Annotated in this window: 34 protein-coding genes and 2 pseudogenes (2 of these 36 running past the window's edge); 25 read left to right on the top strand and 11 right to left on the bottom strand. The window is 62.2% G+C overall.

What is annotated here, in order from left to right; genetic code table 11:
* From C7T36_RS00710 to C7T36_RS00700, 3 genes are all read left to right on the top strand, one after another.
* Window positions 1-25,041 carry the 3' portion of a non-ribosomal peptide synthetase gene (locus C7T36_RS00710; RefSeq protein ID WP_084703012.1) on the top strand. 1,854 nt of this gene lie to the left of the window's left edge, so only the last 25,041 of its 26,895 coding nucleotides appear in the window; the start codon falls outside the window, past its left edge; it ends in the stop codon at window positions 25,039-25,041.
* A 113-nt stretch (window positions 25,042-25,154) separates the two neighbouring features.
* Window positions 25,155-26,198: an alpha/beta hydrolase family protein gene (locus tag C7T36_RS00705; RefSeq protein ID WP_045070131.1), complete on the top strand. Its 1,044-nt coding sequence runs from the start codon at window positions 25,155-25,157 to the stop codon at window positions 26,196-26,198.
* A 93-nt stretch (window positions 26,199-26,291) separates the two neighbouring features.
* A complete protein-coding gene (locus C7T36_RS00700; protein WP_045070130.1) occupies window positions 26,292-27,122 on the top strand; it encodes a GNAT family N-acetyltransferase in 831 nt (276 codons plus the stop codon).
* On the opposite strand, the gene C7T36_RS00695 is transcribed toward C7T36_RS00700, so the two are convergent.
* Window positions 27,116-27,595 (bottom strand): carboxymuconolactone decarboxylase family protein, encoded by a 480-nt coding sequence (locus C7T36_RS00695; RefSeq protein WP_033231413.1) that lies wholly within the window; start codon window positions 27,593-27,595, stop codon window positions 27,116-27,118. The two genes, C7T36_RS00700 and C7T36_RS00695, sit on opposite strands and share 7 nt — an antisense overlap.
* A gap of 486 nt (window positions 27,596-28,081) precedes the next feature.
* Here C7T36_RS00695 and C7T36_RS00690 point away from each other — a divergent pair.
* Both C7T36_RS00690 and C7T36_RS30730 read left to right on the top strand, forming a co-directional pair.
* Window positions 28,082-28,324 (top strand): annotated as a pseudogene (locus C7T36_RS00690) (hypothetical protein); the annotation flags it as partial.
* Between the two features lie 624 nt (window positions 28,325-28,948).
* The gene (locus C7T36_RS30730) at window positions 28,949-29,476 is read left to right on the top strand and encodes a thiamine pyrophosphate-dependent enzyme (RefSeq protein WP_084703009.1); all 528 of its coding nucleotides are present in this window, start codon (window positions 28,949-28,951) and stop codon (window positions 29,474-29,476) included.
* 121 nt (window positions 29,477-29,597) lie between these two features.
* On the opposite strand, the gene C7T36_RS00680 is transcribed toward C7T36_RS30730, so the two are convergent.
* The 4 genes and pseudogenes from C7T36_RS00680 to C7T36_RS00665 all read right to left on the bottom strand — a co-directional run bounded on the left by C7T36_RS00680 (window position 29,598) and on the right by C7T36_RS00665 (window position 32,437).
* A complete protein-coding gene (locus C7T36_RS00680) occupies window positions 29,598-29,984 on the bottom strand; it encodes a hypothetical protein (protein ID WP_045070128.1) in 387 nt (128 codons plus the stop codon).
* Window positions 29,984-30,625, bottom strand: coding sequence for a nucleotidyltransferase domain-containing protein (locus tag C7T36_RS00675; RefSeq protein ID WP_045070126.1), 642 nt, complete (start codon window positions 30,623-30,625; stop codon window positions 29,984-29,986). The genes C7T36_RS00680 and C7T36_RS00675 overlap by 1 nt, the downstream gene beginning before the upstream one ends.
* Window positions 30,626-30,907: 282 nt before the next feature.
* Window positions 30,908-31,021 (bottom strand): annotated as a pseudogene (locus C7T36_RS00670) (transposase); the annotation flags it as partial.
* A gap of 471 nt (window positions 31,022-31,492) precedes the next feature.
* Window positions 31,493-32,437 (bottom strand): alpha/beta fold hydrolase, encoded by a 945-nt coding sequence (locus C7T36_RS00665; RefSeq protein WP_045070124.1) that lies wholly within the window; start codon window positions 32,435-32,437, stop codon window positions 31,493-31,495.
* 120 nt (window positions 32,438-32,557) lie between these two features.
* Here C7T36_RS00665 and C7T36_RS00660 point away from each other — a divergent pair, with 120 nt between their 5' ends.
* Both C7T36_RS00660 and C7T36_RS29960 read left to right on the top strand, forming a co-directional pair.
* On the top strand, window positions 32,558-33,157 hold the full coding sequence (locus C7T36_RS00660; RefSeq protein WP_045070122.1) for a TetR/AcrR family transcriptional regulator: 600 nt from the start codon (window positions 32,558-32,560) through the stop codon (window positions 33,155-33,157).
* A 294-nt stretch (window positions 33,158-33,451) separates the two neighbouring features.
* Window positions 33,452-33,742 carry a hypothetical protein gene (locus C7T36_RS29960; protein WP_155276668.1) on the top strand — a complete coding sequence of 97 codons (291 nt, stop codon included), beginning with the start codon at window positions 33,452-33,454 and terminating at the stop codon, window positions 33,740-33,742.
* Between the two features lie 12 nt (window positions 33,743-33,754).
* Here the strand turns inward: C7T36_RS29960 and C7T36_RS00650 are convergent, their stop codons facing one another.
* The 6 genes from C7T36_RS00650 to C7T36_RS00625 all read right to left on the bottom strand — a co-directional run bounded on the left by C7T36_RS00650 (window position 33,755) and on the right by C7T36_RS00625 (window position 40,241).
* Complete coding sequence (locus C7T36_RS00650; protein ID WP_033231410.1) at window positions 33,755-34,885, bottom strand: lipase family protein; 1,131 nt, start codon at window positions 34,883-34,885, stop codon at window positions 33,755-33,757.
* A gap of 239 nt (window positions 34,886-35,124) precedes the next feature.
* Window positions 35,125-36,609, bottom strand: a complete 1,485-nt coding sequence (locus C7T36_RS00645) for an FAD-dependent oxidoreductase (protein ID WP_045070117.1) — start codon at window positions 36,607-36,609, stop codon at window positions 35,125-35,127.
* 6 nt (window positions 36,610-36,615) lie between these two features.
* Entirely contained in the window at window positions 36,616-37,047 is a 432-nt protein-coding gene (locus C7T36_RS00640) for a carboxymuconolactone decarboxylase family protein (protein WP_033230881.1), read from the bottom strand.
* Window positions 37,044-37,961 carry an NAD(P)-dependent oxidoreductase gene (locus C7T36_RS00635; RefSeq protein ID WP_084703007.1) on the bottom strand — a complete coding sequence of 306 codons (918 nt, stop codon included), beginning with the start codon at window positions 37,959-37,961 and terminating at the stop codon, window positions 37,044-37,046. The genes C7T36_RS00640 and C7T36_RS00635 overlap by 4 nt, the downstream gene beginning before the upstream one ends.
* Window positions 37,958-38,734, bottom strand: coding sequence for an SDR family oxidoreductase (locus C7T36_RS00630; protein ID WP_045070112.1), 777 nt, complete (start codon window positions 38,732-38,734; stop codon window positions 37,958-37,960). Before C7T36_RS00630 ends, C7T36_RS00635 begins: the two co-directional genes overlap by 4 nt.
* Before the next feature lie 40 nt (window positions 38,735-38,774).
* The gene (locus C7T36_RS00625) at window positions 38,775-40,241 is read right to left on the bottom strand and encodes an aldehyde dehydrogenase (RefSeq protein ID WP_045070110.1); all 1,467 of its coding nucleotides are present in this window, start codon (window positions 40,239-40,241) and stop codon (window positions 38,775-38,777) included.
* Between the two features lie 224 nt (window positions 40,242-40,465).
* Here C7T36_RS00625 and C7T36_RS00620 point away from each other — a divergent pair, with 224 nt between their 5' ends.
* The 18 genes from C7T36_RS00620 to C7T36_RS00535 form a co-directional block, all read left to right on the top strand.
* Window positions 40,466-41,323: a mycofactocin-coupled SDR family oxidoreductase gene (locus tag C7T36_RS00620; protein ID WP_045070108.1), complete on the top strand. Its 858-nt coding sequence runs from the start codon at window positions 40,466-40,468 to the stop codon at window positions 41,321-41,323.
* A 101-nt stretch (window positions 41,324-41,424) separates the two neighbouring features.
* Window positions 41,425-42,000: a TetR/AcrR family transcriptional regulator gene (locus C7T36_RS00615; RefSeq protein WP_033230876.1), complete on the top strand. Its 576-nt coding sequence runs from the start codon at window positions 41,425-41,427 to the stop codon at window positions 41,998-42,000.
* Complete coding sequence (locus C7T36_RS00610; protein WP_045070104.1) at window positions 41,997-43,202, top strand: cytochrome P450; 1,206 nt, start codon at window positions 41,997-41,999, stop codon at window positions 43,200-43,202. The genes C7T36_RS00615 and C7T36_RS00610 overlap by 4 nt, the downstream gene beginning before the upstream one ends.
* The gene (locus C7T36_RS00605) at window positions 43,202-44,008 is read left to right on the top strand and encodes an SDR family oxidoreductase (RefSeq protein WP_033230874.1); all 807 of its coding nucleotides are present in this window, start codon (window positions 43,202-43,204) and stop codon (window positions 44,006-44,008) included. Before C7T36_RS00610 ends, C7T36_RS00605 begins: the two co-directional genes overlap by 1 nt.
* Window positions 44,005-45,435, top strand: a complete 1,431-nt coding sequence (locus C7T36_RS00600; RefSeq protein WP_045070101.1) for a cytochrome P450 — start codon at window positions 44,005-44,007, stop codon at window positions 45,433-45,435. The genes C7T36_RS00605 and C7T36_RS00600 overlap by 4 nt, the downstream gene beginning before the upstream one ends.
* A 3-nt stretch (window positions 45,436-45,438) precedes the next feature.
* On the top strand, window positions 45,439-45,633 hold the full coding sequence (locus C7T36_RS00595; RefSeq protein WP_045070099.1) for a ferredoxin: 195 nt from the start codon (window positions 45,439-45,441) through the stop codon (window positions 45,631-45,633).
* Window positions 45,634-45,649: 16 nt separating this feature from the next.
* Complete coding sequence (locus tag C7T36_RS00590; protein WP_045070097.1) at window positions 45,650-46,201, top strand: hypothetical protein; 552 nt, start codon at window positions 45,650-45,652, stop codon at window positions 46,199-46,201.
* A gap of 5 nt (window positions 46,202-46,206) precedes the next feature.
* Entirely contained in the window at window positions 46,207-47,454 is a 1,248-nt protein-coding gene (locus C7T36_RS00585; protein ID WP_375128018.1) for a hypothetical protein, read from the top strand.
* 26 nt (window positions 47,455-47,480) lie between these two features.
* Entirely contained in the window at window positions 47,481-49,118 is a 1,638-nt protein-coding gene (locus C7T36_RS00580) for an acyl-CoA synthetase (protein ID WP_033230869.1), read from the top strand.
* Between the two features lie 47 nt (window positions 49,119-49,165).
* Window positions 49,166-50,419 carry a cytochrome P450 gene (locus tag C7T36_RS00575; RefSeq protein ID WP_045070091.1) on the top strand — a complete coding sequence of 418 codons (1,254 nt, stop codon included), beginning with the start codon at window positions 49,166-49,168 and terminating at the stop codon, window positions 50,417-50,419.
* 36 nt (window positions 50,420-50,455) lie between these two features.
* Window positions 50,456-51,196 (top strand): ABC transporter permease, encoded by a 741-nt coding sequence (locus tag C7T36_RS00570; protein ID WP_045071049.1) that lies wholly within the window; start codon window positions 50,456-50,458, stop codon window positions 51,194-51,196.
* A 5-nt stretch (window positions 51,197-51,201) separates the two neighbouring features.
* Window positions 51,202-52,053 carry an ABC transporter permease gene (locus tag C7T36_RS00565; RefSeq protein ID WP_045071047.1) on the top strand — a complete coding sequence of 284 codons (852 nt, stop codon included), beginning with the start codon at window positions 51,202-51,204 and terminating at the stop codon, window positions 52,051-52,053.
* 9 nt (window positions 52,054-52,062) lie between these two features.
* On the top strand, window positions 52,063-53,232 hold the full coding sequence (locus tag C7T36_RS00560; protein ID WP_045070088.1) for an MCE family protein: 1,170 nt from the start codon (window positions 52,063-52,065) through the stop codon (window positions 53,230-53,232).
* Entirely contained in the window at window positions 53,229-54,251 is a 1,023-nt protein-coding gene (locus C7T36_RS00555) for an MCE family protein (protein ID WP_045070086.1), read from the top strand. The genes C7T36_RS00560 and C7T36_RS00555 overlap by 4 nt, the downstream gene beginning before the upstream one ends.
* Before the next feature lie 5 nt (window positions 54,252-54,256).
* On the top strand, window positions 54,257-55,270 hold the full coding sequence (locus C7T36_RS00550) for an MCE family protein (RefSeq protein ID WP_080711549.1): 1,014 nt from the start codon (window positions 54,257-54,259) through the stop codon (window positions 55,268-55,270).
* A complete protein-coding gene (locus C7T36_RS00545) occupies window positions 55,270-56,490 on the top strand; it encodes an MCE family protein (protein ID WP_045070083.1) in 1,221 nt (406 codons plus the stop codon). The genes C7T36_RS00550 and C7T36_RS00545 overlap by 1 nt, the downstream gene beginning before the upstream one ends.
* Window positions 56,487-57,572, top strand: a complete 1,086-nt coding sequence (locus tag C7T36_RS00540) for an MCE family protein (RefSeq protein ID WP_045070081.1) — start codon at window positions 56,487-56,489, stop codon at window positions 57,570-57,572. Before C7T36_RS00545 ends, C7T36_RS00540 begins: the two co-directional genes overlap by 4 nt.
* On the top strand, window positions 57,569-57,671 hold the 5' portion of the coding sequence (locus C7T36_RS00535; RefSeq protein ID WP_045070078.1) for an MCE family protein. The gene runs 1,196 nt beyond the window's last position; only the first 103 of its 1,299 coding nucleotides appear in the window; its start codon is at window positions 57,569-57,571; its stop codon lies off the right edge, out of view. Before C7T36_RS00540 ends, C7T36_RS00535 begins: the two co-directional genes overlap by 4 nt.

The raw sequence follows: 57,671 nt of genomic DNA, 5'->3' as shown, positions 1-57,671 counted from the left end.
ACCGGCCTCGAGACCGGCACTGCCGCGGAGGAGACTGGCAACGGTATCGGCCGATTCGACCTTCGGGTATCTGCGGAAGAAACGTTCAGCGACGACGCCGCACCGTCCGGCATCAATGTGACGCTGGGGTTTGCCACCGATCTGTTCGATGCCGACACTGTGACTCGTCTCGGAATTCGATACCGAACAATTCTGGAGGCGGTCACCGCCGACCCTGAGACGGTAGTCGGTGACATAGGCATTCTCTCCGAGGACGAACGGGGAGCGCTCCTTCCGGTCCAGGCCGCGCCGGGACGTTCGCAGCGCACCCTGCCGGAGTTGTTCGATGCGGCGGCGCGGGCGCATCCCGACGGTATCGCGCTGTCGTATCAGGGCGCCTCGGTAACCTATCGAGAACTCGACGAACGTTCGAACCAGTTGGCGCGCGTGTTGGCTGCCCGCGGCATCGGATCGGAAGATCGTGTGGCGCTGGGTATGACACGCTCGGTGGAGTCGATCCTGGCCATGCTCGCCGTGGCAAAGTCCGGTGCGGCATTTGTTCCCGTGGATCCGACGTATCCGACTGAACGAATTCAACACATGCTGATGGACTCCGGCGCTGTCGTGGGGTTGACAGTTTCCGCTGAGCAATCGTCATTGCCGAATTCGATTCCGTGGATGACTCTCGATGACAACACCTTTCGCGATCATTGCGCGGCGATGCCGATTTCGGCAGTCACCGACGCCGAGCGAGCGCGACCACTTCGCCGCGAGAATCCGGCGTACGTGGTCTACACCTCGGGTTCCACGGGGCGACCGAAAGGCGTGTCGGTCACCCACACTGGACTGGACGGCTTTGCTGCTGAGCAACTTTCACGGTTCGGTGCTACACCGAACTCTCGAACGCTGCATTTCTCGACCCCGAGCTTCGACGCGTCGATCTTCGAGTATCTTCAGGCGTTCGGGGCCGCAGCCACCATGGTGATCGCTCCGCGCACGATCTACGGCGGCGAGGAGTTGGCCCGCTTCCTGAAAACCGAACGGGTCACCCACGGATTCATCACCACCGCCGCACTCGGATCAACACCCGCCGACGGCCTTCCCGACTTTCAGGATGTTGTGTTCGGCGGTGAGGCATGCCCGCCGGAGCTGGTGCAGCGGTGGGCCCCTGGTCGCAGGTTGTGCAATGCCTACGGGCCGACCGAGGCCACCGTCATGGCAAATATCAGTACGCCGATGTCGCCGGCAGGACCGATCACTCTGGGTGGCCCGCTTCGCGGGTGTGTCGAAGTTGTCCTCGATTCGAGGTTGAATCCCGTCCCGGACGGTGTTGCCGGTGAGCTCTACATTTCCGGTGAGGCCCTCGCTCGCGGGTATCACGGAAAACCGGCTTTGACCACAGAACGGTTTGTGGCCAGCCCCTTTGGCCATGCTGGTGACAGGATGTACCGGACTGGAGATGTGGTGCGCCGCCGCGGCGGCACGCTCGAATACGTCGGGCGCAGCGACTTTCAGGTGAAGGTCCGCGGGTTCCGCATCGAACTGGGTGAAATCGACACTCTCCTGCTTGCTCATCCGCGGGTGCGGACTGCTGTAACCGTGGCACGAACCGCGCCGTCAGGCGATACGGTGCTCGTCTCGTATGTTGTGCCCGCCGACGGGCAGGTGCTGTCGCCCGCCGACCTGACGGAATACGTGGGGGAACATCTGCCCACGTATATGGTGCCGGCGGCGATGGTGTTGCGCGACGAGTTGCCGATGACGCCGGTGGGGAAGCTTGATCGTGCGGCGTTGCCTGCGCCACAATTTCTGCGCGGCGCCGACGAATTCCGTGCTCCGCTCGACCCGCTGGAGCAGGTTGTTGCACAGATCTTCTCCGATGTCCTCGGGGTTGAACGGATTGGCCTGGGCGACAGCTTCTTTGATCTCGGCGGAAACTCCCTTGTGGCAACCAGGCTGATTGCTCGGGTCAACGCGGCAGAGGGGGTCGACCTTGGTGTACGGAGTCTGTTCGAGGCTCCCACCGTTGACGCGCTGGCGGTGGAAATTCGCGGTGCGCGGACCGCCGCTCGCTCCGGCCGTCCGAATCTGAACGCGCAACCTCGTCCCGGCAGAGTCCCTGTTTCGCTTGCGCAACAACGTATGTGGTTCGTCAATCAGTTCGACGTATCGTCGGCCGCGTACAACATTCCGATGGTGGTGCGGCTGGCAGGAACGTTGGATGTAGATGCGCTCCGGGCCGCAATGACAGACGTGATCAACCGCCACGAGTCGCTCCGCACCGTGTATCCGGCGTCGGTGGACGGTCCTCTTCAAGTTATTGTTCCGCCGGCGCAGGTGATCCCGGATTTGATTCCGCTTGTCGACGTCACGCGCTCCTCGTTGGATGCGCGGATTTCCGAACTTGCCGGTCGGGGTTTCGACGTGAGTGCCGATGTGCCCGTTCGCAGTGCGTTGTTTCGGATCAGTCCCGATGAGCATGTCCTGGTTCTTGTGGTACACCACATTTCGGCGGACGGAGCGTCCCTGGCACCGCTCGCCCGCGACCTCACGGCGGCATACGCGGCGCGAGCGGCGAGGCAGGATCCGAATTGGCTCCCACTACCGGTGCAGTACGCGGACTACAGCCTGTGGCAACAGGGTGTTCTCGGCCTCGACGACGATCCGGGCAGCGTCATGTCCGCACAATTGGGGTACTGGAAGTCGACGCTGTCCGGCGTCCCCGCCGCTATCGACTTACCGCTGGATCGGCCGCGGCCGGCGCAGCGATCGCTGCGCGGTGAGACCGTCGAGTTCTCGGTTCCCGCGGAATTGCACAGTGAAGTCCTCGAACTTGCGCGCCGGCACAACGCCACAGTGTTCATGGTGATGCATGCTGTGCTTGCGGTGATGTCGGCGCGGCTGAGCGCATCGGCAGACATAGCAATCGGGACACCGACAGGAGGTCGTGGTGAGGAGGCACTCGACGACCTGGTCGGGATGTTCGTCAACACACTGGTGCTGCGGACGGCCGTACATTCTGCCGCGACCTTCGAACAAGTACTGGCCGGCGTCCGTGAGGTGGATTTGGCGGCGTTCGGCCACACGGAGGTGCCCTTCGAGAGTGTCGTCGAAGCATTGGCTCCGGAACGCTCGACGTCGCAATCACCGCTCTTCCAGATCTTGCTGGAGTTCCAGAACACGGTCGCGCCCCACCTGGAACTCCCGGGCCTCACAGTGGACGTCGTACCGGTCGATTCCGGCGTCGCAAAATTCGATCTGCAGTTGACGCTTGCGGAACGCCGTGACGACATGGGGTCGGCAGCAGGCTTTGCGGCGTCGTTCACGTACGCGTCGGACATCTTCGATCGGCACACGGTCGCAGGCTTCGGGGAGCAGTTCGTTCGAATTCTGAGCGCTGTAGTAGCGGATTCGAACACCCCTGTCGGTGATGTAGACGTGGTCGATTCGCATGAGCGCGACGTGGTTGTGGGGGTGTGGAACGAGACGGATCGACCGATTCCGTCGGTGACGTTGGCTGATCTGTTCGATGGGCAGGTGTTACGGACACCGAATGCGCCAGCTGTTGTGTTCGACGGAACGGTGCTGTCGTATCGGGAGTTCGGTGAGCGGGTGAATCGGCTGGCCCGATTCCTGATTTCGGTGGGTGTTGGTCCGGAATCGCGAGTGGGTGTCGCTATTTCTCGTTCGGTGGAGTTGTTGGTATCGGTGTATGCCGTGCTCGAAGCAGGTGGGGCGTATGTCGCGATCGATCCGGGCCAGCCACCGGACCGGGTGGGGTTTGTGGTGGGCGCCGCGGATCCCGTGGTGGTGCTGACAACTTCGGGTGAAGGTTCGGTATTGCCCGCCGGTGTGTTCGTCGTCGAGTTGGATCATGTTGATGTGAGTGAGTTTTCGAGTTCACCGATGACAGATTGTGACCGGCTCACTCCACTGCGGCCGGAACATGCGGCGTATGTCATGTTCACGTCGGGATCGACGGGTCGGCCGAAAGGTGTGGTGGTTCCGCACGCGGGAGTAGTCAACCGCCTGCTGTGGATGCAGGATCGCTACCCTTTGGACGCCAGTGACGTGGTGCTACAGAAAACGCCGGCGACGTTCGACGTCTCGGTGTGGGAGTTGCTGTGGCCGTTGCAGGTTGGTGCGCGGTTGGTCATCGCAGAACCGGGTGGGCATCGTGATCCGGCATATCTCGCGGGCGTGATTGTCGACCAGTCGGTGACAGTGGTGCATTTTGTGCCATCGATGTTGGAGGTGTTTGTTGCCGAGGCGTCGGCGGCGCGGTGTTCAGGTATCCGGCGAGTGTTTGTATCGGGTGAGGCGCTGCCGCCGGGGACTGCGCGGCGGATGCGTGAGTTGATTCCCGGTGCCGGGCTACACAACTTGTACGGTCCGACGGAGGCGTCGGTGGATGTGACGTCCCACGAGGTCAGCGATGTCGACACGACAGTAGTGCCCATCGGTGCGCCGGTGTGGAACACCACGGTGTACGTGCTGGACGGGCGCTTGCATCCGGTGCCGGTGGGTGTTGTGGGGGAGTTGTATCTCGGTGGTGTGCAGTTGGCTCGGGGGTATTTGGGGCGGGCTGATTTGACGGCGGGTCGGTTTGTGGCGGATCCGTTCGGGGTACCGGGTGAGCGGTTGTATCGGACTGGGGATCTGGTGCGTTGGGTGCGGAGTGGTATTGCGGGGTCGAGCGGAGTGAGGGGGAATGTTGCTGCTTTGGGTGAGTTGGAGTACGTCGGGCGTAGTGATTTCCAGGTGAAGTTGCGTGGTCAGCGGGTAGAACTCGGAGAGGTCGAGGCAACGCTGGCCCGGTGCGACGGGGTAGCGCAGGCGGTAGTGGTACTGCGGTCGGGGGTCGCGGGCGATTATCTCGCCGGGTTTGTGGTTCCCCAGCCAGGGGCGACAGTTGACGAGCGAGTGATCTTGGAGCGGGCCGCCGCCGAGCTTCCGGGGTTCATGGTGCCGTCAGTGCTGGTGGTGATGGACGAGTTGCCGGTGACGGCAAATGGAAAGCTGGATCGGAAAGCGCTGCCGGAAACAGATTTCGAAGCCGGTGCTGCCGGATATCTTGCACCGCGCAATCCGATCGAGGACATTGTCGCCACTGTATTTGCGGATCTACTCGGAGTCGCGAAAGTAGGTACGCACGACAATTTCTTCGACCTCGGAGGGAACTCGCTGATCGCCACGAGGTTGGTCGCAAGGATCAATGCCGTGGTCGGGGACAGGATAGGAGTGCGGGACGTATTCGACGCTCCGACCGTCGCGGATTTGGCGGCATTGGCGCAGTCGAATGACGGTGTGGAATCCAGACCGCCGCTGAAGCCGCGGGGTGGTACTGCGGAAGTCCCACTGTCGCTGGCGCAACAGCGGATGTGGTTTGTCAATCAGTTCGACACGTCGTCGTCGGCGTACAACGTCGCGTTTGCGTTGAGGTTGGACGGCGCGCTCGATATCAGTGCGCTGCAGGCAGCTTTTGGGGACGTCGTCGAACGACATGAGGCAGTGCGCACAATCTTTCCGCTCACCGATGACGGCCCACACCAAGTGGTCGTGCCTACCGCGAGTGCAGTGCCTGACCTTGATCCCATCGCAGTGTCCGGTGACGCAGAGCTTCGCGAGAAGTGCGTGCAGGTGCTGGCCGAGGGCTTCGACGTGACAGAGCAGGTCCCGCTGCGTGCCGCTCTGTTCCGGCTCGAAGGAAAGGCGGCTTCTCATGTCCTGGCAGTCGTGGTGCACCACATTGCTGCCGACGGTTTCTCGATGGCGCCGCTGGCCCGAGATGTCATGGGCGCGTATTCGTCACGTGTGCTGGGTTCGGCACCGGACTGGGCACCACTCGAGGTTCAGTACGCCGACTACACGTTGTGGCAACGCGAGTGGCTGGGTTCGGAATCCGATGAGCAGTCGCTGATGTCGACGCAGCTGGCGTATTGGAGCAACACGCTCGCTGACCTGCCCGAGGTGTTGGAGATTCCCACCGCCCGTCCGCGTCCCGCTGTTCGTTCGCTTCGCGGCGGACACGTCCCGTTTTCGATAGATCCCGAGGTTCATGCGGGCGTGGTGGCTCTGTCGCGGGAATACAACGTCACGGTGTTCATGGTTGTGCACGCGGTGTTGGCGGCAATGTTGGCGCGGTTGACTGATTCCGACGATATCGCCGTCGGCACACCGATCGCGGGTCGTGGTGAGAGGGAGCTCGATGACGTCGTGGGCATGTTCGTCAACACGCTTGTCCTGCGCACCACGATCGACACGGGCGCGACATTCGCCGAATTGCTCCACACCGTCCGGGAAGCTGATCTGGGTGCATTCACGCACGCGGAAGTTCCCTTCGAACGTGTTGTGGAAGTGGTGAATCCGTCACGGTCGACCGCGCATTCTCCGCTCTTCCAGGTCATGCTGGAGTTCCAGGACATCGAGCGTCCGACCTTGGAACTTCCCGATCTGCAGGTGAGCAGTGTCGATGTCGAGATCGACACCACCAATTTCGATCTGCAATTGACAGTGTCGGAACGCGTGGACGCCGACGGTAACCCAGGCGGCATGGATGCAAAGTTCGGTTATGCCACAGACCTTTTCGACAGTGATTCTGCCTTGACGTTTGCGCGGCGGCTGCAGCGAATCCTCGTCAGTGTCACCGCTGATCCATCTGCAAGGGTCGGAGATATCGATATCCTCGACGCTGGTGAACGTGACGACCTGACCCCGGTTCGAGGTAAGGAGGGAGTGGACCCGCACACGGTGCCGGATCTGTTGGCAGCCGCAACCGCTCACGATCCGAATGCTGTTGCGCTGATCTATGACACGCGTGAGGTCAAGTACCACGAACTCGACAAACGCTCGAATCAATTGGCCCGCATGCTGATCGAGTACGGTATCGGGCCCGAGAACGTAGTTGCACTATGCGTGTCGCGATCCGTCGAGTCCATTCTGGCGCTGTGGGCTGTGGCCAAGACGGGTGCCGCGTTCCTTCCCGTCGATCCACATCATCCCTCTGCGCGGATCGAATACATGCTCACCGACTCCAGCGCAGTGTGGGGCGTGACCGGGGCGGCGCACCACGCCACCCTTCCCGCTGTCGTGCCCTGGTTGGTACTGGATGAACCGGGCTTCGACGAACGACTGTCGTCCTACCCGTCGTCGGGGATCAGCGATGAGGAGCGGACATCGACGATTCGGATCGATAATCCGGCGTACCTGATCTATACCTCCGGGTCGACCGGCACACCCAAGGGCGTCGTTACGACACACCGCGGTCTGCACAGCTTTGCCGTTCAGGAGCGCGAAACATTCGGAACCACAACGCAGTCGCGGACACTGCACTTTGCGTCGCCCAGCTTTGACGCATCGATCCTCGAATTGTTGTTGGCGACCGGTGCCGGCGCCACGATGGTGATTGCGCCGCCGTCCGTGTACGGCGGAACCGCTTTGGCGGAACTGCTCGAATCCGAGCAGGTCACGCATTGTTTTGTCACTCCGGTGGCACTGGCGTCGGTTGAACCGGCAGGTCTGTCTTCGCTCGAATGCGTGGTGACGGGTGGGGAGGCTTGCCCGCCCGAACTGGTGGCACGATGGGCGCCGGGTCGGCGGATGTTCAACGCCTACGGACCGACCGAGACGACAGTAGTATCGAGTATCAGTCCGCCCCTTGCGCCCTCGGACCCGGTCACCATCGGTGCCCCCACGCGCGGTTTCACTGAAGTTGTGCTCGATTCGCGGCTTCAGCCGGTACCGGTGGGTGTTGCCGGCGAGTTGTATCTTGCCGGTCCGGCTCTTGCACGTGGTTATCACGGGCGGTTCCGCCTGAGCGCCGAACGTTTTGTGGCCGACCCCTTCGGCCCGGGCGGAACGCGCATGTACCGCACCGGTGATCGGGTGCGGTGGTCGTCAGATGGGCAATTGGAGTACCTCGGGCGCACTGATTCACAAGTGAAGATTCGTGGTTTCCGCATCGAACTCGGCGAAGTCGAATCGGCGCTTACTGCGCATGAGCACGTGGCTCATGCCGTTACCGACGTATGGAACGGTGACGGCAGCGGCGACCGGTTGATCGGTTACGTGGTGCCCGAACCTGGCGCGATAATCGACTCGAAAGAAGTTCTCGACGTCGCCGCTGGGCGACTGGCGTCGTACATGGTCCCCGCGACGCTGGTGATACTCGGATCTCTTCCCCTCACGGTTCACGGGAAACTTGACCGCGCGGCGTTGCCGGAGCCTGACTTCTCGGCCGCGGCGACACCGAATCGGCCACCGCGAACCGAGACCGAGGCATTGCTTGCCGGACTGTTCAGCGAGGTACTCGGACTGGAATCGGTGGGCGTTCACGATTCTTTCTTCGCGCTCGGCGGGGACAGCATCATGTCCATCCAATTGGTAGCCCGCGCAAAGGCTGCCGGTGTGATCCTGAGTCCCCGAGACGTTTTTGATCACAGAACCGTTGCAGCGCTTGCTGAATCGGCGCGATTTGAGGGTGACGGCGTGGATACCCTCGATGAGTTGCCCGGTGGCGGTGTCGGTTTCCTGCCCTTGACCCCGGTCGCGTCGTGGATGCTCGAACGCAGCGGCGGCCAACTCGACCGATTCTCTCAAGCCTTGCTGCTGGCAGCGCCCGCCGGCCTCACGCAGAACGTTCTTGCTCTCGCAGTCCAGGAAGTGCTTGACCACCACGACATACTTCGGGCGCGTCTGATCGTGGACAACAGTGCACACCGGGACATGGCAAGACCTGGCATGGAGGTGCTGCCGCCAGGTTCGATCACGGCGGACGCAGTGATCAGTCGGGTGCTCGTCGACACGGTTGACGGGGATAATTTTGCTGCCTTGGCCGCCGCGGAACTCGAGGCCGCTGCCGACCTTCTGGATCCGGCCACCGGCGGCCTGCTGCGCATTGTCTGGTTCGACGCCCCGAATGCCAACGGCCGACTCCTTGTGGTGATTCATCACCTCGCGGTAGACGGCGTCTCGTGGCGCATCCTCGTCGCGGATCTTGCGTCGGCAGTGGGACAAGTCCAGGCCGGTGAAACGCCTTCTCTCGCGCCCGTGGGTACGTCGATGCGACGCTGGTCTCATGGCCTGCGCGAACGCGACCGCAGCAGTGAAATCGACCTGTGGACGAGCATCCTGGACGGCCCCGATCCGTTGATCGGGTCGCGTCCACTCGATCCCACTATCGACGTCGAAGCGAGTGTTGGCACCGTCACCGTCGACGTGCCGCCAGCCGTTACACGTAGTCTGCTCACCACATTGCCGACGGCTGTTCACGGAAGCGTTGGCGACGGGTTGCTTGCCGCCGCGGCGCTGGCTCTCGTCAGTTGGCGGCGTCAACAGGGCTCTGCGCGTCAAGAGGGCACTGCGCGTCAACAGGGAACTGCGCGTCAAGAGGGCACTGTTGCGGCAGACGCGCTGATCACACTCGAGGGACACGGCCGCGAGGAAAATGCAGTCCCCGGCGCGGAGCTTTCCCGCACCGTCGGATGGTTCACCACCGTGTATCCGGTGCGGCTGGATCTCGGCGGGATCGATGTCGACGATGCGCTGGCCGGTGGTCGTGCCGCCGGGCAGTCGGTCAAAGCCGTCAAGGAGCAGTTGCGTGCGATCCCGGATCACGGCATCGGCTACGGAATGCTGCGATACCTCGGCGTCGAGGGAGCGTCGCTCAGCCAATATGGTTCTCCTCAAGTCAGTTTCAACTATCTGGGACGAGTGAGCACCTCCGACGGAACGCAAGACTGGCTACCGGTCGCGGGCAGCAGAGAGCTCGGTGGGACGCAGAACCACACCATGCCGGTCGCGTCCGTGATCGACATCAACGCTGCCGTCGAGGACGGTCCGGACGGTCCGCATCTGACCGCGACGTTCACCTACCCGACCGGTGTGATCAACGAGGACGAAGTCGCGGTGTTTGCCGAACTGTGGCGTCGTGGCCTCGAAGGACTCGCTGCTTACACATCGGTGCCGGGTGCGGGTGGACTTACCCCGTCCGATGTTCCACTTGTGTCGGTGAGCCTGCAGCAGATCGAATCTTGGGAGGAGCGATTCCCCACAGTGAGCGACGTGTGGTCGCTCTCGCCGCTGCAGGAGGGGTTGCTCTTTCACGCCGCGGTGGCCGCAGAAACCGTGGACGTGTATACCGCACAGCTGTGCATCGAGTTGGAAGGTTCCGTCGATGCGGGGCGCCTGCGTTCCGCTGCAGCAGGTTTGGTGGCCCGTCACCCGAATCTGCGTACCGCGTTCGTCTACGGAAGCGACGGTGCTGCCGCTCAAGTGGTTGTCGACGACGTGGAGATTCCGTGGCAGGAGGTGGATCTGACCGGATACGGATCGGCCGCCGACGAGGAATTGCGACGCTACCTCGACGCGGATCGCAGTGCCCGGTTCAATCTCGACTCACCTCCGTTGCTGCGTCTGACTCTGCTGCGAACTGCACCCGATCGATCAGTGCTTGCGGTGACAAACCATCACATCATCCTCGACGGTTGGTCGATGCCCTTGCTGGTGCGCGAGCTTCTGACGCGGTACGCTGCCGACGGAACCCCGGTGGATCTGCCGGAGTCTGCTTCGTACCGCAATTATCTGACCTGGTTGGCACATCGGGATTCCGAAGCGTCAGCACAGGCGTGGGAACATGCGCTGCGCGGTGTCACCGAGCCGACGTTGCTGGCGCCTTCCGCGCCTGGCGGGCACCGGGCTGTGCCGGCCGAGGTCGACATCGACCTGCCCGCTTCGGTGCTCGATGCCCTGACTGCCACGGCCCAGCGCAGCGGGGTCACGATGAACACAGTGATTCAGGCTGCGTGGGGTGTTCTACTGTCCCGCTTACTCTCTCGTGACGACATCGTATTCGGCGCCACTGTCTCGGGGCGATCACCGGAACTGCCCGGTGTGGAAAACATGCTGGGGTTGTTCATCAACACGTTGCCCGTGCGAGTGCAGGTAGATCCTGACGAGACCTGCGCACAGTTGCTGGTTCGGATGCAGGAGGAGCAGGCCGCTCTTCTCGATCATCACGAGGTGGGGCTCGGTGAGATTCAGGCCCGCGTCGGTGTGGGCAACCTGTTCGACACGCTGTCGGTATTCGAGTCGTACCCGGTCGACACGTCAGGGCTGGATGATGACGTGGACATCGCCGGTATGCGGGTGACGGGGTTGGATGCTCGCGACGCGACGCACTACCCGCTGACCCTGCTCTCGATCCTCGAACCCCGGTTGCGTCTGAGCCTGCGCTATCAACCATCGATCTTCGACGCCGCGACAGTCCACCTGTACGCCGATCGGTTGACGAGGATTCTCGAAACGATTGCTCTCGACGACTCAACACCGGTCGCTGAAGTCGACATCTTTGCCGACGGTGAACGGGAGTTGGTGCTGGATGAGTGGAATGCGACGGAGCATCGCGTGCCCGCTGCGACCTTGGTGGATCTATTCGACGCACAGGTGGCACGCACTCCGGACGCTGGTGCGGTGGTGATAGATGGCTCAGTGTTGACGTACGCGGAGTTCGATGCGCGCGTGAACCGACTAGCGCGACTGCTGATCGGTGCAGGCGTGGGTCCGGAGTCGCGGGTGGGTGTTGCGGTGTCTCGGTCGCTGGAGATGCTGGTGGCAATCTACGCCGTGGGGAAGGCCGGCGGGGCGTACGTTCCGATCGACCCCGATCAACCTGCGGAGCGCGTCGCATATGTGGTGGGAGCGGTTGATCCGGTGCTGGTGCTCTCCACCGCTGCCGAGCGGGCTGTGCTGCCCGGGGGCATGACGGTCGTGGAGCTGGATCATGTTGACGTATCGGAGTATTCGCCGGATACGGTACGCGAGTGCGAGCGGATTTCGCCGCTGCGACCGGAGCATCCGGCGTATGTGATGTTCACATCGGGATCGACGGGCCGGCCGAAGGGTGTGGTGGTTCCACACGAGGGTGTGGTGAATCGGTTGCTGTGGATGCAGGATCGGTATCCATTGGACGTCGGTGACGTCGTGCTACAGAAGACGCCGGCGACGTTCGACGTCTCGGTGTGGGAGTTGTTCTGGCCGTTGCAGGTTGGCGCTCGACTGGTGATCGCCGAACCTGGTGGGCATCGTGATCCGGTGTATCTCGGCCGGGTGATCCGCGACGAGTCGGTGACGACGGTGCATTTTGTGCCGTCGATGTTGGAGGCGTTTCTCGCCGGCGCAGATGTCGGCGGTTGTGACACGCTGAGGCGGGTGTTTACCAGTGGTGAGGCGCTGGCAGCATCGACGGCGGCGCGTCTGCTGAGGTGCAGTGATGCAGAATTGCACAACTTGTACGGTCCGACAGAGGCGTCGGTGGACGTGACATCCCACGAGGTCAGCGAACTCGACACGACAGTAGTGCCCATCGGTGCGCCCGTGTGGAACACCACGGTGTACGTGCTGGACGGGCGCTTGCATCCGGTGCCGGTGGGGGTTGTGGGGGAGTTGTATCTCGGTGGTGTGCAGTTGGCTCGGAGCTATTGGGGGCGGGCTGATTTGACGGCGGATCGGTTTGTGGCGGATCCGTTCGGGGCGAACGGTGAGCGGTTGTATCGGACTGGGGATCTGGTGCGGTGGGTGCGGAGTGGTATTGCGGGGTCGAGCGGAGTGAGGGGGAATGTTGCTGCTTTGGGTGAGTTGGAGTACGTCGGGCGCAGTGATTTCCAGGTGAAGTTGCGGGGCCAGCGGATCGAATTGGGGGAAATCGAGGCAGTAATGGCGCGCCAGGAGGGGGTTGCGCAGGCGGTAGTGGTTCTCCGAAACGGCGACCCCGGGGATTTCCTCGCTGCCTATGTTGTTGCCGCGCAAGGCCTAACGCTGGTCGAACGAGAAGTGCTCGACGCGGCAGCGCAGGATCTACCTGCGTACATGGTGCCGTCGGTGGTGACAGTGCTAGCGGCACTACCGGTGACCGGGAACGGCAAGCTGGACCGAAAAGCCCTGCCGGAACCTGAATTTGCCGCAGTGGTGTATCGAGCTCCGAGCACACCGGCACAGGAAGTAGTCGCGCAGGCTTTTGCCGACGTGATCGGCGTTGATCGCGTCGGCGCCGACGACAGTTTCTTTGCACTCGGCGGCGATTCGCTCAGTGCTACCCGAGCAGTGGGACGGATCAACAGTGCGTTGAACACCGAATTGGGCGTGGCCGGGTTGTTCGACACACCAGTGGTTTCCGCGCTTGCTGCCAGGCTCGAGTCGACTGCACGAACCGAACTCACCCAACCCGCACTGGCGGCGCGGGCGAGGCCCGATCGAATCCCGTTGTCTGTCGCTCAGGCCCGGATGTGGTTCGTCAACCAGTTCGACACGTCCTCGTCGGCTTACAACATCCCGGTTGTCCTGCAGTTGGACGGCGCACTGGATGTGGAGGCTCTGCGTGCGGCGCTGGGCGATGTGCTGGACCGGCATGAGTCCTTGCGTACAGTGTTCCCGGGTTCTGCGGACGGACCGCGTCAGCTGATACTCGAATCCTCGGATGTCGCGCCGGACCTTCGTCCGATTCCCGCACTCGATCAGGAACTTCACGATGTGATCGAGGGCTTCATCGGCACGGGATTCGACGTCACCACGGATCTTCCGATCCGAGTGCAGTTGCTGCGACTGGCTCCCGAGCGGCACGTTCTTGCCATTGTCGCTCACCACATCTCGGCTGACGGATTCTCGATGACACCGCTTGCCCGGGATGTCATGCTCGCGTACACCGCTCGCGCGCAAGACCAGAGGCCCCAGTGGGCGCCGTTGTCCGTGCAGTACGCCGACTACAGCCTATGGCAGCGGGAGGTTCTGGGCACGGAGCAACAATCGGAGTCGGTGGTCGCCGATCAGCTCGAATACTGGACCGCAGCGTTGGCAGGCATCCCCGAGGTCATGCCGTTGCCCTTGGATCGCCCGAGGCCGATTCAGCGGTCCACCGAAGGTTCCGTGATCCCGTTCGACATTCCTCTCAGCGTGCATCGTGAACTGGTCGAGATTGCGCATCAGAGTAATTCGACGTTGTTCATGGTGATGCACGCAGCGCTGGCAGCGCTGTTGGCACGGTTGTCTGGCTCGGGTGACGTTGCGGTGGGGACGCCGGTCGCAGGCCGGGGTGAAGCATTGCTCGACGACGTGGTGGGGATGTTCGTCAATACGCTGGTGCTTCGAACCCCGGTATCGCCGGGATCTTCCTTTGCAGACGTGCTGAGTGTGGTGCGATCAGTGGATCTCGGGGCGTTCGGGCATGCGGATATCCCCTTCGAGAGGCTGGTGGACGAGCTTGCACCAGAACGGTCTACGTCGCATACGCCTCTGTTTCAGGTGGTCATCGAATTCCAGAACGCCAGCCACCTGCGACTCGAACTACCTGAGTTGACTGTCCGCGAACTCGACGTCGATCTGGACGTGGCAAAATTCGACTTGCAACTCAGTCTCATCGAGCGGGTCGACGGGCACGGGTCGCCGGCCGGGATCAGCGCCGGGTTCCGCTATGCAAGTGACGTTTTCGATCAGGCATCGATTCAACGTATGGCAGAGCGATTTGAGCGTGTGATCGCAACCGTGGCCGAGGACCCCTCGGTTGCGGTAGGTGATATCGACATACTGCTGCCGACAGAACGCGAGCGTGTGCTCCTGGACCCGAACCGCCGGGGCGTTGGTGTCGGACCGATGTCACTGGTGGATCTGTTCGATCGGTCGGTGGCGTCGGCGGGTGATGCGGTTGCGGTGAGCTGCGACGGCAATGCGGTGACGTACCGCGAACTCGACGGGCGGGCGAACCGACTCGCGAGGCTGTTGGTGGCGCGGGGAGTGGGCGCGGAAACTCTGGTAGCCGTGGCTATGACGCGATCTGTCGATCTTGTTGTGGCACTGCTGGCTGTAGTGAAGGCGGGTGCGGGCTACCTCCCGGTGGATGTGGCTTCTCCGGCGCAGCGACTGGAATTCCTGTTGAGTGATGCCGCGCCGGCCTGCGCTCTCACCACAATCGAAGACTGCGGCGCATTGGAGTCTTCGATTGTCCCCATGATCGTGGTGGACAGCGACGATACTGTGACTGCGCTGCAACAGTTTTCGCCCCTTCCGGTCACGGATGCCGACCGCCTGCGTCCGTTGCATCCCGATTCGGTGGCGTATGTGATCTATACGTCGGGCTCTACCGGACGGCCGAAGGGCGTGCAGGTAGCGCACTGCAACGTGGTCACATTGCTGGCAAACACCCAGGCGCTGTACAAATTCGGCGAAAATGATGTATGGACGATGTTCCATTCCGCCGCGTTCGATTTCTCGGTCTGGGAAATGTGGGGTGCCCTTGCCCACGGTGGCCGCCTGGTGTTGGTCGACTACTTCACTGCCCGCTCACCGGAGGCGTTCCTCGAACTCCTGCAGCGCGAACGCGTCACCGTGCTCAATCAGACCCCGACGGCCTTCTATCAACTGGCGCAGGCAGACCGCCTGGCCGGCGAACCCGACTTGTCGTTGCGGTACGTGATCTTCGGCGGGGAAGCCCTCGATTTCGCGCAGTTGGAACGCTGGTACTCGCGACGCGGCGACACCGCCCCGACTTTGGTCAACATGTACGGCATCACGGAAACAACGGTGCATGTCAGCTACCTACCTCTGGATCACGACCTTGTGCGCGACGTATCCGCATCGGTGATCGGCCCGGCATTGCCCGGACTCCGCGTTTACGTGCTCGATGATCGGCTGCATCCGGTGCCACCGGGCGTGGCCGGCGAGATGTACGTCTCGGGCACGCAGATCTCACGTGGTTATCTCGGTCGGTTCGGACTCACGTCGGCACGATTTGTGCCGGACCCCTTCACACCTGGGGCGCGTATGTACCGGTCCGGCGACCTGGCGCGATGGAATGCGCAGGGCCAGTTGGAGTATCTCGGCCGCAACGATCAACAGGTGCAGGTGAAGGGTTACCGGATCGAGCTCGGCGAGGTCGAGTCGGCATTGTTCGCCGGCGCTGGGGTGGCGCAGGCTGCGGCGGTGGCACGCGGTGACCGGTTGGTGGGCTACGTTGTGCCCGAAGCCGGCGCGGTGATCGACCCGGTTGCGCTGCTCGATCAGGCCGCGGAGGGTTTGGCATCTCACATGGTGCCGTCGGTTGTCGTGGTCCTGGATCAACTGCCCCTGACCGGGAATGGGAAGCTCGACCGAAAAGCTCTACCGGAACCAGACTTCGGGCAACAGGTGCGGGTGAGTCGAGCTCCGGGTTCCGAGAACGAACGCATTCTCGTCGATCTGTTTGCCGAAGTTCTGGGACTAGGCACAGTAGGCGTCGACGATTCGTTCTTCACCTTGGGCGGCGACAGCATCATGTCGATCCAGTTGGTGACCCGGGCCAAGGCAGCCGGAGTTCTGATCACACCGCGAGACGTGTTCGAGCGTAAAACCGTTGCGGCGCTGGCCCAGACAGCGCGAACGAGTGGCGACGAAGTTGTTCTTGACGAACTGCCAGGCGGCGGTGTCGGCGAGATCGCGTTGACCCCGATCGCGGCGTGGATGTTCGAGCGTGGCGGCGATTTCCGCCGATACTCGCAGTCTGCACTCTTCACGGTTCCGGGGAACATGGATGAAGACACTCTGACGACGGCCGTGCAGGTAGTCCTGGACCGGCACGACGTTTTGCGGTCGCGGCTACACCACACCGCGCACGGCTATTCACTAGAGGTGATGGGCCAAGGTTCGGTGAAGGCATCCGCCGTGGCGCGGCGGGTTCCGACCGCCCCCGAACCAACCACCACCGCAACCACGGCCACGGATACAGCGAGGGAACTTGATGCGGCAGTGGGGCGGTTGGACCCGGAGTCGGGTGTCATGGTGCAGATTGTGTGGCTCGACGCCGGTCCGGATCGAGAGGGCCGCTTGTTGTTTGCCGTCCATCATCTGGTGATGGACGGCGTGTCCTGGCGGATATTGATCCCCGACCTTGCCCTGGCGTGTGCTCGTCTTCAGGCCGGTGTCGAGCCGGCCCCAGCGCCGGTGGGAACGTCGATGCGCCGGTGGTCGCATGCACTGGTCGACGCCGCCCACGATCCGCACCGCGCTGGTGAACTCGACTTCTGGCGACAGACACTCACCGGTCCCGATCCAGCGCTGGGTACACGGGCACTGACACCGCGGGACACCGGAGCCGGCGTCGCGGATATCGAGGTGCGAGTTCCCATCGCGTTGACCGAGAACCTGCTCGTGGCGGTGCCGCAGGCATTTCACGGCAGTGTTGCCGACGGATTGTTGACTGCGCTGAGCCTGGCATTGATCCGGTGGCGTCGTGACCGCGGTATCGCACATGCGGACGCATTGCTCAATCTCGAAGGTCACGGCCGCGAAGAGCACGTCGTACCCGGTGCAGATCTTGCCCGCACTATCGGATGGTTCACGACGATCTTCCCGGTTCGTCTCGATCTGAACGGCGTGGATCTAGACGACGCGTATGCCGGCGGTCCGTCCATGGGCAATGCGATCAAGACGGTGAAGGAACAGCTTCGCGCAATTCCCGAGCGCGGCATCGGTTTTGGGTTGCTCCGATATCTGAACAGCGAAACGGCAAGTCAGCTTTCTCCGCTACCCGATCCGCAGATCAGCTTCAACTACCACGGACGGCTAGGCAGTGCCGGCATGGACAGTTCAGCGGGCTGGGCGCCGATTGACGATGGTGCACTACGCGACGCTACAACGGCAGATCTGCCGCTGGCTGTTGTTGTCGATATCAATGCGATGGCTATCGAGACCGACGACGGTACGGTGCTGAGCTCCACCTGGACGTATCCTCCCGGCGTGCTCACCAGCGAAGACGCACAACAACTTACCCAGCTGTGGTTGGAAGCGCTTGCTGCGCTCGGTGCGTACGCGGCATCGAGTGGGGGGTTCACCCCGTCCGACTTCGATCTTGTCGACCTTCGACAGGATGCGATCGAAGACCTCGAAAGGCGTTGCGCGGACCTGGCTGACGTCTGGCCACTCTCGCCGTTGCAATCGGGGCTCCTCTTCCATGCCGAACTGGCAGACGAGTCCGCCCAGGATCTCGAGTCAGCCCACAACCACGAATCTGTCGACGCCTACCTGGTGCAAGTGGCGCTCGACCTTGTAGGCGACGTGGATTCCGATCGGTTGCACCGTGCCGCCGCCACGCTGCTCGACAGGCATGCCAACCTTCGCACCGCTTTTCTGCACGACGTGGACGGACAGTCCGTGCAGGTTGTCGGGCGCCAGGTACCACCGTTGTGGCGAGAGGTTGAACTCACGGCCGGTGGCGAGCAGAATCTCGAACAGGTTCTGGCGCAGGACAGGTCGACGCCGTTCGACATGACACAACCGCCACTGATCCGGTTCACACTGATCAAGATCACAGCGAGTACGTACACGCTGGTGATCACCAACCATCACATCCTGCTCGACGGCTGGTCGATGCCCTTGCTGGTCAAAGAACTGTTGACGTTGTATGCCGTCGACAGTGACGCGTCGGCACTGCCACGCACCCGCGGGTACCGCGACTACCTCGACTGGATGAGTCGCCGCGATCACGGTGACTCGCGAGACGCCTGGGCCCGGGCTCTCTCCGGGGTGGACGGCCCAACCCTCCTCGCTCCCGTGGATCGGGCGCGTCGGCTGTCCACCGTGGCGGCGGAGTGGGAGTTCGATGTCGGTGAAAAGGGGACTACGCGTCTGCGCGATGTTGCGCGTTCGCGCGGACTGACAATCAACACGTTGGTGCAGGTGTCGTGGGGGATCGTGCTTGCCACGCTGACCGGTCGTGACGACGTGCTGTTCGGTGCCACAGTGTCGGGCCGGCCGCCCGACTTGGGTGGCATCGAAACGATGATCGGACTGTTCATCAACACACTTCCCGTTCGGATCAGTCTGCGCACCGACGAGACGCTGGGTGAATTGCTCGATCGGGTTCAGGTTGAGCAGGCAGCGTTGTTGGATCATCACTACCTCGGACTCGCGGAGATCCAGGACGTCGGTGGTCCGGAGATCGGATTCGATACGTTGACCGTGTTCGAGTCGTATCCGGTTGACCGCGAAGGATTGTCGACCGACACCGATATCGCCGGAATGAGAGTCACCGGTGTAGAGGCCAAGGACGCCGCTCACTATCCGCTGAGTCTGGTCGCGTCGGTCGACACCAAGTTGCACCTCAAATTCGAGTACCTTCCCGACGTTTTCGGTCCGAATGCAGTCGAATCCATGGCGCGGCGCCTGCATCAAGTGCTCGACGCGTGTGTTCGCCCAGACCTACCTCTGGCCGCCGTATCGTTGTTGACCGACAGCGAGCGCAGCGAACTGGTGCCGGTCCGTGGCTCCAGTGGCGGTTCGATTCGCACTTTGCCAGAGATCTTCGACGACGCCGCCACGCGTGATCCGGACGCGCTCGCCGTCGTGTCGGAGGACGGCGACATGAGCTTCGAGGAGTTGGACCGACGCTCGAATCGAGTTGCCCGATTGCTGATCTCGCGTGGCGTTGGCCCGGAGAACTTTGTGGCGGTGGGGATTTCGCGCTCTCTCGATTCGGTGCTGTCGATAGTGGCGGTGGCAAAAACCGGCGCCGCGTTTGTGCCGATCGATCCGAACTATCCGGACGAGCGCATCTCCCACATGCTCGCAGATTCGGGAGTGAGCCTGGGTGTCACCACTGCCGATCATCACGATCGTCTCCCGGGAACCGCGCGCTGGCTGGTTCTCGACCACCCCGATTTCGTGGGCGAATGCGAGGAACACTCCGGGGCGCCGGTGACAGATGCCGACCGAATCCGTCCGATCAGGATGGATAGCGCCGCGTACGTCGTGTACACCTCAGGGTCCACCGGCTTGCCCAAAGGTGTCGTGGTCACGCACCGCGGTCTCGACAACTTCGCCCGTGATCAGATCGACAGGTTCTCGGCGGGCCCCCGATCTCGAACCTTGCACTTCTCGACGCCGAGTTTCGACGGGTCGCTGTTCGAATATCTGCAGGCGTTCGGCGCGGGCGCGACGATGGTCATTGCGCCACCAGACGTCTACGGCGGTGAGGAACTCGCCCGTCTGTTGGCCGAGCAGGACGTGAGCCACGCATTTATCACCACTGCGGCGCTGGCATCCCTCGATCCGGCTGGGCTCGAACATCTTTCGGACCTCGTGGTCGGCGGTGAGGCGTGCCCGCCCGATCTGGTCGCTCGCTGGGCGCCGGGTCGACGGTTGTACAACGCGTACGGGCCGACCGAGACCACGATCATGTCCAACATCAGCGCACCGATGGTGCCCGGCGACCCGATCACTATCGGTGGACCTATCCGTGGCGTGAGTGAACTCGTACTCGACGCTCGGCTGCAACCGGTGCCAGTGGGCGTGCCCGGCGAGCTCTACCTGGCCGGGGCCGGATTGGCGCGTGGATATCACCGGCGACCAGGGCTGAGCGCCGAACGTTTTGTTGCCAATCCCGCCGATCCGGGAGCGCGCATGTACCGCACCGGGGACATCGTGCGCTGGACTCCGGAGAAGCGCATCGAATACGTGGGTCGCAGTGACTTCCAGGTCAAGGTTCGTGGTTTCCGCATCGAACCTGGTGAAATCGACGGTGCCCTCATGGCGCAGCCCCAGGTCGGATTTTCGGCCACGATCGCGCACCGTGGCTCAGCCGGCGACACCCTGCTCGCGTCGTACGTCGTACCGACCGCTGGAGGTGCGCTCGACGGCGAGGTTCTCACGCGGGCGTTGTCCGCGAGCTTGCCCTCGCACATGGTTCCCTCCTCGATCACAGTGCTGGAGCGCATTCCGCTGACAGCAGTGGGCAAGCTCGACCGTTCAGCCTTGCCCATCCCCGACGCCCTGTCACGGACCAGGCCCTTCCGAGAGCCGACGGGGTTTGTTGCGCAATCAGTTGCGGAAGTCTTTGCCGATGTACTCGGCCTCGAACGGGTGGGTGCCGACGACGATTTCTTCGAACTCGGTGGCAATTCGCTCAGTGCAACTCGGGTCACAGCCAGGCTCCGGACTGTGCTCGGTGTTGACAGCGGAGTGCGGGATCTCTTCGAAGCGTCGACCGTCGACGGTCTGGCCTCGCGCATCGAGCAACTGCGCACAACTGAGCCACTGGGTACCGCAGAATCCGGGCGTGCGCCCCTTGCTGCACGCACCCGGCCGGGAGACATTCCACTCTCGTTCGCTCAACAGCGAATGTGGTTTGTCAATCAGCTCGACACCAGTTCTCCCGCATACAACATTCCGATCGTGGTCCGGTTGAGCGGCAAACTCGATGTGGCGGCGCTGGATTGGGCGGTGTCCGATCTGGTTGCCCGGCACGAGTCGCTGCGAACGATGTTCCCCATCCGCGGCGCTGCACCCGTCCAGCAGATACTCCCGACCGAGAATGCGGTGGAGACTCTGCTGCCTCACCGCGTTGCGGACGAGCACGAACTGCATGACGAGCTTGCCCGTCTGGTATCGGCGGGATTCGATGTCACCGCGCGTATTCCGTTGCGAGTCGCCCTGTTTGAGCTCACTGACACCGAACACGTTCTGGCCGTTGTGGTACATCATATTTCGGCCGACGGTTTCTCGATGTCCCCGCTTGTTCGGGACGTGATGACGGCGTATCAGGCGCGCACCAGCGGTGCCGCGCCGGACTGGGCGCCGTTGCCGGTGCAGTACGCAGATTACGCGTTGTGGCAACGAGAGGTACTCGGTGACGATGACGACCCGGAGTCGGTGATCGGAGAGCAGCTTGCCTACTGGCGCGACGCGCTGGCCGGTACCCCGGATCTTCTCGAACTGCCGCTCGATCGTGACCGGCCGGCGCAGCAGACCTTCCATGGCGCTCGTGTGCACTTCACTGTTGGACGCGACCTTCATCGCCGCATCCGGGAGCTGTCGCGCCGGCATCAGTCCACCGAGTTCATGACTGTGCACGCTGCGCTCGCGATCCTGCTGGCGCGTCTCGGCAGCACTGACGACGTGGTGATCGGGACGCCCATCGCCGGCCGGGGAGATCGCGCTCTCGACGACCTGATCGGCATGTTTGTCGGCACGCTGGCTCTGCGAACGAAAGTCGAACCAGCGCACTCGTTCCGCGCGCTGGCAGCGCATTGCCGTGAAGTTGATCTCGGGGCCTTTGCCCACGCAGATGTCCCCTTCGAACGAGTGGTCGACACGATCGGTCCGAGCAGGTCGACGGCGTATGCGCCGATAGCCTCGGTGTCGCTCGAGTTCCAGAACAACGATCGGCCGGTGCTGACACTGCCGGAGTTGGAAGTCGGAGGACTCGACCCCGAGCTCGACGTAGTCAAGGTAGACCTCGAATTCCTGCTGGCGGAGGAATTCGACGACGACGGTGCGCCGACGGGGATGAGCGGTGCCGTCGACTTCGCCACAGACCTCTTCGACACGGAGACCGTTGCCGGGTTTGCCGACATGTTCGTGCGCATTCTCGAATCCGTCACCGAGAACCCGGACCTGCCGATCGGCGACATTCCGCTGCTGGGCGAGATGGATCGTCGCATGATGGTGCCGGCGCTCGGAGAGCCGGCAGTGCAACCTGAGTTGTGGCCCGAGTTGCTCACGAGCGCCGCGGCGTTCGACCCGGATTCGGTGGCGTTGACCTACGAAGGTCGCCACGTCAGTTATCGCGAACTCGACGAATGGTCCAACAGGGTGGCCAGGGTCTTGCGAGCGCGTGGAGTTGGTCCGGAAACCTTTGTGGCATTGGGGATGCCGCGGTCGATCGAATCCGTCGTGTCGATCTGGTCGGTGACAAAGGCAGGAGCGGCGTTTGTGCCTGTCGATCCCGCATACCCGCGCGAGCGTATCGACTACATGCTCGCCGATTGCCGTGCTTCGGTCGGGCTCACAGTAGCGGGCAGTCGAGGTCGATTACCCGATACGGTTCCCTGGCTGGTACTCGACGACGCGGATTTTGCGGAGCGTGTGGCCGCGGAGTCGGCGGACGAGGTCACCGACCGGGATCGGACGTGCCCACTGCATCTCGAACATCCGGCGTATCTCATCTACACCTCGGGTTCGACCGGAAAGCCGAAGGGTGTCAACGTCACTCATCGCGGGTTGGCGAACCTTACCGCTGAAACGCGGGAACGATTCGACGTCACTCATGATTCGCGGGTATCGCAATTGGCTTCTCCGAGCTTCGACGCGTCCGTGTTCGAGTTGATGATGGCCTTCAGTGCGTCGGCGCGTGTGGTGATCGTTCCGCCCGCGGTGTTCGGCGGCAGTGAATTGGCCGACCTCCTTCGCGACGAGGAGGTCACCCATGCCACCATCACGCCCACGGCGCTGGCGGCATTGGGTGACAACGGCTTCGAGTCGCTGCACGTCCTCGATTTGGTGGGGGAGGCCTGCCCGCCAGATGTAGTTGCGCAATGGGCGCCAGGTCGTAGCCTGCACAACGGGTACGGACCGACGGAAACTACAGTTCAGGCCAGCGTCAGCGCACCGATGCGGCCAGGAGAAGGGGTGAACATCGGGGCGCCTGCGCTAGGTTTCGGCTTCCTTGTCCTCGACGAGCGACTGCAGCCCGTCCCGTTGGGTGTTCACGGCGAGTTGTACATCATCGGACCCGGCATGGCGCGCGGTTACCACAATCGAACCGTCCTCACCTCGGAACGGTTTGTCGCGTGCCCGTACGGTGAGCCGGGGCGCCGGATGTACCGAACCGGAGATGTGGTCCGGTGGCGCGAGTCGGCGAACGGCGGGACGGGAAATGGAGTTGGCCACACGCTCGAGTACATCGGACGTAGCGACTTCCAGGTCAAGGTTCGAGGGTTCCGTATCGAACTCGGTGAAATCGATGCCGTTCTCGTGCGTCATCCGTCGGTGGACTTTGCCGCCACCATCGGTCATACCGCTCCATCGGGTGACACCGTTCTCGCGTCGTACGTGCGAGCAGTGGACGGACACCAGGTGGAGCCCGCAGACCTACGGGCCTTCACCGCGGAGCGGTTGCCGTCGCACATGGTGCCGTCTGCGGTGGTGGTACTCGATCGCATCCCGATGACGCCGGTGGGTAAGCTCGATCGAAAAGCCTTGCCTGCACCGGAATTCGGTTCGATCGGTGCGGAGTATCACGCGCCGACCACCAAAACCGAACATTCCGTCGTGGACGCTTTCGTCGAAGTTCTCGGAGTAGATCGGGTGGGTACCGCCGACAGTTTCTTCGACTTGGGTGGCAATTCGCTCATCGCGACCAGAATAGTTACTGCCCTGCATGCCCGATTGGATCGCAGAATTCCGCTTCAATGGATGTTCCTCGACCCCACGCCGGCGGGGATCGCCAGGCGCCTCGATATCCCGACAGCGAGCAGCGACCTGGAAGAGGCTCTTGCCGTGGTGATTCCGCTACGCGCCGAGGGGAGCGGTAGGCCGTTGTTCTGCGTGCATCCCGGAATCGGATTGTCGTGGGGTTACGCGGGTTTGGTGCAGTACCTACCGCCAGATCGGCCCGTGTACGGGTTGCAGTTGCCGACGATCAGCGACGACGGCGACTACCGGTCGATCGAACAACTCGCGAACCGCTATGTAGAGGAAATCGAGGCCATCGCGCCCAACGGTCCGTACGATTTGCTCGGCTGGTCGCTCGGCGGGGTCATCGCACACGCCATGGCTGTCGAACTTCAATTGTCGGGTCGTGAGGTCGCCACTTTGGCTGTCATGGACAGTTATCCCGACAACGGTGAGGTGGCACCGCAGGGCGGACTCGATGTTCGAGATCTGTTGCGCGGACTCGGATTGGAGATCGAATCGGGAGGTGAGATGACTTTCGAACACGCCGCTGCACTGTTGGACGAGTCGCTCGGGACCGAGACCGGCATACGCGGAAAAGACCTCGAACGGATTGCCGTGGGATACGAGAACTCGCAGCGGATCGGTCATCAATTCGTCCCGCAAGTGTACGACGGGAACCTGCTCATCTTCCCGGCCACTGGGGATGGGGACAGCGATACTCGGGAGCGGTCACCGCAGGAATGGAAGCCGCTCGTGACCGGGAGGATCGACGAGATACCTGTCGACTGCTCCCATAACGAGATGATCGAACCGCAGGCCATGACCATCATCGGGCCGGCACTGGCACGCGCGCTTTCCGCTGATTCCTGAACCCGTGTCCATACGGTACCGATCAGGTGATGGTTTCGGATTGGACTGTGGGGGAATGACACAAGAGCGACCATCCCGTTTTCGGGCACCGCAATCGAGCACGAGGAGCGGCAATGAGAAGGATCAGACACAGTCGGGCACTACTGGTTGGCGCACTCATTGCGTCGACGGGATTGTTCGGTGAAGTAGCGCTGGCGTCTGCCGATCAGTCTCGATCTCTTCCCCCCGGCACACCGACATCGGCAGACGGGTCCGCGCTCGATCGCATCGAAGTGGTCAACGACCGCCAACTGACGATGTACGTCCGCTCGGCAGCGATGGACAAAGTGATACCGCTCGAGGTGATCCTCCCAGCAGATGCGAGCGCGCCACGGCCGACGCTCTATCTGCTCAATGGAGCCGGCGGCGGCGAAGATTCGGCGACGTGGCAGACCAGGACAGACGTCGTCAATTTCTTCGGTGACAAGAACGTCAACGTCGTCAATCCCATCGGCGGTGCATACAGCTACTACACGGACTGGCAGCAACCCGATCCCGTTCTCGGACTCAATAAATGGACGACCTTCCTGACCGAGGAGCTTCCCCCGATCGTCGACGCGACGCTCGGAACTACCGGGGAGAATGCCGTTGCCGGTCTATCCATGGCCGGCACATCGGTTCTGAGTCTGGCCGAAGCGGCGCCGTCGGTGTATCGCGCCGTGGGAGCGTTCAGCGGATGCGCTGAGACGAGCACCCAACCGGGTCAGGACTATGTGACCTTCGTGGTCAGCTTCCGCGGCGGCGACGTCAACAACATGTGGGGCCCTCCCGGAAGCCCGGCCTGGGTGGCCAACGATCCGGTTGTCAACGCGGAGAAGTTGCGTGGTATCGACCTGTACATCAGCAACGGAACCGGTTTACCTGGCCCGCACGAGACCTTGGCGGGGCCGATGGTGAATGGAGATCCGGGTGTCCTCGCCAATCAGGTGATCGTGGGCGGCGTCATCGAGGCGGGCACAAATCAGTGCACGCAGCGCCTCGCAGATCGCCTCAATACGTTGGGAATCCCGGCAACGTACGACTTCCGGCCGACCGGCACTCACTCGTGGGGTTACTGGCAGGACGATCTGCACAACTCCTGGCCCATGATCGCCGACGCGATCGGTACCCAGCGATAGGTACCGATCAGCCGGTGAGTTATTGCTCACTTCTCTCGCATAGTTCGAGATCTGACTAACCTAGATGCTGGTCAGCGCGGTTATCATCACCGGGTGAGTTCCGAAACGCGCAGCGTCGCCGCAGCCGAAGACACTGACGTTCTTGCCCGTCGATTTGCGTGTCTGGGAGATCCCGCGAGGCTTCGAGTATTGCAACTCGCTGCAGTCGGACCAGTCGAGATTGCCGCACTTGCAGGTGAAACCGGCATCGAACCGTCGACACTCGGAACCCATCTCGAGGCGCTCGCGAACGTGGGCTTCATCGATGTCGACGTCCAAGGCGGGACTTCCGTGATCCGCGTTGCGGGTTCGGCGTATTCCGACCTCATGGACGCGGCAAAGATCGTCTCGCCGCGGGCGCAGGTGCGCGACACACTGGGGGCCTTGCCGACAGACGTCACGCTCCGCAGAATGGACGAGCGTGACTGGGACGGCGTGCGATCGATCTACCGCGAGGGAATCGACACCGGTACAGCAACATTCACCACGTCGGTGCCTTCCGCGCAGAAGCTGGACGAGCAATGGTTGCCCGATCATCGGTGGGTAGCCCAGATCGACGGCCGCGTCGTGGGTTGGGCGACCCTCAGTCCCACGTCATCGCGCGACTGCTATCGAGGTGTTGCCGAGAACTCCATCTACGTCGGAGGCGCAGCGCGTGGCCGCGGCGTCGGGAAACTGCTCCTTCGTCATCAAGTTCAGGCCGCCGACACCAGCGAGATCTGGACAATCCAGTCGTCAATCTTCCCTGAGAATCGAGCGAGCGTTGCTCTACATCAGGCCGTCGGATTCCGCATTGTCGGCACCCGCTCACGGATCGCCCAGTTGGGTGGGCAGTGGCGTGACACCCTGTTTCTGGAACGACGCCGTGAGTCCCAGCTTCACTGACCGGGGAGTGCGCAGACCGTGTCGAGTCCGAGAACGTGATTGAGCCGACCGGACGTGATCCACGATCCGATGCTGATCGAGAGTTCGACAATTTCCGCTTGGCTGTACTGCGCGCTCATCCGTTCCCAGAATGCGTCGTCGAGGCCGTGGTGATCCAATGCGTACCGCTGCGCGTATTCGGCGGCCAGGCGCGTGCGGTCATCGAAAGCGTCAGTGGTTTCCCAGTTTTCAACGGATTCGCCAAAAGTATCTTCAACTTTTACTCCGTCGCGTTCGGTGCGCCAGTCCATACACACGATGCAGCCGTTGATTTGCGCGATCCGCAACCGTGCGGCCTCGAACTCGCGTAGGCCGAGAGTCGACTTCGTGGTGACCGCGCGTGAGAGTCTCGACGCCGCGCGCCCGATCTCGGGAACCAGGTCACCCCACACGTATTCGATGGGATCTTTGCCCTCGGGCACAGTGATGTTCATCGTCGACTCCATCTCGTGTGGTTTCTTTCTCCGACGATAGCGGCGCGAACCTGCCAGGCCGCTGTGCGAGTCCCACTGGTCGGCATGAGAACCCCGTTGTGAAAATGTGCCCGCTACCCCTTGGCTGCGCTGACCCCGGCACGCCGACCGATCGGCGATCCCGCCCAAGTGGGGACTCTGATCGCGACCTCTGGCGCGGTTCAATCCGCCGGAATCCGGCAGGAAATGGAGTGAAGATGCCGTTCTCAACCGAATAGGCCGAGAAATCTCGGTTCAGTCTTCTGCGCAGGAAGAACGTGGTTTTGGCAGAGTCGAACAGCGGATCACTCAACAGTTTGTCGGCCAGTTCGAGCCATGGTCGATGCCACACGAGCTTGTGTTGATGGCGGGTTTCTCGATGTGATCTTCCCTGTGATTGGGAGCTGTATTTGTACGACTACGGCGCATCCGAGTCCTGATCTCGCTGCCTACAATCTTGCTGCCCGCATGAAGCGGGCGGAACTGGTGACCGCACTGCGCGAGATGCTCGGCGCTCGCCGTGTCGCTGATCTCGGGAAGGTCAAGGAAACACGGGCGGTCCGTCAGTGGGCGGAGGGCACGCGAACCATCGGCAACGACACCGATGTCGAACGCCTTCGTATCGCGTACCGCGCCGCGAAACTGATCACTGCCTGTGACACGGCTGCGGTCGCGCAGGCATGGTTCAAGGGTTTGAACCCGATCTTGGATGGCACTGTCGCGTTGATTCAAAGGAATAGTGGTGCAATAGGTTTGGAGCACATGGCGATGTACCCAGTTGGGATTGTTTACGATTCAGGATGCAATCCCGCTCGCGGTGACTTCCTGCCAGGCCGCGCGCTCACGTCCTGCGGACAGCGCGGTGGAGGCAGTTGCTGCGAGCCTACGAGCGAATGATGCGCGGCCGGTGTTTCTCATTGGCTGGGATGCGCTCGAAACTCGTTGCCGCACAATACTTGATCGGATCTGTCGACGAACTGGTGGCCGCGCATTCACCGGAACGACGGCAGTGCGACTTGATCGAGGTGGAGACCGTCCTGAGTTCGGCCGGTTGCCGTACTTCCCCGAAGATGCGGTTGCGGCGTTGTCGACCGCTGCCCCGCTGGTGTTGGTCGGTACCAAGTCACCGGTCGCGTTTTTCGGGTACCGGGAACATCCGAGTGCTCTTGCCGAAGGCGTTGCAACATTGACGTTGTCGACCGACGAGGAGGACTCGTACGCCGCACTTGTTGCGTTGGACGAAGAATTGTCCGGTCTCCCGGTGGGCGCTTCCACGGCCACCGTCAGAGTGTGTGGCCAAACTGCCGCGCTCTCGGATGAGCAGGGCCTGGACGGATGGACCATCGGTTCTGTGGCGGCCGAGACGATGCCGGAGGACGCCATTGTTTCAATCGAAGGTGGCACTGTCGGGCACAGCTTTTTCGCAGCATCGCAGAACGGGCCGCGTCACAGTGTTCTTACCAACGCCGGTGGTGCAATCGGACAGGGACTACCTGTAGCTTTGGTGCGTCGTTGGCGGCGCCACGACGTCGCGTCGTCGCGATTCAGTCCGATGGCAGTGCCCAGTACACGGTTCAGACACTGTGGTCGATGGCCCGCGAAGGTACTGATATCACCGTCGTCTTGGTGTCGAACCGAAAGTACGGAATCCTTAACACCGAGCTGCAGCGCCTCGGTCACACCAGTGGCGACTTGGCGAACTCTCTGACTTCGCTTACCAATCCGAGTCTGGACTGGTGTGCGACCGCTCGTGGCTACGGAGTGCCGTCCTCTCAGGTGCACTCGGTAGGAGAGTTGCGGGCGGCGTTGCGCCGGGCACATGCGGTCCCTGGACCCACGCTCGTGGAAGCGGTAGTCGGGTAATGCAGGGATCGGGATGCATGATCGGGTAATACAGCTGTGATGGCTTAAAGCGCATTTTTTGTGAACAAACGACGGCGCCCCACGCAACGGTAGGCGCGCTGGATCCCGGGGAGTCGGCGGACTACCCCCGGGCGGCCATTGCCTGCTTGGCTGCCTCGACCAGGTGCTCCGCCGCGCGGTTCATCTTCTTCAACTCCGCAGAGGTCAGGTCCTGGTGCGTGTAGGCCGCTTTGTTCTTCAAGTTCAGCAGTGTGTTCAGATGCCGTTCGGATCCACTGTCGGCACGTTTGAGTAGGGCAATGGCCTCGCTGTGGTTGCCGGTGTTCGAGTGCACACCGAGGCGCACGCAGCAGAGTACGTCCGAGGCGGCGATACCCGCGTCGACGTACAAGTCCCCGGCGGCGTTGGGCATCTCCTCTCCGAGATGGTCAGCGGCGTCGAAGAACTCGTTCGCTTTGGACATGCGGCCTGCGGTGACAACGGAGTCGCAGTCGAGTTGTCCCGCCATCAGGACCTCCTCGCAGCGGGGCGCAGTTGCCCGTTGAACCAGCTCCGTGTCCCCGCTACGGTCAGGCCTTGCTTCGCCACGTCACGGAGCAGGGGTTCGCCGGCGGCGGCCGCGGCACGGAACTCGTCCTCGGCGTACTCGACGATGCGGCCGTCGTTGCCGGTCCACGCGGTGACCAGTCGGGCGAGTTCGGTTACCCGTTCCTCCCACGCATCGTCCCCGTCGTGGCCGGCGTCAGCGGCGCGCACCAGGAACAGGTCGATGTCGCTGTCGAGCTTCATGCGCCCGGTCGCTGCCGATCCGAACACTGCGGCGTACCGCAGCGTCTTGCGCCACCCGTCCAGGTGCTTTTCGAGGCGCTTGAGGAAGGTGGAGTTCAGCTGTGAAAGCGCCATAATGGGCTCGGCCGCGAGATGCTCGGTGTTGAGGCGGTAGGTGTTGGTCCTACCTACCTGATCGCGGAGCACCACACCTTGCGCGACGAGGCGGGTGAGGACCTTGCGGATGCCTTCGCCCGACCCCGTGGCGAGGATGCGCTGGACTTGGCTGATCGTGAACGTGACCTCCGCGCTCGCCAAGACAGCAAGCACGTCGCCGTCCAGGGTCGGTGTTACCGTGGCGAACGGCCTGTTCAGCTGCATGGCAGGCACCTCCTCATTCCAACTAAAGTTTGACTATAGCAACTATAGTTGGAGTAGTGCGAGGTAGTCCGGACCGTCAGGGCTGAGAGCCACAGAATGGACCTGAGCAATTCTGTCGACGTGCTTGCCGGCTTCTGTGTTCGAGCCTTGTGAGCAGATGCTGTGTGGGCCAATATTGTTGGGAGCGTGGCTGTGACGGCGTCCATCGTAATGTGTGTTCCGTCCGTCATCTGTGGAGTCGATTTGCGGTCATTCTTTCTGCGTCGAAGCAGCCGGCGTATGGTCGTTGCGCACTTTCTGGCTCCAGAGGGCCTTTCCGGTGTCGTCGATTGCGCATGCGTGGTGCGAGGCCTTCCCGACATCGATCCCGATCCACACGGTGAGGTGATCATTCATCAACTCGCTCCTGTCGTTGCAGGTGGGGCCCGCGGACGTCTCCGTCACCAGATCCCTAAACAGCGACCGTTCGCATCAGCTCTCAATCAGCGACCGGAGCGTCCAGAACGGTGAGGCAGCCAGTCCTATCGAGCTACGGCAGCAACAAAACCCGATCAGCTACACCCCACCGCGCTGGGCATCCAGAGCGTCCACTCTGGACACCACCAACCTTAGGGAACACCCGATCAATTCTCGGACTCAAGGTTCAGCAGTCAGTCAGGGAACGACTCAGTGATGATGCTTCCACCGAGCGCGCAGTCGTCTTCTGAAAAATGCAGTCATCCCGGCATCCGGCGCAACGTCTTCATCTCATTACGACCACCACCAGTCTCGCCGGCAGTAGTCGCTGTCGACGTGCCGCTCCCAAGTACCGCAGTCAGGCCTCTGCCAGCGACCACTGGTGCACGACGAGAGACCTAACTGGGCCTGTCACTTGCTGTCGACGTGCCCGATCGGGTCGGCGCTGTCGGTGAATGCGGCGCGGGCGGCGGGCCAGCTGGTCTCATCGACGCGGAGAGCGCTGCGAAGGTAGGCGGTGCTCATCCGCTGGATGACGGCGACCCGTTCCGGACTTTCGTCCGTGGTTTCGGCGACTTCGTATCCGACGATTCCGCCAAGCGAGTGCTCGGCACCGTAAAAGGTTAGGAGGTCGGTGGCGCCGGGGCTGTGTGTGTAGGCGTCGGTGAACCAGTCGGGGCCGCGGCTGGACATCTTGGACTGGTCGTGGTCGCCGGCGACGACGAGCGTGTGCGTGGTCAGTTCCTGGAACGAGGGGCGCATGAATGGGAAGTTCGCCTTCGCGAACGGATGCAGGTCGTCGCCGCCGACGCCGGTTGCTGCGAACAGGATGCCCGCGGTGACGCGGCTGTCGGACATGTCGTCGCCGACTTGGCCTGCTTCGTCGAAGATCCGAGCGCCGAGGAGTGACTGCGCTGTCTGTCCGCCCCAGGAGTGGCCGGTGGCGGCGACGCGGCTGCGGTCGATGCGGCCGGTAAGCCCGGGGACGGCGGCCTCGATGGTGTCGAGCTGGTCGAGGATGCGGGTGAGATCCGTGATCCGCTCGGTCCAGATGGTCGGGAACACCGGGTGGTCGAACCCGAAACCGTTCCGGCGCGAGTCGAGGTGGGTGGGCTGGATCACGACGAACCCGCGGGAGGCCCAGAACGCGGTGAGCGGCGCGTAGCCGTCGAGGTTCCACCCGTTGCCGTGGGAGAACACCACGATCGGCAGGTTCGCGCCGGTCGCCGGGGCGGACACCCGAACTTCCAGCGGTACCGGCCGGCCGGGGGCGGACAGTTCGATGGGAGCAGCGGAGACGACCGGAGTGCCGGCGCCGACAATGCCGTTCAGTGTGTTGATCATTGATGAGGTCATGGAAACTTCCTTGCTGCGGGTGCGCTCTGCGATACTGGTTATCGGAGCGACGTTCCGTAACGTTACGGAACAGTGTTCCGTAATGCAAGTACATCCGATCGAATTGGTGAGGACAGGCACATGACTGACACCGAGAGCGACCAGTCGCGCGTTGCGCGGCCCCAGCAGGTGGGCCGTCCGCGTCGAAGCCAGCAGGCACTCCTTGACGCAGCGGCGGCGGTGTTCGTGACGTCCGGGGTCGACGCTCCGGTGCGGGAGATCGCAGCGAAAGCCGGCGTCGGTGTGGGGACGATCTACCGTCACTTTCCGACCCGTCCGGAGCTCGTAGTGGCGGTGTACCGACACCAGGTCGAGGCATGCGCAGAAGCCGGCCCGCGACTACTCGCGGAGAGCGCGACGCCCGAGGCGGCCTTGCGGGCATGGGTGGATTTGTTCGTCGATTTCCTTGTCACCAAACACGGGCTCGCTGGCGCACTCCACGGAGACAGCGCCGGGTCCGACGCTCTGCACACCTACTTCGTTGGCCGTCTCGTACCGGTGTGTAGCGACCTCCTCGAGGCAACACTCGAGTCCGTTGACACTGCTCCGCCGGTCGATGCGTACAACGTGCTCAAAGGCATCGGCAACCTCTGCATCGGTGCCGCAAGCGACGCCCAATACGAGGCCACCATTCTCGTACAACTACTCATTTCGGGCGTGCTTAGCCGAGGACTTCGCTGACCCAGGCCCATCGCACCCTCACGTGGAGCACGGACAGGAAGCGCCGCGAAAATCACGCCACTTACTGCTGTGATTCACAGTCGGCAAGGCCGGCGCAGCTTCGGAGTGTCTCATCGTCGGGTGTGTTAGTAGCGAACGATTCTGAGGCACTGTCGTCGGCACCTCCGAGACGCGCTCGGCCCTAATCTTCCTTTTCGCATCCGTACTTCAATGACTTTGCACGATCACGTGGCTTGTCAGTTGTGGTCGGTCATCACGCAAATGGACCTTTTGGGCCGGATGAAAACGGGCCTCGTGCCGAGACACGATTGCCTCGGCATCCCCGTAATAGTGCAGATCTCGCGGACGTATTACCGCACGCCGCAAGGACTCGTCGAGGGTAGCGTCGTCGAGGCGCAGCAGAGCGGCACCCTGATCGCCGGCGAGGCTCGGGACATCGGTCCAATGCTCTGGGGTCTGCTGCACGGACTGGCCATGTCGAATTACCTGGTCGCTGTCCGAGTCTGCCAACCCGAGGCGAGTTATCGGTTCGAAGACATGCAGCGCATTCTTGCTCTGGCACTGAAGAACCTGGCCCCGCGCTGAGCATCGACTTATCTACGGCTCGAACAGGTTCCGGACGAAGGAGAGGCTCTCGGGGAGTGCAGCCCGCATCGTCTCGATATGCCCCGTCGGATAGGTGCGGAATGTGACTGGCTGGCGGTTGGCGGCGAGTTCGGCGGCGAGTTTCAACGCGAGCGGCGCCGGCACCATCTCGTCCGTCAGCCCCTGCCCGAGGAAGACGGGCCGATCGTACCCGGTCGCCGGGATTTCCAGCATGCTGCGAGCAGCGGCCAGCACTGCGGGATCGTCGAGGGGCCGGTTCACCAGATCGCCGATCGTGACGTCGCCGAGGTCCGATGCCATTTCCTGGTAGCAGTCGGTTTCGGCTCGGGCCAGGGCATCGGTGCCGCGCGGTGTCAGGTAACGATCGATGTCGAGATCGGGTCGTGCCGCCCGGAGTCCGGCCAGGATGTACGACACGAATACGGTGCTGCCGGTCAGTGGCAATCGGGGAAAGTCCGGCCCCACGAGTGGTGCAAGGTTCTCCAGATTCGACGGCGCCCCGGTCGCCACCGCGCCCCGGTAGTCCAGTTCCGGTGCGTATCGTGTTGCGATCGCTGCCGTGACCATCGCGGACTGCCCGCCCTGAGACTGTCCGAGTGCCACCCACCGCGGTGAGAGCGACGGTTCGACCGCACGCGCAGCACGCACCATGTCGATCATGCTGTGCGCCTCCGACGGTCCGTCCAGGTAGGGGTGGATTCCCGGCGTGCCGAGCCCCACGTAGTCGGTCGCGACGATCGCATAGCCCTGCGAGAGCCAGTTCGTGAGGTATGGACTGCCGACGGTCCCGGTCACCGTGGGAGCGCACTTGTCGGCAATACCGACGGTGCCGTGGGCCCACGAGATCACCGGCCAGCCGCCTTCGGGTGGATCACCGGCGGGGAGGAAGAGCGCGCCCGTACTCAACGCGGGCCGGTTCAGCGGTCCCGTGGACCAATAGGTGAGCTTTGATCCGTTGACGGCGCCGGGGATCCAGAAGGTTCGTGGCAGGGGATCTGTCGCGGTCACTGTGCCCGGCGCCGTGACTGGCGACGGCACCTGCGCCTGGGCGGGCGCGGTCGAGACGACCGCAGAGGCGAGCGTGATCACCATCAATGTTTGGCCGAGCCGTCGTCGGATCATTGCACCGCTCCCGGGGTTCGTCCGTGTGTACGCAGACTTCCATTCTGCGCGAACCGGAGTTGCCGGCACACCGGTTCGACAATCTTCGGGTGCCGCTACCGCGGTCGAGGGCCGGTCGAGTGGTTTCACTGTCAGTCCAGAGGCGAGGGCGAATGCTCCGCAGCACATCATGTGGTGCGAGGCTCTTTAGGTCCGTTTTCGGTTCGTTGACGGGGACGCGGTCGGTGAGAGTACGCCCGCTAACCCTTGGCTGCGCTGATCCCGGCGCGCCGACCGTAAAAACTGCCGTCACCGAGCGACGTTCCCGACGCGTATCCGCCGGCACAGACTCCGGCAGTGCAACGGCCCGCAGCGAACAATCCGGGGATCGGTTCGCCCGAAACGTGCAGTACCTCCGACTGGATCGACGTTCGCAGGCCGCCGAGGGTGAAGCCTGCCGTGAAGCCCCGAAGGTCAAGGGCGGCAATCGGGGAGCCGATCGGCTTGACCCATTCGGGTTTCTTGCCGAAGACCGGATCCTCGCCCCGTTCGGCGTGGCGGTTGTACACCTCGACAGTGGACTGCAAGGTGCCCTCGGGCAAACCCATGTCCGATTCGAGTTCCGCGGCGGTCTCGGCCACCCACTTGGGGCGGAACCGGAAGAACGGCGTGGAACTGTCTGCGCCGGCGCCCTCGTCGTACGCGGCTTCGTCGATGATCAGGTAGGCCTCATTGTTGTTGCGGAGCAACGTTTCCTGGCCGATGCGCCCAGGATAGGTGTCCTCGTTGACGTAGCGTTGCCCGCGGCCGTTGACCAGGATTCCGCGCACCATCAGCTGAGGATCGCCGAAAAACGCGACCTCGGTGGCATCCATGTGCGCGAGGTCGGCGCCCAGAGCTTGCGCCATCCGGATGGCAGTGCCGTCGTGCTCCTCGATGGCCGCACCTGGCCGCCCGATCAGACGCGGCGCATACGACTCGACCATCGACTCGTTGTAGGCAAAACTGCCCATTGCCAGAACAACACCGGTCCGAGCCCGCACAGCCACTTCCTTGCCGTAGCGCTTGGCGATGATGCCGACCACTCGATCACCGTCGACAACAAGGCGTTGCACCCGCATGTCGTGCTCGGCCCGCACGCCGAGTTTCTCCGCCGTCTCGACGAGTGGCTTCATCAGCATGAACCCGCCGCCCTTCTCGCCGGTGCGTTTGTCGCTCATCTGCGGTACGTGCCCGCGCGGGGCCGGGGTGGCGATAGCGTTGAAAGGCGCGGCGTTCTCGCCGCCGGAGTACATGAGACCGTCGTCGAACGGAGTTTCCCAGCCCGGCTGGCCGTAGAAACTCTCCTTGAACGGCACTCCGTTGTCGACCAGCCAGTTGTAGTGTTCGACGCTGCCGTTGCAGTAGTCGGTGATCTTTTCCTCGTCGGCACCTGGGCCGAGAGCGGCCATCATGAACGTCTTCATGTTCTCGGGGGTGTCTTCGAAACCGAGTGCCTTCTGCAGCGGTGTACCGCCGCCGAGATAGATGAACCCGCCGGCCAACGCGGCGGCCCCGCCCCACCCGCTTGTGCGTTCGAGAACGAGCACGTCCGCACCCGCTCGCGCCGCTTCGATGGCGGCGCTGACGCCGGCGATCCCGTATCCGGCGACAACAACGTCGGCTTCGAGATGCCAGGTGTCTACATTGTCTACGGCTACGGGCCGAATCGAGTGCGCCGATCCGGTGGAGTTCGCTGGGGCCATCGCGTTTCAGTCCTTCGCGGGAGTTGGTTCGGTTGCGGCCTTTTCGGCAGCTCGGGCAGCCTTACGCCGGTCGGACTTGACCGAGATCAAGGCATTGTTGAGTCCGGTTGCCAAAGGCCACCCGGTGTAGTGACACAGGAAGATGGCAGCTTCCTCGACTTGCTGCTCGGTGAGTTCTTCGTTGAGGATCGCCGCATTGATCTGGATTTTTGCGACGTCGGTTTGCCCTTGGGCGGTAATCGCGCCAAGGAGGAGCAGTCGTCGATCACGCATCGACAACCCCGGCCGAGTCCAGATATCGGCAAACAGATGATCGGCTGTGACGGCAAAAAACTCTCCCGGAACGTCGGCAGGCAATTCCCAGCCGTACACCTCGTTCATTTTCGACACACCGCGTGTCCGGGCCTCGGAGATGGAGTGTCCGTTCAGATCGGTCATGACTGCTCCTTCGTGGATGGTCCTGAGAACGCGGTATTTTCCGGCGGGGCGCCTACCCCCACACCGAGTCCTGGACCGAGCCCTGTCAGTGCCAGGTTCGCGAGGGGCAGGTCGACGCCGAGACGGTCACCCAGATCGAGCGCCAGGCTCAGATCTTTCTCACCCAGGTTGCGAACGTGACCGAGAATCGAGTACCAAGGATCGCTCTCGTCAACGGACTCGGTGGTGGTCCGCAGCATGATGGCGCCGGCCCCACCGGTAATGGCATCGGTGTGGCGTACGACCTTACCCAGGGTGCGAATATCGAGACCGGCCGCTTCGGCCAACCTCGACGCTTCGGTAGCGGCGGTGAAGGATACGAAGTGAAGAAGGTTACGCGCCAGCTTCATTCGGGTGCCGGCGCCGATGTCTCCGGCGTGGACCACCAGTTCTGCCCAACATCCGAACGGCTCGCGAACCCTCTCGAAAGCCTCTATCGGCCCGCCGATCATCACGGCGAGCTTGCCGTGTGTGGCACCGGGGGCGCCGCCACTGACGGGTGCGTCGATCAAGGTCACACTGTGCTCTTCGCAGATCCTGGCCAACTCCACCGCGGTGGTGTCGGAGATGGTCGAGTGGACGGCGATGACGGTCCCGGGCCGAGCAGTGCTGAGGATGCCGTCAGGTCCGTTGACGACATCACGCACTTGAGCGTCGTCGAGCACAGTGACCGAGATGACGCTCGCCGTGGCTGCGACGTCGGCCGGCGTACGTGCTGCACGAGCCCCCGCGGCAGTGAACGGTTCAAGAGCTTCGGCTCGCGCGTCGCACACCACCAGCCCGGCCGGCCAGTCGAGGAGACGGGTCGCCATAGGCGCTCCCATATTGCCCAGTCCGATGTATCCGAGCGTGGGCTTGTCGGCATTCTCGGTCACGATCGGAACACCTGCCCGCCGTCGACGTTGAAGATCTGGCCGGTCACCCAGCTCGCTTCGTCGGAAAGTAGGAACAGGCACATGCCCACCAGGTCCTCCGGAGTTCCCATGCGTTGCAGTGGAATCCGTTTGACCATGTCCTTGACGATGTTGCCTGGTGTGACCGTGCGGGTGGCTTCGGTGTCGATCGGTCCGGGTGCAATCGCGTTGATCCGGATCTTGGACCAACCGAGTTCGGTGGCCAATTGCTGAGTCAGGCCGTTGATTCCCACCTTGGCGAGGCCGTAGAAACCGGAGTACAGCCAGGCGGCAGTGGAGGACTGGTTCACGATCGAACCGCCGTTGGCGCGCATGTGGGGCACCACTGCTCGGCACATCTGCAGTGCGCCGTCCATGTTCACGCTCATGAACGTCCGGTAGTACTCCCAGTCGACTGTGAGCAGCGAGTCGATCTTCATTCCGCCGTAGATGGCAGCATTGTTGACCAGGTGTTCGATGCTTCCGAATTGCTCGATCGTGAAGTCTGCGAGCGCCTGGGCGGATGCGCCGTCGGCAACGTCGACCGCCTTGAAGACCGCGCTGCCACCGTCGGCAGAGATCTGTTTGGCCACCGATTCGCCGAGTTCGTGATTGAGGTCGGCGACAACAACATTGGCACCCTCGGTTGCGAGTGCGCGGGCGTATGCCTCGCCGATTCCCTGAGCGGCGCCGGTGACGATTGCAGTGCGTCCCCTAAAACGTTCGGTACGTTCTGTAGGTTCTGTACGTCCCATGTCGATCCTGCTTTCGAGGTGACGGATGTGTGTGAGGTGCTTATGCGGGGGATGCGACGAGCTTTGTCTCGAGGTATTCCTCGAAACCGGCGAGGCCCATCTCTCGGCCGATTCCGGATTGCTTGTAGCCGCCGAACGGGGCGTCGGCGGAGTACCAGACTCCGCCGTTGACGCTCAAAGTTCCGGTGCGTACACCAGCGACGACGCGGTTGACGCGATCGGGATCGGTGCCCCACACCGAACCTGACAGGCCGTACGGAGAGTCGTTGGCGATGCGGATGGCATCGTCGTCATCGTCGAACGGAATGATCACCAGTACCGGACCGAATATCTCTTCTTGGGCGACCCGTGACGAGTTTTCCAGTCCCGCAATCAAAGTGGGCTCGATGAAGTATCCGCACGGTTGATCGTCCGGTCGGCCGCCGCCGGTGACCACGGTGCCCCCTTCGTCCTGGGCCAGCTTCAGATAGCCTTCGACGCGTTCGCGTTGGCGTGCGGAGCTCAGCGGGCCGCAGATGGTTCCCGGTATCGACGGATCGGCAGCACGAATGCCGGCCATGGTCCGGGTGGCGGCGGCAAGCGCTTCGTCGTATCGGCTGCGCGGCACCAATAGTCGCGTGCTCAAAGCGCAGCCCTGCCCGGCGTGGACGCACACCGAGAATGCGGCGACGGAACTGGCGGATTTGATGTCGGCATCGTCGAGGACGATGAAGGCAGATTTTCCGCCAAGTTCCAGGAACACCTTTTTCAGGGTGCTCGACGCGGTCGACATCACCGCACGCCCGGTCGCGGTGGATCCGGTGAAAGAGATCAGGTCGACACGGGGGTCGGCGCACAGTTGTGTGCCGAGCGAGTGGTCCGTGGAGGTGATGATGTTGACGACGCCGGCGGGGATGTCGGTCTCCTCGGCGATCACCTTGCCTACCAACGCGGCACACCACGGTGTGTCCGGTGCCGGTTTGAGAACAATGGTGTTGCCGGCGGCGAGCGCCGGACCCAGTTTGGCGAAGTTGATCTGGTGTGGAAAATTCCACGGAGTGATGGCACCGACCACCCCAACGGCTTCCTTGAGTAGCTGACGGTGGGTGGGGACTCCCATCGGCGAGGCATTCCCGAGATCCTGTTGCCACGAATAGGATTCGATCAGTTGTGCCCAATATCGGAGGTCGTCGATCGGTCCTTCGAGTTGGGGGCCGCTGGTCAACATTCGCGGTGCCCCGACCTCGGCGATCGTGATGTCGCGTAGCTCTTCGATATGAGACTCGAGAGCATCGCAGAGTTGGCGAAGGCAGTGTGCGCGAAATGTGTGGTTCCGAGACCAATCGGTGGTGTCGAAGGCGCGTCGGGCCGCGGCGATTGCGGCGTCCATGTCGACGGAGGTGCCTTCGGCCGCTTGACCGAGTACTTCCTCGGTGGCGGGATTGAGGATGTCGAAGGTGCCGCCGGAACCGGGAACAAGTTTGCCGTCGACAAGAAGGGCGGAACTGTCTGTGGGTCGAAGGTTCATAGCGTGAACTCTTCCTTTCTGGACATATGTCTGGACTCTAGTTCACACAATCGTCCATGGCAATGAGTTTCGGGCATAAGCGATTTGGGTACCGAGAATTCGAAAACTGTCTTGGTTAGTCGGTTCGGGCGCTACGGTTCTCCACCAGATATCCCCGATCCGGTGCCCTGCTGTGGGCCTGGGCGGTTCCCTTCGTGTGTCGATCCGAGTGCAGGAGTAGGCCGATGAACAGAGTTGCTGGAAAAGTTGTCCTGGTGACGGGCGCCGCCCGTGGCCAGGGGCGCAGTCATGCGGTGCGTCTGGCTCAGGAAGGTGCGGACGTCATAGCGTTCGACATCTGCGCCGACATCGCAACCAATGAGTACCCGCTGGCCACTCGAGACGATTTGGATGAGACCGCGAGGCTGGTCAAGGAAACCGGGCGCCGCGTTGTCGCAGCGAGGGTGGACGTTCGAGATCGGGCCGGCGTCGAAGAAGCCCTGGCAGAGGGCGTGGAAACGCTCGGCGGGTTACATGTGGTTGTTGCCAATGCCGGGATCTGTCCGCTGGGTAAGCATGTCTCCAATTCCGGCTTCGTCGACGCGTTCGACGTGAACTTTCTCGGCGTCGTGAACACCGTCCATGCGGGTTTGGAATACCTGGGGGAGGGCGGATCGATCATTGCTATCGGGTCCGTGGCCGGCCTGGTTCCGCAGACCGGATTCAACGGTCAACAGGCGCTGCAAGGGCCTGGCGGTGACGGATACGGCTTGGCCAAGAAGATGATTCAGACGTACACCATGTCGTTGGCATTGACACTGGGGCCGAGTTCGATTCGGGTCAATGCGATCCATCCGACCAATGTGAACACGAACATGCTGCAGAGCTTGCCCATGTATCGGACCTTTCGTCCGGATTTGGAGAACCCGACCGCGGAAGATGCCGCTGTGACGTTTCCTTTCATGCAGGCGATGCCGACGCCATGGGTGGAACCGGAGGACATCTCGCACGCGGTGGTGTATTTGTCGTCGGACGAGTCGCGATTTGTCACGGGTCAGCAGCTTCGGGTTGATGCGGGCGCCGGTATGAAGATCGGCCTCTAAGGTGCGCTTTTCGGCTGTGACCGGCGCGAATGACTGGCTCGCTAACACTGAAATTTCGAATTCATTGCCCTGGACAGGTACCTGTAGTAACGTCCAGACATGTGTCCAGTCATGGTTACGAATCGACTCGCCGACGCCTCAACGGTAAGCAGGCAGACACCGTCTCCAAGCTCACCGAAGCCGCCGTTGTCGTGCTCCGTGAGCATGAATATTCCGGTTTGACTGTGCGCGCCGTCGCTGCCGAGGCCGGGGTGGGGGCAGCAACCGCCTATACCTACTTCTCGTCGAAGGAGCATCTTGTTGCCGAGGTCTTCTGGCGCCGGTTGCGAGCGTTCCCGAGCTCGGACGGCACCGGTTCGGACCCCACCGCCCGAGTGTTGGCCGTACTGCGCAACATTGCGTTGCTGCTGGCCGATGAACCGCAGGTGTCGGCGGCCGTGACCAATGCATTGCTGGGCACCGATCCTGAGGTTGAGCATCTTCGCGACCGGATCGGATTCGAGATTCACAGCAGGTTGGTTGCGGCAATGGATCCGGTAGTAAATCCACATCGGATCGAGGCAATTGAAATGCTGTATGCCGGAGCACTTTTGCGGGCCGGAATGGGATATGGGACTTACGAGTACATTGCCGGACGCCTGGAGGCTTCCGCACGACTGATCTTGGAGCATCCATGACCGAAGCATTGATCGAACCGGTGGTGTTCAATCCGTACGACTACCACTTTCACGACGACCCGTATCCGACCTACGCGCGATTGCGGAATGAAGCTCCGATCTACCACAACGACGACGTCGGATTCTGGGCGCTGTCACGGTATTCGGACGTTCTGAGTGCATTCAAGGACAACAAGCGACTCTCGAGTGCGAACGGGGTTTCGCTCGACCCGGCAGCATACGGGCCCCATGCGCATTACGTGATGTCCTTTCTTGCCATGGACGATCCGCGGCATATGCGTCTGCGGCAGTTGGTGTCTCGCGGTTTCACACCCCGCCGTGTTGCCGAACTGGACTCGCGGATACTCGAGCTCACCACGGCGAACCTGACTCCGGCACTTGCCACTGGGGAATTCGACTGGATATCCGAAGTGGCCGGCAAATTGCCGATGGACGTGATCTCCGAGTTGATGGGCGTTCCGGAACCGGATCGCGCGGAACTGCGGAGAAAAGCAGATCTGGTTGTGCACCGCGAAGACGGCGTCCTCGACGTACCGCCGGCTGCGGTGGAAGCGTCGATCAGCCTCATGAACTACTACAAGGACATGATCGCCGAGCGTCGTCGTTCACCAACCGGCGATTTGACATCAGCGCTGCTCGATGCCGAAATCGACGGAGACAAACTGTCGGATGCCGAGATTCTGGGCTTCATGTTTCTGATGGTCGTTGCCGGAAACGAAACCACCACCAAACTTCTCGGAAACGCCCTGTACTGGGGCTCGCACAATCGCAACGAGATTGCGGCGGTTCTTCGTGATCCGGATCTGTCAGCGGAGTGGGTGGACGAAACGCTGCGCTACGACACGTCGAGTCAGATCGTGGCTCGCACGACCACTGTCGATCTCGAGTACTACGGCACTACGGTTCCGGCGGGGGAGAAGATGCTGCTCCTGATCGGTTCGGCCAATCGAGATCCGGACGTCTTCGACGATGCAGACGCGTTTCGCCTCGGACGTAATTCTGCCAACAAGTTGGCGAGTTTCGGTGCGGGCGTTCACTTTTGCCTCGGCGCTCACCTGGCGCGGCTCGAAGCGAAGATCGCTCTTGCCGAATTTGCCCGCCACGTGCGCGATTACGAGGTGGACGAGGCGGGTATCGAGAGAGTCCATTCGACAAATGTGCGGGGCTTCGCTGCCCTGCCGGTGAAGGTGCAGGTGCGCTGATGCCTCGTTTCGAACCCAACCCGGCCCGGCGGACCGCTTTGATCAGCGGCGCATCGTCGGGTATCGGCACCGCGGCGGCCTATGCCCTGTCGGAGCTCGGTCACCCAGTCGTCCTCGGAGCGAGGCGGGAAGCCGAGTGCGAGGCGATTGCCGAAAAGATCCGCAGCAACGGCGGCGAAGCCATGGCACATTTCCTCGACGTCACTGACGGCAGCTCGGTGGATGCGTGTGTCACTGCCGCCGAAAAAGCGATGGGGCCAGTGGAAATCGTCGTATCGGGTGCCGGTGATCTCGAATTCGGTGCCGCCGATCAAATGGAACCCGAACGGTTCTTGCGTCAGGTCGAGGTCCATCTTGTCGGTGCACAACGGCTCGCTCACCGAATCCTGCCCGGCATGAGGGAGCGGCAACGGGGTGATTTTGTGCTGATCGGTTCGGATTGCGCCGACCGGCAACGTCCGCTCATGGGTGCTTACGACGCGTCGAAAGCCGGCCTCGAAGCAATGGGGCGTCAGATGCGAATGGAACTCGAAGGCACGGGCATTCGCGCCTCGATCGTGAGGCCTGGACCGACGTTGACCGGGATGGGAATGGACACGACGCCGGAGATCATCGGCCCCGTCGGCGAATCGTGGGCCAGGTGGGGCTTCGCGCGACACGGCTACATGCTGCGGCCGTCCGATATCGCAAACGCCATCGTTGCCGTCGTGACCGCTCCCCGAGGTGCGCACCTCGTTCTGGTGGAGGTTCAGCCGGAAGCTCCACTCAATCCTCGTCCTACTCACACTTCGCAGGAGACGACATGACTCACGGCGTACAGGAGAATCCGCGCACGCTGCCGCAGCCCCCGCGGGTGTCCGGCGGCGAACTCGAACACGGTCATCTCGAAGAACTGCGTACCGATCCGATCGCATTGATGCGCCGGGTCCGCGACGAGTGCGGCGACGTGGGAGCCTTCCAACTAGCCGATCGCACGGTGATCCTGCTGTCCGGCGCCGAGGCAAACGAATTCTTCTTCCGTTCGACTGACGAGGACCTCGACCAGCAAGCTGCGTACCCGTTCATGAAGCCGATCTTCGGTGAGGGGGTGGTGTTCGACGCCAGTCCTGAGCGGCGCAAGGAAATGCTGCACAACTCGGCACTGCGCGGCGAGCAGATGAAAGGCCATGCTTCGACAATCGGCACGGAAGTCGAAGCGTTGGTGGCAGAGTGGGGCGACGAGGGCGAGATTGATCTGCTCGATTTCTTCGCCGAGTTAACCATCTACACGTCGTCGGCCTGCCTGATCGGAAAGAAATTCCGCGACGAACTCGACGACAGTTTTGCCAAGCTCTATCACGAACTGGAACAGGGCACCGACGCGCTTGCCTTTGTCGATCCGTATGCGCCGATCGAGAGCTTTCGCCGACGCGACGAAGCGAGACTGGCTTTGGTTGCGCTGGTTCAGGAGATCATGAACGGGCGGATTGCGAATCCTCCCCATGGCAAGGACGACCGGGACATGCTCGACATCCTGGTTTCGGTCAAGGACGAGAACGGTGAGCTGCGCTTCAGTGCGGACGAGATCACCGGAATTTTCATTTCGATGATGTTTGCCGGTCACCACACGACATCCGGGACCGCGGCGTGGTCGTTGATCGAATTGTTACGCCATCCCGTCGTCATGGCCGACGTCGTCGAGGAACTCGACAGTTTGTACGCAGACGGTGCCGACATCAGTTTTCACGCGCTGCGCCAGATCCCGGTTCTCGAAGCCGTGGTGAAGGAAACACTGCGACTGCATCCGCCGCTGATTATCTTGCTGCGGGTGGCGCGCGGCGACTTCGAGGTAGGTGGTTTCGAAATTCGCGAAGGTGATCTGGTGGCGGCCACCCCGGCAATTTCCAATCGCATTCCCGAAGACTTCCCGAATCCCGACGAATTCGATCCGGGCCGCTACATCGATCCACGTCAGGAAGACATCGTCAATCGATGGACGTGGATTCCGTTCGGAGCGGGCAGGCATCGGTGCGTCGGCGCGGCGTTTGCCCAAATGCAGCTCAAGGCGATCTTTTCGATTCTGCTGCGCGACTACGAATTCGAGATGACCCAACCGTCGGAAAGCTATCGCAACGATCACAGCAAGATGGTTGTGCAATTGGAGCAGCCGTGCTCGGTCAGATATCGGCGGCGATCCGGTACTAGCAGTCGATCCGGTACAGGCAGTCGATCCGATACTGGCAGGGGAGCGTGAGTCATGCGTGTCGAAGTCGACCTGGATCTGTGTCAGGGCCACGCCGCCTGCGAATTGGAAGCGCCGGACGTTTTTGTGGTTCCGAAAAGGGGCAAGGTCGAAGTGTCCGATCAGCCGCTGCCGGACGAGCAGCGACACGAGGTGGAAATGGCAGTGCGTTACTGCCCGACAGGCGCACTGAAAATTGTCGAGGACTGACCAGGGAGAGGTTCACATGACCGGATTCGACCGCGCCGAGCTCGACGACATGGTGCAACGCTGGATTGACGCGAACAAGAAGGCCGAGGCCGCCGGCGACTGGAAGCCGTTGGCGGACATGTACACCGAGGACGCGACCTACGGCTGGAACTACGGCCCCAAACAGGATTTCATGGCGATCGGTCGGGAAGAGATCCGCACCGTCGCGCTAGGTCTCGAGATGAACGGCCTCGAAGGCTGGGAGTATCCCTATCAGGACTTTGTGATCGACGAGCGCAGTGGCAACGTCATCGGACTGTGGAAACAGATCTCCGACGCCAAACGAGACGACGGCAGTAACTACTCCGTCTACGGCATCGGCGGTAGTTGGTTCCGGTACGGCGGAAATTTCCAATGGTCCTGGCAGCGTGACTTCTTCGACTTCGGAAACGTCTCGGCACTGTTCATGGAGATGATCCAGAACAACGCGCTGTCCAAAGGTATGCAGGCACGCATTCAGCGATCGATCTCCGGCGAACCACTCCCAGGCTGGTATCGCGCGGGTACCTCGCCGGTTCCACTGTGGTGAGTCCGGTGACTGTCGGTGGGTCCTTCGAGACGCTCTCGCGCGGCGACCTTGCTGTGTTGGTGCCAGAACTCCTGCTCTGTGGTCAGCTGATCGACAGATCCGGGATGGCGCACCTGATCGTGGAGTACGGGCGCGAAGGCATGGCGGAGGTTGCGATCGCGGAATGGGAATCCGCCAGTCCTTGGTACACCCGCCGGATGCAGAAGGCGCTGCGGTACGAGGGTGACGACGTCGTGACCATTTTCAAAGGACTGCAACTCGACATCGGGGCCCCGCCGCAGTTCATGGATTTCCGCTATCGCGTCGACGACCCGCAACACGGTGAGTTCTGGCTCGACCATTGTGGCGCTCTGACCGACGTCGAACCGCTGGGGGACGAGTTCGTCACCACCATGTGTCATGACATCGAAGACCCGACGTTCGACGCGACGGCGATAGCAACCAATGCGCATGCGCAGATCCGTCCGATCCATCGGCCGCCGCGCAAACCTGCTGACAGGCACCCATACTGTGCGTGGACAGTCGTAATCGACCCGTCGCATGTCCCGCCGGTCATGACGGCCCACACCGAGCAGATCGGCCGGACTGCTGCGGTGTCGGTTGAGTTGAGTCCGATCGACGGCAGCGACGACGGGGCGGCCGACTACTCGGGACCGCTGCTCTCGGATCTGCGTTTCTCCGACTTCTCCCAGTCAGCGCTGGTTCGTATCGCGCAGGAAGTGTGCCTGCAACACCACCTACTTGCGCTGGGGTTTCTGCTCGCGGTGCGCGGGCGCAGTAGTGCGGACAAAGCTCGAGAAATTACGCTCAAACAACTCACCGGAATTGCAGGCGTCGCTTCGCAGCGCATCCGCGACGCATTGGGTCTGCCGCCGGATCTGGAAGGCCTGTCGGTGGTGCTGGAGCTACATCCGTTGCTCAATCCGAAGCAATATGTCGAGCGTGAAATTCGCTGGGATGGAGAGAGTCTCGAGATCTTGATTTCGCGGACCGGCCTGGTTGACGCCGACGGTGGCTGGCCCACTCTGATCGACGGTGAGCATCTGGATCCGCTTCAGGCACTGGTACGCGGCGTGAATCCACATTTCACAGCCCGGGTGCTCGACGATTCCGAGGCCGGGCTTTTGATCACGGTCGATACGACGGCGGAGGCTGCGCCGGAATGTGTCGAGGTCGCCATCACCAAAGTGAGCAGCGGCGCAGCATTTGCTTTCGAAGATCGTGGAATTCCGTTGCCTCTCTTCGTGGTTTGAGTGGCTGACCCTGAAAAGGATCGTTCATGGCCTACACGTTTGCAGACCTTTTCGAGCATTCCGTCGATGCGATGCCTGATCGACGAGCGCTGATCGTGTCGGGGGAGGAAGTGACGTACCGCGAACTCGACTCGCGGGCCAACCGTCTGGCACATCATTTCCTGTCGTTGGGTTTCGGGCACGGCACCCATATCGGAATTCAGATGCACAATTCGATCGAGACGATGGTTGCGGTCCTCGCGTCGTTCAAGGTTCGCGCCGTTCCGATCACCGTGAACTATCGGTACACCACCGACGAGTTGGTGTACCTCTACGACAACGCCGATCTCGAGGCACTCGTGTTCCATCGGGGGTACTCCGCTCGCGTCGCCGAGGCCCTGGAATCCACGCCTCGGGTGAAGCACGCTGTGGTGGTGCCGGACGAGCTTGCATCGGGTGCCGAACCGCCCGTGCCAGGCGCGGTCGCGTACGAGAACGCGCTGTCGCCGCAATCTCCGGAACGCACCGGTAGTGACGCGTTCGACGAGCGGAGCGGAGACGACCCGTACATTCTCTACACGGGCGGAACCACCGGACGACCCAAGGGCGTGGTGTGGCGTCAAGAGGACATCTGGCGAGTTCTTGCCGGTGGCTACGATTTCTACACCGGTGAGCCGATTGCCGACGAGTACCAACAATCCCGTGGCGGCGCAGCGGCTGCAGAACCTATGCGATGGTGCATGCTGCCACCGCTCATCCACACGTCGGCCTTGATGCCGACGTTCAACGCACTGTTCTCAGGCAACACCGTGATCTTCGAACCACGGTTCGATGCGGCACACGTCTGGAAAGTTGTTGCCGAATACCGGCCACAGGTCATGGTGATCACCGGTGACGCAATGGGGCGGCCTTTGGTGGAAGCGCACCGCGAACTACAACCAGATGCGTCCAGCTTGGCGGTTCTCGCGTCCGGGGCGGCGCTGTTCTCCGGTTCGGTGAAGGACGCCTTCTTCGAGGTGTTCCCGAATCTGATGATCTCCGACTCGGTGGGCTCTTCCGAAACAGGCTTCGGCGGTATCGGATTCGCAGCCAAAGGGTTGAAGCAGCACGGTGGACCTAGGGTGGGTTCCAACCGGTTCACGGTGGTAGTCGACGATGACAACCGGATTCTGCCACCGGGTTCCGGCGCCGAGGGGTGGCTGGCAAAACTCGGCAACGTCCCACTCGGCTACTACAAGGATCCGGTGAAGTCGGCGGAAATCTTCCGAACGGTGGACGGCGGACGGGCAGTGGTCACCGGCGACCGCGCCCGGATCGAGGACGACGGTTCCATCACGCTGCTCGGCCGCGGAAACATGGTGGTCAACACCGGCGGCGAGAAAGTATTCGTCGAAGAGGTCGAGGCCGTCGTCAAGGCCCATCCGGATATCTACGACGCCACCGTCATCGGGCTGCCGGACGAACGCTGGGGAAGCCGAGTCTCGGCCGTGGTCAGGGTGCGCGATGGTGTTGTTCCGGATTTCGAGTCGATCGAGAAACACACTCGGAGCCAGCTTGCCGGGTACAAGATTCCGCGTGCGTTCTGGATTGCGTCCGAGGTGGTGCGAGCGCCAAGCGGAAAACCCGACTACCGCTGGGCGAAGGAGTACGCCCTCGGTCAGGAGCCGGTTCACCGCATCGATTAGTCCGCCTCGGCGCGCGCGGCGCCTTGCCTGCAAGAGGAGCAACCGAAATGCCCGAGCTGAACCTTCCCGACGGCTTCGATGTCACCGACCCTCAGATGTACGGCAAGCGTGTTCCCCTTGCCGAGTTCGCGGAACTACGCCGCTGCGCTCCGGTGTGGTGGAACGCGCAGGAACCGGGAACCGGCGGTTTCCACGACGGTGGCGCCTGGGTAGTGTCGCGGCACGCCGACGTGCGTGACGTGTCGCTGCGTTCGGAGGAGTTCTCCAACAACGTCAACGGGTGCGTCCCACGCCATGAAGACAACATCACCGCCGAAGAACTGGAAGTCAGTAAATACGTTCTGATCAACAAGGACGCGCCCGAACATACCCAGTTGCGCAAGTTGGTGGCGCGATTGTTCACACCCAGGTCCGTCGAAGCGATGCGAGCCGGGCTCGAAGAGCGAGCCGAAGAGATTGCGAAAGCCGCGGCGGCGTCGGGTACCGGTGATTTTGTCCAGCAGGTTGCCAGTGAGCTACCGATGCAGGCGATCTCGGACCTCATCGGAGTTCCGCAGGAGGCTCGACGCCAGCTCTACGAATGGTCGAATCAGATGACCGGATACGACGACGAATCCATGGCCGGGGAGTCCAGAATGGCGTCGGCGCAGATACTCGGGTACGCGTATCAGCTTGCCGAGGCTCGTCGCGACGAACCGCTCGACGACATCATTTCGCGATTGGTCCAGGCGAACGTGGACGGTGAGGCTCTCACGCCGGAACAGTTCGGCTTCTTTGTCATCATGTTGGCGGTTGCGGGCAACGAGACAACACGCAATGCAACAACACTCGGGATGATGGCGTTTCTGGCGTACCCGGATCAATGGGAACTGTACAAGCGTGAGCGTCCACGCACGGCGGCCGACGAGATCATTCGCTGGGCGTCGCCGCTGACGTCATTCCAACGTACGGCGTTGGTGGACACTCAGATTGCCGGAACTCCGATCAAGAAGGGGCAGCGTGTTGTGCTCCTGTATGGATCGGCGAACTTCGACGAATCTGCGTTCGAGAACCCGGACGTATTCGACATTCTTCGTGATCCCAATCCGCACTTGGCTTTTGGTGGTACCGGGCCACACTACTGCGTCGGCGCCAACCTGGCCCGGATGGAGATCGACCTGATTTTCAACAAGATCGCCGACCACATGCCGGACATCAGCAAACTTGGTGATCCCAGCCGGTTGGCATCAGGGTGGATCAACGGGATCAAGGAATTCAGGGTCGATTACGGCAACAACGCCTCGTGTCCCGTGGAGCACTGAACCGTGTACACCGGGCGGGTCTCGCTGGCAGCGCCGATGCGTCAACTCGGTCAGTTCTACAAAATGGGTGCCGATGTTGCGGTGGGACTGGTACGCACACGCTTTCAGGTGCAGGAGTTTCTCGAACAGAGTTGGATGATCGCGCGGGTGTCGCTGGTACCGACGGTTCTGGTGGCAGTGCCGTTCACGGTTCTGGTGAGCTTCACTCTCAACATCCTGCTGCGCGAGATCGGTGCTGCCGACCTCAGCGGAGCCGGGGCGGCACTCGGCGCCGTCACCCAGGTCGGGCCAGTGGTCACTGTCCTCATCGTGGCGGGCGCCGGCGCCACCGCCATTGCCGCAGATCTCGGTTCGCGGACCATTCGCGAGGAGATCGACGCGATGGAAGTGCTCGGGATCGATCCGATCAATCGGCTGGTGATTCCCCGGGTTGTCGCGTCGACGGTGGTTGCGTTGCTGCTTAATGGACTTGTGTGCGTCATCGGCATCACCGGCGGCTACATCTTCTCGGTGTTCCTCCAAGGCGTGAATCCCGGTGCGTTTGTCGACGGCATCACGTTGCTCACCGGATTACCCGAAGTTGCCTTGTCGATGGTGAAGGCCGCACTGTTCGGCATGCTCGCCGGACTGGTTGCGTGTTACCGGGGACTGTCCGTCCGTGGCGGTCCGAAAGGTGTTGGCGAGGCTGTCAACGAGACAGTGGTCTACGCATTCATGGCGCTCTTCGTGGTCAATACCATCGTGACCGCGGTGGGCATCAGGCTGACGGCGGGGTGAGCGGCGTGGCACTGGCGGAACTCGGAAAATTCGGGGCGACCCGAGCGCGGATGGCACGTGTGTCGCGGTCCGTCGACGATGTCGGACGGCAAGCGGTTTTCTTCGTCAGAGCTATTGCCTTCATTCCCTGGGCGCTGCGCAAACACCCGAAAGAAGTCTTGCGTCTGGTCGCCGAGATCAGCATGGGAACAGGTGCGTTGGCATTGATCGGCGGCACCGTCGCCGTTGTCGGGTTCCTGACGCTGGCGTCAGGCGGAACCATCGCGATTCAAGGTTTCAGTTCGCTCGGAAACATCGGCGTCGAGGCACTCACCGGGTTCTTCTCCGCGTTCATCAACGTGCGCATCGCCGCGCCGGTCATCGCGGGAATCGGGCTGTCCGCAACCATCGGCGCCGGCTCGACGGCGCAGATCGGTGCTATGCGCATCAGTGAAGAAATCGACGCACTCGAAGCGATGGCGATCAGTTCTGTTCCGTACGTGGTGAGTACGCGCATCGTGGCCGGGATGCTCGCCATTCTGCCGCTGTACTCGTTGGCGCTCGTCGGATCGTTCCTCGCGGGACGTTTCACCACGGTGGTGCTGTTCGGTCAATCGTCCGGGCTCTACGACCACTACTTCACCACCTTTCTCGATCCGGTCGACGTCGCCTGGTCCTTCGTGCAGGTACTGGTGATGGCGTTGCTGGTCATGCTGATTCACACGTACTACGGCTACAGCGCTGTAGGCGGACCCTCGGGGGTGGGCACAGCTGTCGGGCGCGGCGTCCGTCTGTCACTGATTTGTGTTGTGGCGGTGACCCTTCTGGTCTCGCTGGCGCTGTACGGCGGTTCCGGCAACTTCAACTTGTCCGGATAGGGAGAGCGAGTGGAGAGATACGGATACAAGCTTGCGGCATTAGGCTTGGCGTGCGCGATTGTTGCCGTCGTGGCGCTGGCGGTCGCGTCGTTCAATCAGTCGTTCACCACCCGCGTTCCGATAACAGTTGTTGCCGAGCGGGCCGGCCTTGTGATGGATCCGGGTGCGCGAGTGAAGATGGCCGGTGTCACCGTCGGGTCCGTCGAGTCGATCGCGCCGGCCGACGATTCCACCGCGACGTTGTCCATCCTTCTCGATCCCGATGCACTCGAGTCGATTCCCGCCAACGTCGATGTCGCGATCACCTCGAACACCGCCTTCGGCGCGAAGTTCGTCAGTATGTCGGCGCCTGCGGATCCGAGCGCCGAGCGATTGACCGCTGGCGCCACCATCGACGCGAATCACGTAACCGTCGAAATCGATACCGTGTTCGAGAAGTTGACGGCCGTCCTGCGGACAGTTGATCCCGGAAAACTCGATCAGACGCTTGGGGCGATTTCCACCGCGTTGCAAGGTCGCGGGGCGAGGTTGGGCGTCGCACTCGGGAAGGCCGACGCGTCGCTGGCCGAATTCAACAGTGCCGGTGCCGCTTTCGACGAGGTTCTCACAGACCTTCCGGTTGTGTCCGGGACATATCGGGCGGCTGTGCTGGATCTGATGGACACCCTCGGCTCGCTCACTGTCACCGGCACCACCGTCCTCGACGAGCAAGAGAATCTGGATCTGCTGCTACTGAACGTCATCGGGTTGGCGCGCACCGGAGAAGATGTCCTCGGGGCAAATACCGACGGTGTCGACACCGTCCTGTCGCTCATGCGCCCAACCACCGAACTTCTCGAAGAGTACTCGCCGGTGATTCCATGCATGTTCCATGGCCTCGAGGAGAGCAAGGCAATCGGCGACGGCGCGTACAACGGGCAGCCGGGAATCAAGATGTCGATCGGATTGATCGCAGGCACCGAACCGTATCGCTATCCTGAAGATCTGCCGAAGGTCGCGGCAACCGGCGGACCGCAGTGCATGGGCCTTCCGTTGCGCGATCCGAATGTCAACGCGCCCTACCTGGTGACGGACACGGGTGTGAATCCTTTCGAACCGGAACGTCAGTGGAATGGCGGCCAGCCGATAAACGACATGCCGAACCTGCTCAGTTACCTGTTCGGAACGGCGATTCGATGAAGCGGCGCGGCTACGGCATCAAATTCGGCATCTTCGTGGCGGTGATGCTGCTGGTCAATGCTGGGCTCGTGCTGGTCTTCGGGCAGATGCGAGGAGGCGACGAGCACAGTTACGCAGCCCAATTCGTCAATGTGTCCGGGCTGAAATCCGGCGACAAGGTACGGATCGCCGGGGTGCCTGTCGGAACGGTGAGCGCCGTCGAATTCGGTGACGACCACCTTGCTCACGTGAAATTCAGCGTTGATTCGGTGGAGACTCTGACGGAGCAGACCCGGGCGGCGGTGCGCTATCAGGACCTCGTGGGCAACCGCTATCTCGAATTGCTCGACAGTCCCGGCGCCGCGCAACCTATGGCCGCAGGTGCAACCATCCCCACCACCAGGACTGCGCCGGCGCTGGACCTCGACGCGCTGCTCGGTGGCTTCAAACCGTTGTTCCAGGCGCTCGACCCTTCCCAGGTCAACGCGCTGTCCCTGTCGCTGCTCGAGGTATTTCAAGGGCAGTCGGGGACAGTGGCGTCGGTGCTCGCACATACCGGATCGATCACCAACACACTTGCCGACCGTGATGTGCTCATCGGCCGGGTCATCAACAATCTTGACGGCGTATTGAGTGAATTACGTGGGCGAGGCGGACAGTTCACCGACACACTCGACCATCTGCAACAACTGGTCAGCGGACTCGCGTCGGACAAGGAACTGATCGGGACTTCGGTGACGAGCATCGATACCGCTGCACAAACTTTCGCAGATCTCCTGGCCGGGGTCAGGCCCGACATCAGTGGCACACTGTCGCAACTCGACCAGAGCTTGGACCCTTTGGTCGAGCAACAAGGCGAGCTCGATCGAATCCTCGCGTCGATGCCGTCGAACTATCGGCAACTGATCCGAGTTGGTGCCTACGGGTCCTTCTTCAACTTCTATCTCTGCGGTATCGCGCTCAAAGTCGACGGGGCTGACGGCAAACCGATGACGGTCGACCTGATCGACCAGACGACCGGAAGGTGCGCACCACGATGAGAGAGATGGCGCAGAAGCAGGCGGTGCGAGTAGGCGTTGTGGGGATGGTGATGACCGCGTCGGTGGTGCTGGCGTCACTGCAGTATCAGGATCTGCAGTTCGTGAAAAACGGGGTGAGCTACAGCGCAGTGTTCAACGACGCGAGTGGTGTGGCTGCCGGTGACGAGGTAAACGCGGCCGGGGTGAAGATCGGCACCGTCGACAACATCGCTGTCGAAAAAGGCCGTGCTCGAGTTGATTTCACGCTCGACGGTTCCGTCACTCTCGGTGAGAGTACGTCGGCGGCGATCACCACGATGTCCCTGCTCGGTAAACGTGCGCTATCGCTCGACCTGGATGGAAGTGGACGGATACCCGTCGGCGGACAGATCCCACTCGAACGCACCCGATCGGCGTACTCGTTGCCCGACGTACTCGGCGACCTCACCACCACGGTCGAGGACATCAACCTCGACCAGTTGTCGGCGTCGTTGGAGGAGGTTGGTGCAGTGATGACGGACAGCGCGCCTTCCTTGCGGCCCGCCCTCGACGGGGTAGCCCGCCTGTCGGACAGCATCAACCGCCGCGACGAGACACTGAAGCTTCTGCTCGCAGATGCGAATAACGTGGCCGGTCTCCTCGCGGACCGGGGACCGCAGGTCAACGCGCTTCTTGTCGACGGCGATGCTCTCCTTGGTGAACTGGTCCGCAGGCAGGATGCGTTGGGCAACGTCATCACCGACATCTCGGCTGTCTCCACTCAACTCAGTGGGTTGGTACACGACAACGAAGCACAACTGGGCCCGGTCCTGAACAAGCTCGACACGGTGCTCGGGATACTCCAGAAGAACAAGGACAACCTGGCCCAGGGCATCGACGGACTCGGAACGTACGTGGGGACGCTCGGCGATACCGTCGCGAGCGGACCGTTCTACTACTCGTACATCCAGAACCTGCTTCCCGCCCAGTACACCCAACCGTTGATCAACGCGATTGTCGGGCTTCCGCCTGCGCCGCTACCGATACCGGAGGTTCGCTGATGGTCGCGAAACGTATTGTCGCCGCGGTCGGGGTACTCGCGGTGGCGGTGGCGGGATATTTTGTCGTACAGCACTTTCGGTACTACTCGGTGACGGCCTATTTTGCGTCGACGACGGGACTCTACGTCGGCGACGACGTCCGTGTTGTGGGCGTCGACGTCGGCAAGGTCACCTCGATAACTCCGCAGGGGGAGAAGATGCGGGTCGAACTCGAACTCGCCCGATCCGTCCCTGTCGCAGCGGACGCACACGCGGTGATCGTTGCTCAGTCCTTGGTCTCGGCCAGGTTCGTCCAGCTGACGCCGGCATTGACGGAGGACGGGGGAGACGCGTTGGCCGATGGAGCGGAGATCGGAATCGAGCGAACCGCGGTGCCCGTGGAATGGGACCAGATCAAGGAGCAATTGGGCCGGGCGGCAGATGCATTGGGGCCGTCCGAGGGGACCCGCGGGTCAGCGGCCGAATTCCTCGATGCCGCAGGCACGGCTTTGAGTGGGAACGGTGAGGCGTTAGGACGTTCGATCACGGAACTGTCTTCGGCCATGAGCACTCTGAACGAGGGAGGTGGCGATCTTTTCGGAACGATCCGAGGACTGCAGATTTTCACCACGGCGTTGGCGGCAAGCAACGAACAGATAGTGAGCTTTCAGGGACGTCTGGCAACAGTGACAGGTCTGTTGGCAGACAGCCGGACACAATTGGCACCAGCTCTGGTTGATCTGGATGCGGCGATCGGTGATGTCCACCGATTTGTCGAACAGAATCGCAGCGGGCTCACCGAACAGGTGAACACATTGGCCGATGTCTCCCAGGTGCTGGTGGACAAACGCGATGGGATCGAAAAGCTTCTGCATCTGGCGCCGACGGCCTTGTCCAATTACTACAACGTGTACCGCCCGGCCCAAGGCGCGATGGTCGGGGTGCCTGCCTTCCAGAACATCGGCAACCCCATCGACTTCATCTGCGGCGGTATCGCGGGACTGGCAAACGAAACCTCTGCGAAGGGTGCGGAATTGTGTGCCGAGTACCTCGGACCGTACCTGAACACCATCAGAGCGAACTATCCGGATCTGAACATCAATCCGACCCGTGCGCTTGGTGCGGCGCCGGATCAGTTGGTGTACAGCGAACCGGATCTGAAGCCGGCTCCCTCCCTGCCGAGCGTGAGTGTTCCCGCAGGGCTGGGGCAGTTGCTGATGCCGGAGGTGGGGACACGATGATCCGGAGAATCTGTTGCGTCGGTGTTGTTGTGCTCGTGTCCGGCTGCGGGTGGAACGGCCTGAATTCGGTGCCGTTGCCCGGTGCTGCGGGGCGCGGCGCCGACAGTTTTTCCGTGGTCATCGAGATGCCGGACGTCACGTCGATCAGTCCCAACTCCCCGGTAATGGTGAACGATGTGACGGTCGGCAGTATCAGTGCCATCGCCTCCGACAATTGGCACGCGAAAGTGACAGTGTCCCTGGATGGTTCGGTGGTGTTGCCGGCTAATTCCACCGCGAAAATCGGACAGACCAGCCTGCTGGGTTCCAAGCATGTTGCCCTGGCACCGCCGGTCGGTGTCGAACCGGAAGGGACGCTCGCCGAGGGCTCTGTCATTCCTCTGGCGTCGGCGGGCGTGTACCCGACTACGGAGGAAACTCTGACAGCGCTGTCCATAGTGCTCAACGGCGGCGGACTCGCGCAAATTCACACCATCACCACCGAATTGAACAATGCACTCGGCGGACGCACCATCTCAGCACGTGACCTACTCGCGCAGATGGACACATTGACCGAGACCCTGGACCGGCAACGCATCGCCATGGTGACCACGATGGAGAACCTGGATGTGTTTGCGGGGGAAATCAACGCCCAACGCGACGTACTGGGGAAGGCGCTCGACGTGCTGGCTCCAGCCTTGGCGGAACTGGAAGATCAGCGCATTACCCTGACCACCGCACTCGATTCGGTGGGCCGATTCGGAGACGTCGGCACCGACCTGGTCAACCGCACGCGAGATGATCTGAGCGCAAATCTTGCGGCACTCGAGCCGACATTGCAGCAGGTTGTCGCGGCAGGTCCGGATCTGATCAACAATCTCGGAAACCTGAGCACCTTCCCGTTCCCACAGACCACCATCGATGACGGGATGCGCGGCGACTACACCAATCTGTGGGCGCTGATCGACCTGACCACCAACCGATTACAGTCCGGACTCGGTTTCGGTACCCCGTTCGGTGCTCCGCAAATGGGCGGCGGGCCGGTCGACCCGATGACCGCGCCGCTGAATGCAACGGGCAATGGAGGGGAGGGAGGACGATGATCCTCACCAAGCTTGTTCGCCGGCAGTTGGTGATCTTTGCGATCCTTGCCGTGCTCGGTATGACGGTGGCCGCGATCGCGTACCTCCGTGTTCCCACGA

The organism is Rhodococcus sp. AD45-ID (genome assembly GCF_003023755.1).
In the GTDB taxonomy this organism is placed as follows: Bacteria; Actinomycetota; Actinomycetes; order Mycobacteriales; family Mycobacteriaceae; genus Rhodococcus_F; species Rhodococcus_F globerula.
This window is presented reverse-complemented; position numbering and strand designations above follow the sequence as displayed.

Coding starts and splice junctions, on each gene's coding strand:
- C7T36_RS00705 (WP_045070131.1), top strand. CDS start 25,155: ATGAGAAGGATCAGACACAGTCGGGCACTACTGGTTGGCGCACTCATT.
- C7T36_RS00600 (WP_045070101.1), top strand. CDS start 44,005: ATGACTCACGGCGTACAGGAGAATCCGCGCACGCTGCCGCAGCCCCCG.
- C7T36_RS00640 (WP_033230881.1), bottom strand. CDS start 37,047: ATGACCGATCTGAACGGACACTCCATCTCCGAGGCCCGGACACGCGGT.
- C7T36_RS00660 (WP_045070122.1), top strand. CDS start 32,558: ATGACTGACACCGAGAGCGACCAGTCGCGCGTTGCGCGGCCCCAGCAG.
- C7T36_RS00665 (WP_045070124.1), bottom strand. CDS start 32,437: ATGACCTCATCAATGATCAACACACTGAACGGCATTGTCGGCGCCGGC.
- C7T36_RS00580 (WP_033230869.1), top strand. CDS start 47,481: ATGGCCTACACGTTTGCAGACCTTTTCGAGCATTCCGTCGATGCGATG.
- C7T36_RS30730 (WP_084703009.1), top strand. CDS start 28,949: ATGGACCATCGGTTCTGTGGCGGCCGAGACGATGCCGGAGGACGCCAT.
- C7T36_RS00590 (WP_045070097.1), top strand. CDS start 45,650: ATGACCGGATTCGACCGCGCCGAGCTCGACGACATGGTGCAACGCTGG.
- C7T36_RS00550 (WP_080711549.1), top strand. CDS start 54,257: ATGGCGCAGAAGCAGGCGGTGCGAGTAGGCGTTGTGGGGATGGTGATG.
- C7T36_RS00630 (WP_045070112.1), bottom strand. CDS start 38,734: ATGGGACGTACAGAACCTACAGAACGTACCGAACGTTTTAGGGGACGC.
- C7T36_RS00625 (WP_045070110.1), bottom strand. CDS start 40,241: ATGAACCTTCGACCCACAGACAGTTCCGCCCTTCTTGTCGACGGCAAA.
- C7T36_RS00545 (WP_045070083.1), top strand. CDS start 55,270: ATGGTCGCGAAACGTATTGTCGCCGCGGTCGGGGTACTCGCGGTGGCG.
- C7T36_RS00605 (WP_033230874.1), top strand. CDS start 43,202: ATGCCTCGTTTCGAACCCAACCCGGCCCGGCGGACCGCTTTGATCAGC.
- C7T36_RS00555 (WP_045070086.1), top strand. CDS start 53,229: ATGAAGCGGCGCGGCTACGGCATCAAATTCGGCATCTTCGTGGCGGTG.
- C7T36_RS00540 (WP_045070081.1), top strand. CDS start 56,487: ATGATCCGGAGAATCTGTTGCGTCGGTGTTGTTGTGCTCGTGTCCGGC.
- C7T36_RS00675 (WP_045070126.1), bottom strand. CDS start 30,625: ATGCAGCTGAACAGGCCGTTCGCCACGGTAACACCGACCCTGGACGGC.
- C7T36_RS00595 (WP_045070099.1), top strand. CDS start 45,439: ATGCGTGTCGAAGTCGACCTGGATCTGTGTCAGGGCCACGCCGCCTGC.
- C7T36_RS00695 (WP_033231413.1), bottom strand. CDS start 27,595: ATGAACATCACTGTGCCCGAGGGCAAAGATCCCATCGAATACGTGTGG.
- C7T36_RS00610 (WP_045070104.1), top strand. CDS start 41,997: ATGACCGAAGCATTGATCGAACCGGTGGTGTTCAATCCGTACGACTAC.
- C7T36_RS00645 (WP_045070117.1), bottom strand. CDS start 36,609: ATGGCCCCAGCGAACTCCACCGGATCGGCGCACTCGATTCGGCCCGTA.
- C7T36_RS00620 (WP_045070108.1), top strand. CDS start 40,466: ATGAACAGAGTTGCTGGAAAAGTTGTCCTGGTGACGGGCGCCGCCCGT.
- C7T36_RS00650 (WP_033231410.1), bottom strand. CDS start 34,885: ATGATCCGACGACGGCTCGGCCAAACATTGATGGTGATCACGCTCGCC.
- C7T36_RS00570 (WP_045071049.1), top strand. CDS start 50,456: ATGCGTCAACTCGGTCAGTTCTACAAAATGGGTGCCGATGTTGCGGTG.
- C7T36_RS00575 (WP_045070091.1), top strand. CDS start 49,166: ATGCCCGAGCTGAACCTTCCCGACGGCTTCGATGTCACCGACCCTCAG.
- C7T36_RS00680 (WP_045070128.1), bottom strand. CDS start 29,984: ATGGCGGGACAACTCGACTGCGACTCCGTTGTCACCGCAGGCCGCATG.